This is a genomic window from Streptomyces sp. NPDC018947, from assembly GCF_044390505.1.
GTDB lineage: Bacteria > Actinomycetota > Actinomycetes > Streptomycetales > Streptomycetaceae > Streptomyces.
The window spans coordinates 115,343-171,403 of record NZ_JBIRZD010000002.1; the positions used below are offsets into that span (position 1 = coordinate 115,343).

Consider the following 56,061-nt stretch of genomic DNA (forward strand, 5'->3'; position numbering starts at 1 on the left):
CCGCACGAGCACCACGAACTTCCCTTCACAGCAGCTCTTCTCGGAGGACCTTCATGGATCGCCGTACGTTCCTCATGACCGCCGGCGCCGGCGGCGCCGCCCTCGCACTGGGCGCCGGTCCAGCGGCCACCGCCGCCCCCGCCCGCTCCGACGCGTCCCTGGCGCGCACCTGGTTCCACTCGACGTACCGCTCGATCGAGGCGATGACCACCGACCTCGGCCTCGTCACCGACAAGATCGACGTCAGCGGGCCCGGCGCCCCCGTCCCGTCCGTCCAGACCTCTCCGACGAACATCGGCTGCGGGCTCTGGGCGACGGCCGCCGCGGCAGGGCTCGGTGTGATCGGCCAGGAGACGATGGAGCGGCGACTCGCCCGCACCGTCGCCGCGGTCGAGCGACTGGAGCGGGCACACGGCTTCTGGTTCAACTGGTACGACGCGCACGACGGTTCGCTCCTGACGGCCTGGCCCGAGAACGGCGACCCCATCCGTCCGTTCCTCTCCTCCGTCGACAACGCCTGGCTCGTCACCGGTCTGCGGATCGCCGCCGACGCCGCCCCGGCCCTGCGTCCGCGCATCGCGAGGCTGCTCGCCGACGTCGACTGGTCGTACTACTACACGCCCTACGACCCGGCCGACCCGGCCGCCGGACCGGGCCAGCTCCGCGGCGGCTTCTGGCCCGACAAGCCGGGCAAGGGCGAGCCGACCGGACACCACTACGGCGCCATGAACACAGAGCCCCGCATGGCCAGTTACCTGGGCATCGCCGACGGCAGCCTGCCGTCCGAGCACTACTGGCACCTGTTCCGCACACTGCTGCCCGGCATGGGGCAGGAGCAGGAGCCCGCGGGCTCGTACGTCACCGTCGACGGCGTCCGGGTCTGGCAGGGCCACTACACGTACCGGGGACGCAAGCTGGTCCCCACCTGGGGCGGCTCGATGTTCGAGGCCCTGATGGTGCCGCTGTTCGTGCCGGAGGCCGAGTGGTCGCCGCGCTCGTGGGGCGTCACGCACACCCGCTACGTCCGCAGCCAGATCGAGCACGGCATGGACGAGGCGGAGTACGGCTACTGGGGCTTCTCCCCCGCCAACATCCCCGAGGGGGGCTACCGCGAGTACGGCGTCGACGCCATCGGCATGCAGGAGGAAGGCTACAACTCCCTCGGTGTCGTCACCCCGCACGCCTCCTTCCTCGCACTGCCGTACGCGCGAGGCGAGGCGTTCGACAACCTGAGGGCCCTCGACCGGGACTTCGGCGCGTACGACGAGACGTACGGCTTCCGCGACTCCGTGAACGTCGCGACCGGCCGGGTCAGCGACTTCGTGCTCGCCCTGGACCAGGGCATGATCGCCGCCGCCCTCGCTCAGCAGCTCAGCCCCGGGCTGCTGCAGCGCCCCTTCCGCACCGGCGGCTTCGCCTCACGCGTGCGCCCCCTGCTGGAGAAGGAGCGCTTCTCCATCTAGCGACAGGCACCGTCGGCTCACCGGGTTCGAACGGTTGGCGGCGCGAGGTTCACACCGACGGCACGAGGGGCTGCTCGGTCCAGATGGTCTTGCCGTTGTGGCTGTACCGGCTGCCCCAGCGGGTGGTGAGCTGGGCCACGAGGTACAGTCCGCGGCCTCCCTCGTCGGCCCAGCGGGCCCGGCGCAGCCGTGGCTGCGTGTTGCTGGGGTCGGAGACCTCGCAGATGAGCACGTTGTCGCGGATGAGCCGCAGCGTGATCGGGCCGCCCGCGTGGCGGATGGCGTTGGTGACCAGTTCGCTGACGATGAGTTCCGTGGTGAAGGTCAGTTGCTCCAGGTTCCACTCGGCCAGTTGTGCGGTCACGGCCTTCCGGGCACGGGGCACGACGGCGGGGTCGTCGGGAAACTCCCAGGCGTTGGTGGAGCCGTCCGCGAGCGCCTTGGTGCGGGCCAGCAGCAGGGCCACGTCGTCGCGGGACGGGACGTGGGTGGCTTCGGAGAGCAGGGCTTGTCCGATCACTTCCAGGGAGGCCGAGCCGCTGCGGTCGCAGAGGGCGGCGAGTCGGTCCGCCAGTCGTGAAGCCTGGACCGGGCCGTCCTGCTCGCCGGAGGTCACCAGGCCGTCGGTGTACAGGGCGAGCACGCTGCCGGGCTCCAGGCAGAGACTCGTGACCTCGAACGGCATGCCCCCGACCCCGAGGGGCGGCCCGGGGACGACGTCGATCACCTCTGCCGTTGCGTCGGGGCGTACGAGAACGGGCGGCGGATGTCCGGCGCTGGCCACCGCGCACCGGCTGGTGACCGGGTCGTACACGGCGTACAGGCAGGTCGCCCCCACGACGTCCCGCTGGGCGGGATCGGCCTCGTCGGCGAGTTTCTGGACGAGGTCGTCCACGTGCGTGAGCAGTTCGTCGGGCGCGAGTTCCAGATCCGCGAGCGTCTGCACCGCAGTACGCAGCCTTCCCATGGTCGCGGCGGCGTGCAGACCGTGGCCGACGACGTCTCCCACGACGAGCGCGACCCGCAGCGAGGACAGGGGGATCACGTCGAACCAGTCGCCGCCGATGCCGGCCCCGCCGCCCGCCGGCACGTAGCTGCCTGCCGCCTCGACCGCCGCTGTGTCCGTGGTGGTGCGCGGGAGCAGGCGCTGCTGCAGGGCCACGGCCGCGCGGTGCTCGCGGGTGTACCGGCGGGCGTTGTCCACGCTCAGAGCGGCCCGTGACGCGATCTCCGCCAGCAGTTCCCGGTCCTCGTCGACGAAGGGCTCGGGCTGCTCGGTACGCCACACGACCACGACGCCGAGGACCAGCCCCCGCGCGAACAGGGGGGAGTACAGGACGGAGTGTCCTCGGTCGGGGACGAACAGGGAGGCCAGCTCGGGTCCCAGTTGCTCTCTGGCCTCCGGCCCGGAGGCCAGTACGGTCTCGCCGCGCCGCAGACGGTGCAGGATCGGAGGAGCGGGGTCCGGCATCGGGGGGACCGTCATCCCCGGTTGCAGCAGGGCATCCGGGACGCAGCCGGTCGCCGTGGCCAGGGCGGCGCGACGCAGGTACCACAGTCCGGCGCCGGTGAGTTTGGGGGGTTCGTCGCCGTCGAACACCGCGTCGGCGAGTTCCACCCAGGTCACGTCGCCGAGAGCCGGCACGAGGAATTCGGCCAGATCCTCAGCGGTGCGCAGGACGTCCAGGGTGCGGCCCACCCGCACGGACGCCTGGTGGAGCAGGTACAGGTGGTGGCGGTCCCGCTCCTTCGCGGTGAGGGGCGTCAGCAGCGTGGCCACACCTGTCGGGCGACCCGGCGGATCCTCCAGCCGGAAGGCGGACAGGGACCATTGCCTGTCGGCGACCTGTGGGGCCCGCCCACGCTGTACCCACCCGATCAGCGGCACCCCCGTCGCCAGCACCCGGCGCAGCGCCGACTCGGCCTCCTCCGCGTCCTGGGGGGAGAGCATCTCCCGCAGCCGGCCACCGAGCAGGGCGGGCCTGCCGGGCGTCTTCCGGATGAGATTGGTGCGCAGTGTGCGCAGGTCCAGACCGTGCACACCGATCTCGATCTGGTTCTGGGCGAACAGCGCCCGCACCAAGGCGGTGTCCTGGCCGCCCGCAGTGACGGACCGGGCGGGGACGGCCAGGACCACGTTGTGGGACGCGTCTTCCGTCGGCACGGCGCGAAAGGCGACCTCGACCGGACGGCCGGAGCGGTGGCGGAGCAGTGCCCGGCCCGCCGAGGGGATCCCGGTGGGACGGTGGCGGTCCTCGCACCGCCCGTCGGCGGGGTCGGCGAGGAGGTCGGTCACCGGGGAGCCGCACACCTCCTCGGCCGTGTAGGCCAGGAGGTCGGCGGCCGCTCGCGACCAGTGCCGCACCGTGCCCCGATCGTCGAGCACGGCCGTCACGATGTCATCGAACGAGACCGACTGGTCCCGGGCTTCTTCGGGGGAGGAGCCCATCCGCTGTCCCGACCTGTGTGGAGCGCCTTCCGGACTGATAGGTCAATTATGTCTGATTACGGTGCGTACTGCTCCGCCAGGCACTTCGGCAACCCGACCAGGGCGGGCGGGGCCTCGGCTGCCGTGGCAGCGGATGAGTGCCTTGTCCGCCGACGGGGGCGCCGTCGGCCGCATGGCCGAGGGCTTCGTCGCAGAAGGCCGGGCGTCGGTGCGGCGGGGCCGCAGCCGCGCGGGCGGCAGGCCGAGGACTTCGCCGCCACTCCGGGCGCCCGCCCGGAGCAGGACCCTTTGGCCGCTCGCGCCCGGGCCGTGTGTCAAAAGCCCTGGGCAGGCCGGGCGGCGCGTGCCAGCATGACGCCGTGACGCAGATCAGCAAGGGGGAGGACCTGCCGGCCCCCGGACAGTCAGGGCAGGCCGGACCGGTCCCGCTGGAGATCCCGCACGGCGCCGTCGGCAAGTCGTCGGGGCCGGGGCCGGGCAAGGGTTCGGGGTCGAGTCCGGCGGCGGGGCCGGACGCCGGTGCGGGACCGGGTTCGGGTTCGGGTTCGGGTTCGGGCAGGGGTACGGGATCCGCCTCGGACGGCGCGTCGGCCGGGTCCGGGGCCGGCGCGCGGGAGAAGGACCGCTCGCGGCCCCCGCGCCGGATCGGCGGCGGGGACGACGGATGGTGGGCGGGGCTGATCGCCCCCTCGCCCGCCCCGTCCGCCGGGACGGCCCTGTCCGCCGGGACGGCCGCGGCCGCCGGGATCCTCGGCGGGGAGTTCGAGGACATCGTGTACGTCGGCAGGGGCGACGCCAAGTTCGCCATGGAGGAGACGCCTCCGCCCGGTTACGTCGTGGTCGACGTCGCCCGGACGGGCTCCGGCATCTTCTGGATGGACTCCCTCGACTGGAACGGCAGGGAGGCCGTCCACCTCGGCAGGAGCTTCCCGCCCCACCGGTTCGACCGGAGGGTGATGTGGTGCGACAACCTGTACCCCCTGCGCTTCCGCGTCCAGTGCGACAGCCGGGACGAGTGGGTGGTCGTGATCCGGCCCCTCAGCGCGGTGCGCGCGCTCGGCGAGGGGGCCACCGGGCGGGGCTCCGACGTTCTGCTCCACACGGGGCCCGCAGGCGAGTTGGTCTCCCGAATGCGCTCGACGAAGGGGGGTGGCGAGTGGCTGCGCGTCGAGGGCCACAAGCCGCGTCGCCCCGGCGCCCCGGCCCCGTACCCGGACACACTGGCGAGCGAGACGGGCCGGCGCCCGAAGGAGGCACGGGTGCTCCCCGAGGGGCCCCTGATCCTGGCGGTCGTCAAAGGGGACGGCGACTGGTCGCTCGAAGTCCGGCCCGCCCGCCCCGCGGAGGAGAAGAAGCCCGGCCTCTGGAACCGTCTGCTCGGACGGTAGGACCGCGGCGGGGATCGCGCACCCCCTTCTGCCCGGCACCTGCGCCGCGGTCGTCGAGTCCACCGGGGAACCCCTGGGCGTCGCCGCCTCCGGCCCCGCCGAACGCGGCTGCCCCATCGTCGACCCGCACACCGGCGCGCCTGCCGCACATGCCCTGGCCTCGCTGACCGTGACCGGCCCCTCCCTCGCGGAGGCCGACATGCCGGCGACGGCGGCGTACTGCAGGGGAGCCGAGGCCCGGGATTGGCTGTCCGGGCTGCCGGGCGTCACCGCCTTCGCCGTGACGCCCGACGGGGATACCTGGGCGACGGGGCCCGTCCGGGGCCGGCCGGCCCCGTCCCACGCCGTCGGCTCGAGCCGGGTGAGGACGAACCCGCACCGCCGCACGGGCGGGTCCTCAGCTCTTGGGGGGCGGCCCGTTGCGCAAGGTGCTCAGGCGGCGCCGGTACTCCTCCTCGTCGATCTCCCCCCGGGCGTAGCGCTCACCGAGGATCTGCTCCGGTGTGGGTGCCGCGGGCGTGCGGGTCCGTTCCCGGGTGTGGTCGACGGAACGGACGACCAGCACGAGGACGGTGACGATCAGCGCCCAGAACAGGACCATGCCGACCGACATCCCGAACCAGCCCCACCCGCCCATGTCGTGGGTGTACCAGAACGTCATCCCCACTCACCTGCCTCGGCCCGCGGCGACCGGCGCCGGACGAACCGCCGACCCGGGCCTCCTCGCCTTCACGACCATCGTCACGCCGCCCGGTGGGGCGCTCTGGGGCCGGACGGCCCCGACCAGTGGGTCGTTCAGCCCCTCCCCCGGCGGGGCGGGGGGCCGCTTCGGCCGGTCGTGAGTTCGCCCAGGGCGGCACCGAGGCGGGTGAGGGCGGGGGCGATCCAGGGCAGGGTCTGTGGTTCTTCCGCGGTCAGCGCCCGGTGGCGTTGCCGCGGGGTGGCGCCGTACAGCAGGCTCGTGGCGAGCCTGAGGGTCAGGGCGGTGTCGGGTTCGCCGAACGCGCTGCCGGGCAGAGTGGCGATGCCGTGCCGGTCGAGCAGGGCGGTGGCCAGGTCGCTGCCGGTGGCGATCCCCCGGGCACGCAGAACCTCACGGGCGGGGGCGAAGTCGGGGTAGAGGTAGAAGCCGGCCTGCGGAGCGCGGCACCGTGCCCCCGCCGCGAGCAGCCGGGTGTGCACCTCGGTGGCGATGCGGGCGTGCAGCCGGCGGGCGGCGGTGATGTGTGCGGTGATCTCGGGCGGGTCGCTCAGGGCGTGGGCGGCCACGGCCTGCATGGGTGCGGCCAGGCTGGACCAGATCTCGCTGGCGACGCCGGTCAGTTCCTGGTGCAGGCGCCGTCCCCAGCACCCCTCGGGGGTGCGGGCGAAGCCGATCCGCCAACCGCCCAGGGCCAGGGACTTGCTCAGCCCCGTGGTGACGACGGTGCGCTCGGCCAGGTGGTGCACCGGGCCCGGGACGGTGCCGCGGTGGCTCAGCTCGGCGTAGATCTCGTCGCTGATGACCGCGAGGCCGTGGCGGTCGGCGATCGCGCAGACCGCCTCGACCTGCTCGGCGGGGGCGACGGTGCCGGTCGGGTTGTCCGGGACGGTGAGGACCAGTACGCCCGGCCGGGCCCCGTTCGCGGCGGCGCGCCGCAGGGCCTGTTCCAGCAGTTCGGGGTCGGGAATGCCGCCGGCCTCGGCCGGGACGGGTACGGAGATGACGCGGCGGTCGAGCAGGGCGGCCTGGGCCGCGTAGGAGACCCAGGAGGGACAGGGCAGCACCACGTCACCGCCGATCGCCGCCAGCAGCGCGAAGAGCAGGGGCTTGCTGCCCGGGGCGAAGACGATCTGGCCCGGTTCGGTGGACAGGCCGCGTCGGGTGAACCAGCCCGCGGCGGCCGCCCGGGCCTGTGGTGAGCCGGCGACCGGGCCGTACCCGTTGCGCAGGTGGGCGTCGGCGAGGACCTCGGCCAGGCCCGGGGCGACCGGCAACCCGGCCTCCCCGAATCCCAGGTGGAGTACGTCGTTCCCGGCTTCACGGCGGGCCTGAACGGCCTCGTCGATGGCGAGCGTCGCGGAGTGGGTCGTCATGGGGAACCGTCCTGTTCGGCACCGGGCACCGGCGTCGTGGTGCCGCGGCGCTCTGCCGGGCACACGCCCAGCGTGCCCGAGGCGTAGCATCAGCGACAGCGCGAAAATACGTGGGGAACTTTAAGGAGACCTGATGCTGGGCAACCTGCGGCGGCTGGAGATCCTGCACCGCTTCGCCGCCCGGGGCACCATCACCGCCACGGCCGCCGACCTCGGATACTCTCCGTCGGCGGTCTCCCAGCAACTGGCCGCCCTGGAACGGGAGGCCGGCGTCGCGTTGGTCGAGCGCACCGCCCAGCGTGCGAGCCTGACCGACGCGGGACGCGAACTGGCCGAGCACGCCGCACGCATCCTCGCCGCCGCGGAAACGGCCCACAGCCGCATGCGCGCCCGCGTCGGCACCGTCAGCGGGCGGGTGAACGTCAGTTGCATCCACTCCCTGGCCCCCGCTCTCGCTCCCCACCTGGCCGCACTGCAACGCGCGCACCCGGAGTTGAACGTCGTCGCTCACGAGACCGGCTCGACCACCGCCGCCGCGGCAGTCCTGGACCGCCGCTACGACCTCGCCGTCATCGACGACTGGTCCGCGCACCCACCGGCCGAAGGCACCGGCCTGTCCGTCCACCGTCTGCGCCGAGAGGACGTCGTCCTGGCGATCCCCGCGGACCACCCGCTCGCCGAGCAGCCCGGCCCGGCAAGCGCCGCACGGCTGCGACAGATCGTCCACGACCAGACCTGGCTGTGCGCCCCCGTCGGGGAACTCTCCCGAGCGGCGGGCGACCGGTATCTGACCGCGATCGACGCCACACCCCCGCGGCGCTGGGAATTCGAAGGACTCCACATCCTGGCCGCACTCGTCGCCACCGGTGCCGGCGTGGCCCTCCTGCCCGCCGGCCTCGCCCGGGAGCAGCCAGGCGTCACCGGACTGCGGCCGGCTCCCCGCATGCGGCGCACCGTCCTGGCGCTCACCCGGACCACCACCGGGGAGGACCCCGCCGTCACGGCCTGCCTCCACGCCGCCCGACAGGCCCTCGGCGGCCGGCCCTGACGCGGGTTCGTGGCCCCCGTCGCCCGACTGGGGTCCACGTCCGTCCACAGGGCGGGCGCGGGTCAGCAGGAGAACGCCTCCGCGAAGTCGCCGCTCTCCTGCTCCAGGGCAACGCCCGGGGCGCGCAGGCGTGGCAGATCCTCCGGCAGATGGCGCGCCACACGGCCGAGTGCGGGACGAGCGTGATCGCGGCCTTCTGCAACATGGGGGAGAGGACGTCAGTGTGGTGTCCCCAGGGGGGTCCTGCCCTAAGTTCTGTGCCGTGGCTGCAACCCCAGTGCCTCGAGGCCCCGTTCCCGACATTCGGACCCACGTCCCGGGTCTGGTCCTGCGGGAGTTGACACTCGAAGACGCGGACGCGTACTACGCGCTGCTGGACAGAAACCGTGAGCACCTGAGCCGGCTGGGCAACTACCGGGAGGAGAGTGGGGCCACCCCGGCCTGGGTTCGCGAACACCTGAGCGAGGACCCGGGCCTCAGCCACCGCTACGGGATCCGGCTCAACGGCGAACTGATCGGCCGGGTCGATCTGATTGCCGTTGCCCCGCCGCGCTATGGCACGGGCTACTGGCTCTGCGAGTCCCATGTCGGTGCGGGTCACGCGACGGCCGCGTGCGCCGCCCTGTACGTCTACGCGGCACGCGAACTCGGGGCCACCGACATCTTCGCCGGCGTCACGCACGGCAACGCCAAGAGCGTCGCCCTCCTCGAACGCCTGGGCTTCGACCCGGTGGCCGAGTTCGAGGACTACACGCGCTTCCGCCTCAGTCTCGTGCAGTAGGCGTGAGACGGCCTCATCCGTCAGGTGGGGCCTCGGATGCCGGCCGGCCTTGGTTGAATGCCAGGGAATGCCTGCGGAGGGTGTGGGATGGGCGGCGGCCGAAGCCACCGCGGAGGCGGGCCGCCGGCCCTGGTTGTCGAGGTGGCAGCGGACGGTCAGGCGTCAGGGTCGACTTCGGGGTGTGTGAACCGCACGGGCTTGCCCAGCGACCGGGCGTAGGCGATTTCGGCTCGGGTGCTGTCCCCGATGTAGTCGCCGACCACGAGCACCTCATCAGCGAGCCGGATCTTCGCGCGGTGCAGCTCGTCGAGTCGAACCTTCAGCGCCTCGGCCTCCACAGGATCGGACCGGAGTGCGTGCGGCGACTTCATGTCACAGCCCGGTTTGACGACAATCCTTCCGGCTTTGGTCTCCCGCAGATCGGCCTCGTTCATCTCGGTCATGAAGCGGGTGGAGCCGCAGATCACGACGATACGCGGGAGGCTCAACAGCTTCTTCGCGTCGGCGAGCTTCTCCTCGGGGGTGAGCAGTCGCGGGTCTGACACCGGTTCCTCCTGGTGGTGTGGTCCACGGGGTGCCTGCGGAAAGGAGGACGCACTCTATGCGACGACCGACGACACGCTGAAGGGGCATCCCGGCCTGGCGCCGTGGCGCCCGCCGGTCGGATGCGCCGCCCCCGACGGCCGTGATCATCCGAGCCGCACTAGGCTCGTGCAAGCGCTTCGTCCGTCTCGTGCGGCCAAGCCGTAGTCGCACGAGCAGGTGTCTGTACGCAGGACGGAGGGGGAAGGGTTGTTGCCCAGACCGGCGGTACGGGCCACACGGTGGCGTCACCCGGCAACACCTGCGGGGGAGAAGCCCCCTCCCGTGCCCGAGTCCCGTCGCGCACGGAAGCAGCATGCGATCGCTGAACTGCGGGCGCAGGGGCGCTACGGACCGGAACTTCGCGACGTGCTGCCCGCGTTCGTCGGCCTCGGCCTGGCCCTGGCCGGTTTCGCGGTAGCCCTCGCCTGGCTGTACCGCGCGCTCGGCACCGGCGGCCTGCTGCTGGGCGTTGCCCTGGTCGCGGTCGTCGCGGTGGTGGGGCGGCGCTGGCGCCGTGCGGTGGTCCGCCGGCGCGGCGGCATCTACACCCCCGCGGAACTGGCGGCGTTGGACGAGCACGGCCTGGCGGTGGCCGTCGAACGGATGCTGCAGCGCGACGGCTGGCACGTCATCTCCATGCCGGACGCGGGCCGCCCTCGGCTGTACGCACGCGACCGCGGCGGCCGCCGGCTCGACGTGGGATTCCGTCCGGCGGACGAGGTGCCGACGGACGGGGACACTCTGGTCGGTCCCGCTCCCACCCTGCGGGAGCCGGGCCGTCCCGGGGTCGACCATCCGATCCGCGTGCTGGTCACCCCGGGTTCGCACAGCCGCGCGGATGTCCAGTGGGCCTCCCGTCAGGGCAGGGTCCGCCTTGTCGGCGGCCGGCAACTGCGACAGTGGGCCGCCGGGACCTCCTTGGACGGCCTGGGCCTGCCCGGCTGACGGCGACGGCCGGGACGTCGCACGACCCACAGCGGGTGCTCGCCGCCGAGTGCTCGTCCGGCCGTCGCTTCGCCGTCCTCGACGTGACCGGTCGGGAGCCGCTGCCCGCGATTCGGTGAGGCGGCCCGCCATCAAGCGGCGGCCTCCGTCGGGGGCTCCCGCGAAGTCCAGGGCCGGGCCGTGTCCGGCGAGTGGCCGGAAGGAGGCCCCTCCCGGCCACTCGGCTCCGGACGACAGGCGGGACCGGCCCGGCGGACCAGACGTCCGGCGACCGCACCGGAAGCCCGCCCCGTTCCCGCGAGGACTACTTGCCCGTTCCGCCGAGGTAGGCCGCCCACGGGTAGTAGACGTAGTCGAACGCCGCCGGCGCCCCGGTGATCTTGTTTCCGAGCCACACGTCGTTCGTGAGCTGGATGCCGGGGAACATCGGATTCATCTCGTCGTGCAGCTTCCGTTCCATCTGCACGACCAGCTTGGAGCGGGCGCTGTCGTCCTTCGTGCCGATCGCCTCGGCGTAGAGTCCGTCGATGCCGTTGTAGCCGGACTGGTTGAAGGTGCCGCCGGTCACCGCGGTGAGGCCGAGCCAGTCGAGCGGGTTGGGGATGTTCGGCCAGAACTGGGTGTACAGCAGGTCGGTGTCGCCGCGCGTCGCCGGGTCGTACAGGTAGTTCGAGTAGCCGGTCGCGGGAACGACGTTCAGCTTGAACGTCAACCCGATCCTGTCGGCCGCGGCCTTGATCGCGAGGCCCAGTTGCTGGGTCTCCGCCTGCTGCGGAACCACGAGGCTGATCTGCTGCGACTTCACGTCGTCGGGCACTTTGGCGAGCAGCTTCTTCGCCTCCTCGATCTTGGCGGACCCGTCGGTTCGGACCGAGTCGGCGTAGGAGGTCAGCTCGTCCTCGGCGAAGCCGTACACGGCCGGCACGGTCTGCAGCGAAGCGGGGGTCCCCTTGCCCGCGAACACCTGCTTGCCGATGCCCTTCCAGTCGATGGCCCTCTGGAGTGCCTTGCGTACGTCAGCGCTGCCCATCGCGCCTTTCGGGTTCGCCACCACGAGCGTGACGGCCAGGGGCGCGGCACCCGAGTAGAGCTTGCCCGCCGACGATGCCCTCAACTGGGTCAGCCCGGCCATCGGCGGGCCGTACGTGCCGTCGATCTGCCCCGAGAGCAGACCGGACGTGATCGCGGAGTCGTCGGTCAGGAAGGTGAAGTCGATGTTCTTCACCCTCCGTGGCAGCGACTTGTTCCAGTAGCCGTCGTAGCGGCTCACACGGATCGACTGGCCTCGTGTCCACGTGTCGAACCGGTAGGGGCCGGTGCACATGACACCGACGTCCGGTGTCCCCGCCTTCCTGCCGTGCTGCTCGTAGAACTCCTTCTTGACGACGACACCGGCGAAGCTCGCCAACTCGTCGTTGAAGAGATAGTCGGGCTTCTTGAGCCTGACCGTCACCTCGCCGGCGCCCGTCTTCGCGATCGAGGCGACGTTCGCGTACAGGTAGCCGTAGAAGCTGGACTTGTCCGTCATGTTGTGCCGCATGCTCCACACCACGTCGTCGGCGGTCATCGGCGAGCCGTCCCAGAAGGTGGCGTCGGTGCGCAGCTTGTAGACCCAGGTCGTCGGGTCGGGGTTGGCGTACGACGTGGCCAGGTTGGGCTTGATCCGGAAGTCGGGTGTCTGGGCGAGCAGCGTCTCGCACATGTTCGAGTTGATCATGTTCGGCGTGTAGTCGGCCGACTGGAAGGGGTCGATGGTCTGGGGCTCGCCCTGGAAGACGTTCCAGGTGATCGAGTCGACCGAGCCCGAGCCCGTGGGAGTGAACGTCGTCAGCGTGTCGGTGGACCCGGTTCCTTCGGTGCCGGACGTGCCTCCGCCGGAGCAGCCGGCCAACGCGAGGACGGCGGCGGCGACGGCGAGTGCCGTTGTCCGTCTGTGCGGGCGGGGTGAGTACATGGGGCAACTCCCTGTTCAGGGTCGGGCGGTGAGGGTTTCGGGGTCCCACCCGCTGCGGGGGACGCTGTCGCGCAACAAGCGGGTGTAGGGGTCCTGCGGGCGGTCGAGCACGTCGGCGGTGGGGCCTTGCTCGACGACGGTGCCGTGCCGCATGACGATCGTGTCGTCGGTCACCTGGCGGATGACGGCGAGATCGTGGCTGATGAACAGGTAGCCGAGGCCGCGCTTCCGCCGGATGTCCGAGAGAAGGTTGAGGATCTGTGCCTGGATCGAGACGTCCAGGGCGGACACGGCCTCGTCGAGGATGAGGACGTCCGGATCGGCGGCGAGCGCGCGAGCGATGGCCACGCGTTGACGCTGTCCTCCCGAGAGGGCCCCGGGCAGTGCCGCGAGCTGCCGGTCGTCGAGCCCGACGAGCTCGGCGAGCTCGCTCACGCGCTTCCCGGTCTCGTCGCGGCCGAGCCGGGTGTGCACACCGACGACTTCCGCGAGGCAGTCGCCGATGCGCTGGCGGCGGTCGAGCGAGGTGTACGGGTCCTGGAAGACGATCTGGATGTCCCGGCCCCGCTCACGGCGCCTGCGCGCGGAACGCGCCGGGCGTGTGCGGTCCTCGCCGCGGAACAGGATGCGACCGCCGGTGGGACGCTCCAGGCCGATGATCATTCGCGCCGTGGTCGTCTTCCCGGACCCGGACTCGCCGACGATGCCGAGGGCACCGCCCGGGGCGAGGGTGAAACTCACGTCGGCGACCGCGGTCGCCTCGGTCCGTCCACGGCCGAACGTCTTGGTCAGGTGCTCGACGACGAGCAGCGGTCCGGTCATCGCTGAACCTCCTCGTTCGCTTCGGAGCCGACGTACTCCCGCGGCACCGTCAGGCCCCGGAGTCCCGGCATCCGGACGCATCGGGTCTGCGAGGGACCGATGCGCGTCAGTGGCGGAACCCCCGCGCGGCACTCCTCTTGTGCGAACCGGCAGCGCGGTGCGAAACCACAGCCGTCCGGTGCTTCGTAGGCGGTGGTCGGATGCCCGGGGATCGCGGGCAGCCGATCGACACGCCGGCCGATCTCGGGCCGTGCCTGCACCAGTGCGGCCGTGTAGGGGTGCAGCGGATCCTCGTGCAACCGCGCCGACGCCTGACGCTCCATGACCTGGCCGGCGTACAGCACGATCGTCTCGTCGCACACCGCACCGGCGAGTTCCAGGTCGTGGGTGATGAAGAGCATCGCCATGCCGTACTCGCGCTGCATGCGGCCGAGGATCGCCATCACCTCCGCCTGGGTGGTGACGTCGAGCGCGGTCGTCGGCTCGTCGGCGAGGACGAGCCGAGGCCGCGCGGCGACCGCGGCAGCGATCATCACCCGTTGCAGCAGGCCGCCGGAGAGCTCATGGGGGAACTGTCGCAGCCGGCGCTCGGCGTCCCCGATCCCGACCTCGGCGAGCAGTTCCTGTGCGCGCTTGCGAGCAGCGGGTCCGGCCATGCGGTCGTTGGTGCGCATCGCCTCGGTGAGGAAGTCGCCGACCGTGCGTACGGGGTTCGTGTGGGCCCGTGCGTCCTGGAAGATCATCGCGACGTCCTTCGCCCGGTAGGACCGCAGGGCGTCGGTACGGAGGTCGAACACGTCGGCGCCGTCGAAGCGGACCCCGCCCCGGACGTCGGCGCCGCCGGGGAGCAGGCGGGCGATGGTGCGAACCGTCATGGACTTGCCCGATCCGGACTCGCCGACCAGGCCGAGGGTGCTTCCACGGGCGAGGGAGAACGAGACGTCGCGCAGCACGGTGCGCAGCTCGCCCGCGACGGGCAACCGGACGGTCAGACCGTCGACTTCGAGAAGTGCGTTCACGAGCGTGCCTCCCAGCGTTCGGTGAGCCGGTCGCCGAGTACGTTCACGGCACCGACGGTGACGACGACGAGCGCGCCGGCGAAGAGGGCCTCCTGCGGGTGCTGCTGCAGCACACCGGCCATCCCGGTGCCGACCATCGCGCCCCAGTCGGATGTCGGCGGCTGCACTCCGAGGCCGATGAACGAGAGCCCGGCGAGGTCCATCAGGGCGAATCCGAAGGCGAGTGTGGCGTTGGCGACGATCAGTCCACCCACATTGGGCAGGATGTGCCGCACCGCGATCCGCACCCCGTGCACGCCCTGGACCTGCAGTGCCGCGACGTAGGGCAGTGAGCGTTCTCGCAGCGCCGCGCTGCGAACGATGCGCGCGATGTAGGGGATGTAGGCGATGGACAGCGCCGCGACGGCGGCGTTCAGGCCGGAGCCGAACAGGGCGGTCGCCAGGATCGCCAGCAGCAGGCCGGGGAAGGCGAACACGGCGTCGACGACGCGGACCACCATCTGGTCGAACCAGCCGCCGAACCACACGGCCGCGAGGGCGAGCACCGTCCCGAGGAGGGTCGAGATCACCACGACGAGGAACGGTCCGATCAGTGCCGTCCGGGAGCCGTGGACGAGGCGGGAGAGAAGGTCGCGTCCGCTGGCGTCGGTTCCCAGCAGGTGCGCGCCGCTCGAGCCCTGGTACGCGCCGGCGAGGTCGACGGCGTTCGGATCGTGCGGTGCGAGGAGGGGGGCGAGTACGGCGAGGCAGCCGACGAGTCCGATCAGGGCGAGCGCCACCCAACCCGACATGCCGAGGGCCGCCCTGTTCCGCGTCGTCCGTGCGCGGGCCTTTCGGGCTCCGGTGAGTCGCACCGCGGGCGTTGTGCTCACGAGTCCTTCTTCCCGATCGACACGCGCGGGTCGAGCAGTGTGTAGACGACGTCGATGAGGGTGTTCAGCACGATGAACGCGGCGACGTACATCAGGCAGATCGCCTGTACGACGGGGAAGTCCTTCTGCTGCACCGCGTTCACGAGGAACTGACCGAGCCCGCCGAGCTGGAAGACCTGTTCCACGACGACGCTTCCCGCGATCAGACCCGCGATCGTGAGACCCGCGACGGTGAGCACCGGCATCGCGGCGTTGCGCATCACATGTCGGCGTACGACGACCCCGCGGGGCAGTCCGCGGCTGATCGCCGTCTGCACGTGATCGGCCGCCAGCTCCTGCCGGATCGCGGTCTGGGTGAGTCGTGCGACGAACGCGACCGACGCGAGGGCGAGTGCGAGCGACGGCAGAACCAGGTGGTAGACCTCGTCCAGGCCACCGCGGCCGGCCCCGAACACCGGGAACCACTCCAGGTTCACGGCGAACACGATGATCAGCACGACCGCACCGACGAAGGTCGGCACCGCCATGAGGACCGTGGCCCCGGCCATGGCGGAGCGCGACAGCCGGCCGGGCCTGAGGCCGGCGAGCGTGCCGACGGCCAGCCCGAGCACGAGGACGATCGCCGCGGCCATGAGCACGAGGAGCGTGGTCACGGCGGCGCGGCTGCCGACCAGCGACGACACCGGTTGGTTGTAGATGATCGAGGTGCCGAAGTCGCCCCGCACCACGCCCCCGAGCCATCTCAGGTACTGCTGCCACAGGGAGTCGTCCAGGTGGTACTCGGCCGTGATGGCGGCGATGGCGTCGGGGCTCATGGTGCGACCGTGCGTGAGGTAGGTGAGCGGGCTCCCCGGAGCGGCGTAGAGCGCTCCGAAGACGACCAGGCTCGCGAGGGACAAGGTCACCGCCAGCCCCGCGACGCGGGCGGCGATGAACCGCAGCACCGTCCCGGAAGGCCGTCGTCCCGCCTTCACCCGGCTCGCCGCCGCGGGTGCCGGCACGGTCGCGTGGCTCATCGGTTCACCCCCGGCTGTGCCTGATGGACCACGCGGCCGCCCACGACGGTCCGCAGCACGCGCGTGTCGAGCAGTTCCTCGAGCGGCCGGGCGAAGATGTCCCGGTCGAGAACGATGAAGTCGGCGTACAACCCCTCGGCGAGGCGGCCGTGGAGGTGCTCGGAGCGGCTCGCCCAGGCGGCGTCGCGGGTGGCGTGCACGATGGCGTCCGCCAGCGGCAGGGCGTAGTGCGCGATGTTGGCAGGCAGCGACGGATCCAGTGCCGATCGCCGTGTCGCCGCGATGAACATGTTGGGCAGCGGGGCGTGCGGCGACGTCGGAGAGTCGGTGCCGAGCACCAGCGTGGCTCCGGCCCCGGTCATCTCGGGCCACGGGAAGCCGCGGTCGGCCCGCTCGTCGCCGAGGACGCGTCGCCAGTTCTCCTGGATGGCCGGATCGGCGTGCACGGGCTGCATGCTCGCCGTGATGCCGAGTGCTGCCAGTCGGTCGATGTCGGCGGGGTCGACCACTTCGAGGTGTTCGATGCGGTGGCGGCGCTCCTTGGGGCCGTTGAGAGCGACGGCCTGCTCGACGGCGCCGATCGCGACCCGGATCGCCTCGTCGCCGATGGCGTGCATGGCGACCTGCAGGCCGGCCGCGTCCGCGGCGGCCACCACCGGCACGAGTTCGGCGAGACTCCAGATCGGGTCGGCGTTCGTACCGTTCGCATAGGGCTTTCCGAGCGACGCGGTGCACCCGTCGACGGTTCCGTCGACCATGACCTTGATGCCGGTCACGCGCAGGTACGGGGTCGACCGGTGGGCGGCGAGGGCGACGGCGCGCTCGACCTGGGCCAGGTTCGCCCCCTCGTCGCCCGTGGGCCGGACGCGCCAGAACGCGGCGATGCGCGTGGTCAGGGTGCCCCTCGCGTCGGCACGGCGCATCGCCTCGTAGTCGCCTTCGCCCAGCGCCATCTCGGTCGAACCCACGATCCCGGACTCGGCGTACGCCGCCAGCGCGACCGCCAGTGCCTCGTCACGGTCGGAGTCGGCGACGAAGCTGTCGAGCACCGGCCATACGAGCTGATGCATCGCGGTCTCGTCGACCAGGCCGGTGGCCGCCCCCCGCCCGTCCCGGTGGATCGTTCCTCCCGGTGGTGACGCCGTGGTGTCGTCGATGCCGGCTTCGGCGAGAGCGGCCGAGTTCAGCCAGATCGAGTGGAAGTCGTAGGCCTGCGCGTAGACGGGCCGGTCGGCGACGACGGCGTCCAGCATGCCCCGATCGGGCAGGCCGCGCGGGATGTCACCGTGCTTCCACCCGGTGGCGAGCACGCGAGGTGCGCCGGGGTTCTCCCGCGCCCACGTCCGGATGCGCCGCTGGATCTCCCCCACCGAGCCGGCGCCCCAGAGATCGACCTGGGCCGCCGCCTCGCCGGTACCGATCACGTGGGCGTGGCCGTCGACGAAGCCGGGCAGGACGGTCGCGCCGTCGAGGTCGTGGATCACGGCATCCGGTCCGGCCACCCGTGCCGCGGTGGCCTCGTCGCCGACGTAGGCGAGCCGGTCGCCGACCACCACGAGCGACTCGGCCCAGGTGCGTTGATGGGAGGTGAAGACGCGGGCGTTGCGGTAGAGATGTGCGGGCATGGTCGTGTCCTTGTCCATCGGGTTGCTCAGAACCGGTCGAGGCCCTCGCGGGCCGCGGCGTCGGGGCTGCCTGCCCCGTACTCGAGGGCGAAGCCGGGAAGGTCGAGGGATGCGGTGAGCAACGTGCTCCACCGCTCGTGCTCCGGTCGGGAATCGTCGGCACGGACGCACACCACGGCGGTGGCGCCGTCGCCGCCGCAGAAGGCGGCCGCGCGCTCCGGGGCGCACCGGCCGGTCATGCCGCCGCGCACAGCCCGGGTGTGCCGGTGCCGCTCGACCGACATCAATTCCGGGGTGCTGGTGTCACCGCCGGCGAGGCCGGCGTCGAGGAAGTGGTTCGTGTGGACGAGCCAGCCGTCGGTGCCGGGGGGCACCACGGCGAACCCGGAGGGCGACATCTCGATGGACGCCGCCGCGGCGCGGCCGTCGCGGTAGGTCGCGACGGTCAGCACGGTGGAGGCGCTCACGCTCGCGGAGGCGACGATGTCGCGGGCCTCCGCCACCGTGGTCGCCTCCTCGAGGACACGACGCGCGACAGCGTGGACGGGCACGCCGCCGGTGGCGTCGTCGGAACGGTGGTGAAGGATGTTGAAATGCAGGCCGAGGCCGGCGTCGTTCACCCCGATCTTCGCGGCCGTGCCGAACTCGGTGAAGAGCTTCACCCGGCGCTGTGCCCCGGTCACGATCGACAGCAGAAGACCGTCCGGCGTGAGCGAGTCGTGCCAGTCCCACGTCTGGATCGTCTCGGGCGGGCCACCGCAGGGCGGTGCGTACACGGCTGTCGTGCACTCGCCCTTCCCGGGCGCGGCGGCGAGTACTTCGGTCCGGGCGCCGACCGCCGCCACCTGCCAGGGTTCGATTCCTGACGCCTCGGCCATGGCGTCGGACTCCTCGGCGAGACCCGGGTACCAGTCGCGCAGGGCGTCGCGGCTGTGGGCGACGATGTCGCGGACCGTCGTTTCCGAGATGCCCAGAACCTTGAAATGCGCCACGTAGCGGGCGCTGACGTCGCGCACCTGGTCCGCGAATCGTGCGCCGATCTCGCGCCCGCGGTCGCGGTGGCCGGTGGTGGTCGTACGCAGGGTGTGCAGCTTCATGGTGGTGCTGTCCGACCTTTGTCTGTGAGGCCCGTCACGGTGAGGGGCGGGCGACACGCTAGGTAGGTAAAACGTTTAATACAATGGTGTCGACAGCGTCACTCTCCGTGCTCCCCGCCGCCCGGGCCGCCGCAGGTCGACGCGGTGCGACCGCGTGAGGGTGACAGCGCAACGGCGGAGGTACGAACCAAGGAGGTCTTCCGTGGCCCGCTCGAACGGCGTCACCATTCGCGATGTCGCCCAGCGCGCGGGCGTCTCGGTGGCGGCGGTGTCGATGGCGCTCAACGACACCGGGACGCTGAGCGCGGCGACGCGGCTGCGGGTGAGAGCCATCGCCGAGGAGATGGAGTACGAGGCCGACGCCCTCGCCCGCGGCCTGCGGCGTTCGTCCGTAGGGGCGATCGGTCTCGTCATGCGGTCGTTGGACGCGCTGGGCGAGTACGCGCCGCGGGGTGTCGACGTGTTCAGCCGTTACATCGGTGCCGTTTCGGCGCAGGCGATGGACCGCGGGCTGAGTGTGATGCTGGTGCCCGACCCCACGAGGCGGCCGACGCCGCCCCTGGCGTTGTCGCTGGACGGGTACATCGTGACGATGCCGCACGTGGACGACCCGGTGATCGCTCTCCTCGAACGGCGCGGGATCCCGTACGTGACGCTGGGACGGGATCCCAGCCGGCCGGATTTCACCGACTGGGCCACCGAGGACGACAGCTTGAGCTTCCGGCGCGTCTACGAACACTTCGCCGCATCCGGAGCCCGGTCGATCGTGCTGCTGCGCGGAACCGACCCCAACGCGTGGAACATCGACAGCGAGGCGATGTACCGCGCCTGGTGCGAGAAGGCCGGGATCGTGCCCCGCGTCCACGCGTCGGCCGAGCGCGCCGGTGAGCACGGCGGCGAGGAGATCGCGCGCGCGATCGTGGAGGAGGGGATTCCCGACGCGATCCTGTGCCACACCGGTCGTCAGGCAGCCGGAGTGCTCGCGGGCCTCACGTCCTGCGGTGTCGCCGTGCCCGACCGGACGATGCTTGCCGCGGCCTCCGACTCCGAGCACACCAGGCACAGCCGGCCGGCCATCTCGGCAGTCGAACTCAACGTCGCGGAGACGACGTTGGCCCTGCTCGACCTCCTCCAGGCGCGCATCGCGGGCGAGCCGAGCGCGGGACCGGTCCTGACGACGGCCCGGTTCCGGGTCCGGGCGTCGTCGCGACGCACGGACACGCACGCCTGATCCTCGCTGAGCCGGGACCGGGGTGGCCGTGGACGGGCCGGTTCGGCACAGGCGGCTTCGCCGGAGCGAAGTGCGGGTGGAACCGCCGGTGCAGGTACGCCCTGGCCGCAGGAGGGGTGGGGGTGTCCGGTTCCCGGGCACCGGAGCAGTAGTCACTGCGGAGGAACGCCCAGCCCGGGCCGACCGGCGAGAATCGGCATCGGTGCGCAAGAGCAGCACCAGGACCGAGGCCCTATCACCCGTGGCTGCGGCTGATGTCCTCGTCGACGTCCGTGTTCCGCGGCACTCTCCACCCGTCGCCCGGGACCGAGCCGTCCACCCTGCGTTCCTCGCCCTCCTCCGCTCGCGTCAGATGCGCAGGGCCGTCGCGTAGGGCCAGCCGTGCGGGAGCGCGGTCTCGGGTTCGCCGGCCGGGCCGGCCGTGGTCTCGACCCAGGCGTGGTGGACGCGCGGCGGTGGGAGGAAGCGCACGCCGAGGCACCAAGAGAGCCGGTAGCCCTGGGCGGTGGCCGCCAGGGTCGCGGCGAGCGAGGTCTCCAGGCAGGCGGCGCGCCCGGGCCACCAGGCACCGGCCGAGCGAGCCGCCTGCACGATGCGCGCGGCCCGGGCCGGCGTGGGTTCCCTCAGGGGCAGTCGGTGGAGCAGGCGCACGAGGGCGGTGGTGCGGCGCAGCGGAAGCCTGAGCAGGAGGACGGCGGCGGCGAAGCCGAGGGTCCCGCTGAGTCGCTGGGTGACGGAGGGCCGCGGGCCGGCCGGTGGAGCGACGGGCAGGGTCATCGTCGGGTCCTTCCGGTCGCTCTCCCCGTGAGTCTCGCGGTGATTCTTCCGGCGAGTCTCGTCGTGAGGCCTCCGGTGGGCCTGCCGGTGGGTCCGGGACCCGGCCGGCCGGGGTGCGGGGAGCCGTCGGACCTCGGGATCAGGAGACCTGCGGCCCGCAGGTCGTGGAACAGGGCCAGGAAGGCCCGCGCGGACCGTGCGGGGTCACCCGGTACGGCGGCTTCGGCCGCTGCCTCCTCCGGGTCGGCCCCCGCGAGGATCGCCTTGAGCAGTCGGCCTCCGGGTCGGGACAGGTGGTACCAGCGTCCGGAGCGCTCGTCGAGCAGAGCGGCGCCCGAGGTGTCGTGGTGGACGACGTGCACGGTATGCGGCAAGACCCACGGCACGGGATCAGGTCTCCTTCCACCAGGACGAGCGGTTCCGGGTTTCCAACTGGCGCAGCCACACCTCGATCGCGACGATGTTGTGCACCGAGCCGAGCGGCAGAGGAAGCCCGGGCGCCGCCCGCCGTAGTACGGCGGCGACGGGCTCCGGGTCGAGGAGCCCGAGACGGGCGAGGCGGGAGCCGGGTCCCAGTAACTCGGTGAGTTCGGTGGCGTGTTCCGCCAGGCCCGCGTAGACCGGACCGGCGAAGGTGCCCTTTGTGCGGCGGGCCAGGATCCGGTCGTCGACGATGCCGTCCATGGCCCGGGTCAGCAGCGGCTTGTACTCCCCGGGGACATGCCGTTCCCCGGGCGGCACGCCGAAACAGGCCGCGACCACCTGGTCGTCCAGGTACGGGGCCCAGATGGGCATGCCGAGGCTCGCCGCCAGGTGCGCGTACTGGGCGACGTCGTCGCCGACCCCGGCCAGGCCGTTCGCGTCGCGCCAGCGGGCGAGGCTCGTCGGCTGTTCGCGGGCCCCGCAGGTCTCGCTGAGGTGGGCGGCCAGGAGGTCACGGGCCGGACGGGGCATCCAGTCGGCGATCGTCGGGTCCGGCAGCCAGGCGGCGTCCGCTCCCCGGGCCCGCCCCGTCCGGCTGCCCATGGCGGCCGCCGTGATCTCGGGGACCGCGGGTCCGCGCAGCCGGGCTGCGAGGCGCTCCGCCTCAGCCGCCAAGGGCAGCGCGGCCTTGGACCGGGCCGCGCGCCACAGGTGCCAGGCGGACGTGTGGGTGAGGCGGGCCGCCGCCCTGGCCGTGGCGACGGCCCGCATGTGGCGTCCGGCGCGCAGGGCGTCGGTCAGGACACCGGAAGCGGTGAGTACGGTGTCTCCGCCGGTGCCCACGAAGTGGCCTCGTGAGCCGTGTGCGGCCATCGCGCCCAGCACTTTCGTCTTCATCGCCCACAGCACGACGGTAGGACTCGGGGCGTCCGGGAAGGGGACGGCGAGGTGCTCCGAGGTCAGGCCGGTGTAGTGGAGCGTGGAGCGGTCGCCCGTCACCACGTGGTGGACGATCCCCGGCATTCCGGCAGCGGCGGCCGTCGCGTACGGCAGGTCGTCGTTGAGCAGCCACTCGTCGGTGTAGGTGACGGCGTGGATCTTTCCCGCCCGCGTGGCGAGGTGGGTGAGGGCCGTGGAGTCGAGCCCGCCGGACAGGTCGGCGGAACGGATCGGGGTGACGCGCACCCGGCGGGCGACCGCCTCGGTCAGCCGCGCGCGCAGAAGTTCGGCTCCTTCGGCCGGGGAGAGGGGCTCCGCGCCCCCGAGGGCGGGGCTGGTGCGTGTCCGGGCCAGTCGCGCCGATCCCGGTCCGCAGACCAGGGCCATCCCGGGCGGCACTCGGGCGACCTGCGGGAACAGGCTGCTGTGCGGGTCGAGCACGACGCCGGGCAGGGCGGTGCGGGCCGCCAGTGCGCAAAGGTCGGGGACCAAAGGGCCGGAGAGTGCCGCCAGCGGCGCGGCCGCGTTCGACCACCAGGTTCCGCCGTCGGGGTCCCTGCGGTAGAAGACCGGCCAGACGCCGGCGCGGTCGCCGACGACCACCGTACGGTCAGCGGCCTCGGCCACCAGCAGGCAGGAGCCGGGCCGCTCGGGCAGCCGGTCCAGGTGCCCGGCCCGTATGGCGTCGAGGGTGGCGGCCAGTTCGGCACGGGTGGGCGGGCAGTCGCCGACGGCCGCGATCCGGGACCGTCCGGGGCCGTGGACTTCCGCGGTGCGCACGACGACCGGCCCGACCGTCCACGCTGTGGCGAAGCCGGGGATCTCAGCTCCGCCGAGGGGCGCCGTGACCGGCGTCCCGCTGGTGTCCGGCCCTGTCCGGAACCCGGCCGCCCAGCGCATCAGTCGTCGGTCGGTGTCCAGTGCTGCGTGTCGTCGGCGTGCCCGAACGGCCAGTTCCCCAGGGTGACGTCACGCACCGACCCGGCGTCGACGAGGAGCAGTCCGGGACCGCGCTCGTCCGCCGCGGTGGCGGGGGTCTGCTCGTCGGTGGGGTCGCGGTGCTGGTGTACGGAGTTCATCCTTCTCGCTCCCGTCGGACCTCATGGACGGTAATGGGCTGTCAGTGAACCCTTGGCAAGGCCTTGTCCGGAGTGGTCAGCATGACCGGCCCGCACCGGCGATGTCCATCCCGGCGGGGTGAGGAATCAGCCCGTCCTCCCCCGTACCGCATCAAGTTGGCCGGATCAGGCATCCGGCACACCGCGGGCTGCGGTTCGTGCGCAGGCCGGCCCGGAGGCCCGCATCGACCCCGCGGGGAAGGTCATCGGCCGTCCGCCCGGCCGCGTGAGGGGTGGCGGGGAGCCGTCGTGCTCCCCGCCACCCCTCGCTCACGGGCGGTCCCAGGTCCGCGGTCGCGGGCCTGCCGCTGGTTCAGGTGGCGCTGGAGGCTTCCAGGGAGGTGCCCCGCGTCTCCGGCGCCATCGCCATCGACACCACCGTGCCCACCGCCGACACGCCGCCGGCCAGGAGCAGCGTCGCCCCCACGCCCCAGTGCTCCAGGGCCAGCGGGGTCAGGAACGTACCGATGGCGGCGGCGATGCGGCTGAAGCCGGTGCCGACACCGACCGCGGTGGCCCTGATCTCCGTCGGGAACAGCTCGTTCGGGTAGATCCACTGGAGCAGTGTGGGGCCGCCGACGGCGATCGCGTACACGGCGAACAGCAGGCCCGCCCACATCGCCGGCAGCCCGGGGAGGACACCGAGGACGAGGAGCGGGACCGTCGAGGCGACGAAGGTCCAGATGAGGACGGGACGGCGTCCCGCGCGGTTCAGCAGGGGCAGGAAGACCAGGCAGCCGACCAGGAAGACGAGGCTGATGGCGACCGAGCCGAGGGTGCCGTCTCCGTCGCCGGACAAGCCCATGGCGGTGAGCAGTTGGGGGCCGAAGGCGTAGATGGCGTAGATCGGCATCACGGAGCAGGCCCAGAAGACCGAGACGAAGGCGGTGCGCTTGCCGTAGGTGCCGCGGAAGACGGTCGAGAAGCGGGCGGGCTGGGTCGGTGTGCCCAGGTCCGCGACGCCCGCACCGGGGCCGAACACCTTGCGCATGACGGCTTCCGCCTCCTCGACCCTGCCCTGCGAGAGCAGCCAGCGGGGCGATTCGGGGGTGCCGAAGCGGAGCGCGACGAGGATCGCGGCGGGCAGGGCGGGGCAGGCGAGCAGCCAGCGCCAGCCGTCGGGGCCGAGGCGCAGCAGCAGGTCGCCGACGAGGTAGGCGGCCGCGCTGCCGACGGACCACATCACGGTGAGCAGGCCGAGCATGGCGCCGCGATGCTTGCGCGGTGCGAACTCGGCGAGCAGGGAGGTGGCGATCGGGTAGTCGGCGCCGACGGCGATGCCGATCAGGAAGCGCAGCACGAGAAGCTGCTCCGGGCCGGTCACGAAGGCCTGGGCGACGGAGAACACGACGATCGCCGCCAGGTCGATCGTGTACATGATGTGGCGGCCGAAGCGGTCGGTGACGTACCCGAAGACGGTCCCGCCGATGAGCAGACCGCACAGCGCGGCCGCCGCGAGCAGGCCTTCCCAGAGCCCGCTGAGGTGCCAGCGCGGGCCGATCTGGGTGAGCGCGACACCGATCACGCCGAGGATGAGCCCGTCGAGGAAGGGCCCGCCGGCCGAATAGACGGTCAGCCTGCGGTGGAACGAGGTGAGTGCGCTGTCCTCCAGCAGGGCACGGCCACTGCTCTGGGACTCGTCTGCGGCGGATGGAGCGGGAACCGGCGGCATGAGCCACCTCCGTGACGGGGGACGAGAAGACGGGCGGAGTCATGCGGGGAGACGCGGCTGGATGTCATCCGTCGAGCGGCGTCGATGACGGCGACGGGGGCCAGCGGTGGCGGTCAAGTTAGAAATGATTGAACGATCCTGTCAAGGGTCGAACAATCCTCGGCCGGCCCATTGGGGCGAAGTTCCCTGCACGTGCCGAGTTTTCGCAGCCCCAGCGACACACATTCGGCCGACGCGACTATGGATTGATGAACAATCCTGCGGTACTGTCCCCGGCATGTCCGAAGAACACAGCACCACCGGGACCGCCGAACCCGGCGACGTCGCCGCCGCGACGGTCGCCGACCGGCTCCGCGAGCGGATCAGCCGGGGCGAGCTGCCGCCGGGCCTGCCGCTGCGGGACGCGGCACTCGCCACCGAACTGGGCGTATCGCGCAATACCCTCCGTGAGGCCGTCAGGCTCCTGGTGCACGAGGGCCTGGCGGTCCACCGCCTCTACAAGGGAGCCGCCGTCAAGCAGCTCGACGTGGCCGACGTGCACGACATCTACGCCGCCCGCCGTTGCTTCGAGCTGCGTGCGGTCGAGGAGAGCGTGTACGCGTCCGAGGAGGCGCTGGCCGCGCTCGAGGAGCGGGTCTCGGCTCAGGAGGCGGCGGCACGGGCGGGGCGCTGGAACGAGGTCAGCACCTGGTCGCTGGACTTCCACCGCAGCGTCGTACGGCTGCTCGGCAGCCGGCGGCTCGACCGGTTCTTCGACACGATCGTCGCGCAGCTCCGCCTGGCCTTCGCCGAGGTGCCGCGCGAACCCGAGTTCCAGACGCAGTGGGTGCCGCGCGACCGCGAGGTGTGCGACCTGCTGCGCACCGGACGACGCGCCGAGGCCTCACAGGCGCTGCGCGGCTACCTCGACGACTCGGAACGCGAGGTCGTCGACATGGTGCGCGCTGCCGCGGCGCGCCGCGAGGCCTGACCCTCCGGACCGGCGTCGCGGCGTCGGCCCGGAACGACACCGCCGCACAGTGCCCGGACCACCGGACTCACGAGCCGCGGCCCCGCACCCAGCGGCCGCTCACGGCGCACCCGCCACGCACACCGGTCACCGGCCCACCAGCCGCCGGGAGCCGCCACCCCCGCACGGGGCCCTCGGCCGGAACCGCCGGGGGCCGGGTTCCGGTACGCGAGGCGGGCCGGACCGCATCCCTGCCCCACATCACCACCTGTCCCAGAGCTCCAGGAGAAGAGGTACACGCCATGGCCACCACGGAAGCCGCCTACCAGGCGACGAAGGGCGGTCCGCTCGACGTCGACCGCGCGTTCTACGACCGGGTCTCGAAGACCGAGGAGGGCCGCGAGCTCGTCGACAGCTTCGTCATACCGATCCGCTCGGGCCGCGCCTGGGAGGTCCCGGCCGGACACCTGTGCCGGCTGGTCACCGTCGACGGTCCCCAGGTCGGCGACCTGAACGTCTGGAACCGCAACGACCCCCGCGAACGGATGTGGGCGGCCCGCACCCGTCAGCTCCAGCGCGCCCACATCAGCACCTACGACCGGATCTGGTCCAACCTCCCCTTCCTGCGCCCGCTGCTGACCGTCACCGACGACACGCTCGCGGGCTACGGCCGTGACGCCGAGGGCGGGCGCGTCCACGACCTGCTGGGCACCCGCTGCGACCCGTACGTGAACCGCATGCTGACGGGCGAGGACTTCGACTTCCACTGCCACTCGAACCTGGTGCGCTCCGTACTCCCCTACGGACTCACGGAGTTCGACGTGCACGACGTGCTGAACGTCTTCCAGTGCACCGGGCTCAACGAGGACGACCAGTACTTCATGAAGGACTGCCCGGCCCGGCCCGGCGACCACTTCGAGTTCTTCGCGGAACTGGATCTGCTGTGCGCGCTGTCCACCTGCCCCGGCGGTGACCTGTCCGTCCCGATGTGGGGCCCGGACGCCCACGATCCGGTCGAGGTGTGCCACCCGATCGGCGTCGAGGTCTACAAGGTCGACCCCGAGCTGCTGGCGGGCTGGTCCTCGCCGCAGGTGGCCGAGTACCGCAACCTGCACGGCATGACCCGTCCCGAGTGGCAGAGCTGAGACCGAGGAGTATCCGTGATCGACCTCAACAGTGACCTCGGCGAGGGCTTCGGGCAGTGGCGGCTCGGTGACGACGACGCCCTGCTGTCCCTCGTCACCAGCGCCAACGTGGCGTGCGGCTTCCACGCGGGCGACCCGACCGTGATGCGCGGGGTCTGCGAGCGCGCCGCCGAGCGCGGCGTCGCCATCGGCGCCCAGGTGGGCTACCGGGACCTGGCCGGCTTCGGGCGTCGCTTCATCGACGTCGACCCCGCCGAGCTGGTCAACGACGTCGTCTACCAGATCGCCGCCCTCGACGGCTTCGCACGCCTCGCCGGTACGCGCGTCGCGTACGTCAAGCCGCACGGCGCGCTCTACAACGCGATCGTCCACCACGAGGCACAGGCCGCGGCGGTGGCGGAGGCGGTACGCCGCTACGACCCCGGGCTTCCGGTGCTCGGCCTGCCCGGCAGCGTCTGGCTGCGCACCGCGCGGGCGGCGGGGCTCACCCCGGTCCACGAGGCCTTCGCCGACCGTGCGTACACCTCCGAGGGAACCCTGGTCTCGCGCCGTGAGCCCGGCGCGGTGCTGCACGACCCGGAAGTGATCGTGCGGCGCTGTCTGCGGATGGTGACCGAGGGCGTGGTCGAGGCCGTGGACGGCAGCGACGTGGCGCTGTCCGTGCGGTCGTTGTGCGTGCACGGCGACACGGCGGGCGCGGTCGCCATCGCACGCCGGCTGCGTGAGGAACTGGAGCGGGCCGGGCTCACCCCGACGCCGTTCGCAGCCCCCGAGCCCCTGCCGACACCGGCGTGAGCGTCGTGATCCGCCGGGTCGGCAGCCAAGCGCTGCTGGCCGAGGCCGACGGCCTGGAACAGGTGCTGGCGCTGCGCAGTGCGCTGGACGCGGACCGCCCGCGCGGGGTGCGCGAGCTGATCGCGGCCGCCCGCACCCTGCTCGTCACCTACGACCCGGCGGTCACGGCGCACCCGGCCGTGGCCGCGGCCGTGACCGACCGTGCGGCGGCCCTCGGCCCGGCGCACGAGGATCCCGCCGGTGCCGGCAGGCCCGACGGCGAAGGGGTCGTCACGCTCGCCGTCCGCTACGACGGCGAGGATCTGTCCGACGTGGCCGAGCTGACGGGGCTGGGCGTGGGCGAGGTGATCGCCCGGCACACCGGCCCCCTCTACACGGTGGCGTTCGCGGGCTTCGCGCCGGGCTTCGGCTATCTGACGGGCACCGACCCGGTACTGCGGCTGCCGCGCCGCTCCGAACCGCGTACCGCGGTACCGGCGGGCTCGGTCGCCGTCGCCGGCGGCTTCACGGGCGTCTACCCGCGCTCCTCGCCGGGGGGCTGGCAACTGCTGGGCACCACGGACGCCGTGCTGTGGGACGAGCGACGCGATCCACCGGCGCTGCTGGTCCCGGGCAGCCGCGTCCGTTTCGTTCCCGAGGAGGCACGGCGATGACACCACAGGTGACGGCGACGGCCGCCGACGCACCGACGACGAGCGCCGCGGCGACGGGCTCCCGCCTGGAGATCCTGGAGCCCGGGCCGCTCGCCACGGTCCAGGACCTGGGCCGGCCCGGCTGGGCCCATCTCGGGGTCTCCGGCTCCGGCGCCGCCGACAAGGACTCGCTGGCCCTCGCCAACAGGCTCGTCGGCAACCCCGCGCATGCGGCCGGGATCGAGGCCACCTTCGGCGGGCTGCGGGTGCGCGTGCACTGCCGCACACCCTCGGGGACGCCCTCGGTGACCTACGCCGTCCTGACGGGGGCACCGTGCCCGGCCGCCGTGGACGGCCGGTACGTCGGAATCAACGCGCCGTTCCCGCTGTGCGACGGACAGGTGCTGCGACTGGGCGTGCCGGCTTCGGGGCTGAGGACGTATCTCGCCGTGCGCGGCGGGCTCGACGCGCCACAGGTCCTCGGCTCACGGTCCACCGACCTCCTGTCCGGCATCGGCCCGCAGCCGTTGCGCGGTGGCGACCGTCTGCCGGTCGGCCGTCCCGTGCTCCCCTTCCCGGCCGTCGACCTGGCGCCGCGCACGGCACCGCCCCGCGAGTTCACGCTGCGCGTGATACGCGGGCCGCGCGACGACTGGTTCGACGAAGCCTCGTACACGACGCTGCTCGACGCCCGGTGGGAAGCGACCAGCCGCAGCAACCGGATCGGCATCCGGCTCGACGGGCCGGCCCTGACCCGGGTCCGCGACACGGAACTCCCGGCCGAGGGCATGGTGGCCGGCGCACTTCAGGTCCCCCCGAACGGCAAGCCGGTGCTGTTCCTCACCGACCACCCCGTGACCGGCGGCTACCCCGTCATCGCGGTGGTCGACGCCGCCGACCTGCCGCTGGCCGGACAGATCCCCCCGGGCGCAGCCGTCCGCTTCCGCGCCGTCCGCTGACCCCGGCCATGTCGTGCCGGCGAGCCCGGAAGCGGGAACGCGTTGCCCGGGCTCACGCGATGGGACGTCAGGTGCCGTGACGCTCTCGCGGTCAGGCACGCAGAAAGAACCATGAGCGTCATGGAACTGATCAACCCGGCCGGCAAGCGGTGCCCGGGTACGAGTCGTCCGGCTGCTGGGCCCCGTCGGTCGTTGCCGCTGCCCGACGACCGCGGACGCCCCGGAGGCGTTGCGGGGACGGCCGGCCGAGCGCGAGGACGTGGCTGAGTGTTCCGCGTCTCCCTCCGTGCCTGGGTGGTCCTCGCCGTGCCCGTCGTGGGCGTGTTGGTACTGACGTATTCGGCTACGACGTCGGAGCCGCGCGCGTCCGCAGAACGGCACGCCCTCCCCGAGTCGCTGCCGGACCGTCCCCTCCCCGCGGGCGGCACGGCCCAATTGTCGAAGTGCGGGGTGGACGACTGGCCGCGGCCGGCACCCCGGGGGAAAGGAGAGCGGAGCAACGACCCGCAGTTGGTGCTCACCGGTTGGGACGCCCACGATCCGGGGCCGAAGTCGCCCGGCGAACCCCGCTTCACCGTCCACGCGGCCGTCCGAACGAGCGACCGTCCCCTGGTGCTGGACGCTCCGCTGGGCGGAGGCAGGGTCACGGTCGATCTCTACGGACCGCACGGTGAGGGCCGCCGCGCCTCCGCCCGTGGGCTCACGGCAACGGTCGTGGACAGCGGTTACACGGGCAAGCCCGTCGACGTCCCGGCGTCGGGGAGCTTCCGCGTGGACCCGGGCGAGGAGTTGCTGCTGGACGTGGATCTGCCTGCCGGGGCCGTGTGTCCCGGCCACGACCTGAACGACATCATCAAGTGCTCCCCCGAGTACACCAACGATGCCGCGGACTGCCCGGTGCTGACTCTCACGCTCACCGACCCGGCGATCCGTGCCTACCGCGCCGGGACGACAGGCGCCGGCGCCGCATCCGTCAGCGACCGGCTCGTCGCCGTTTCCCTGGAACCGGACACCTCCCAGGTGTGAGCGGCGCGGACGGACACCTGCTCCTGGCATTGCCCTAGCCACCCGTTCGTGGCCGTCCCGGACGCACCGGGGACGGCCACGACGCGGCCGCCGCGCGGCGCCTCCAACTCGACGGCACCGACGCACGTCAGCCCCGCTCGCGCGGCGAGCGCGACAGTGCGGCTCACCGGTCGCCGTTGAGCTGGTCGCGGAGCTCGTCGCCGCAGTCCTCCGCACCGGCCCGCCTGCGCGTGAGGGCCGGCACGCCGTCGTCCATGCCTTCCTTCCCGGCCTCGGCCAACTGCGTCTCGACGTCAGCGATGTACTCGGCACACTCGGCGCCGACGGGATCCTCGGGCCGCGGGTCGGGTGCCGAGGAGGCGTCCAGTGCGGCGGTGGCGACGATACCGGCCGCGCACAGCACCGCCCACGCGGCAACCCACGTGCGGCGGCTCATCCGTAAGGGCTTGGGCATCCGTGCATCCTACGAGCGCCGCAGCGAACGGACGCGGAGTGCCTTCGGTCCCGCAACAGACATCCCCCAGCGGCCGAGAACGCCGCCTCCCCCACCGTGACCGCGTGCCACGGCCTCGGATACGCTGTCCCGCTTCCCCTGACTGGAGGTCGCCCGATTGTTCCCCGCACGGGTAGTCGCCGGTGCCCCGTTGGCTCTGGTGATCCTCGCCCTGTCCGGCTGCTCCTCCCACTGGGGCTGCACCGACACGACCGCGGAACGCGGTGAGGCCGGTGTCGGAGTGCGGATCGAGGACGCGTCCGGGCGGCCTCTCGGTGTCACCGCCGAGGTCGTCGACTGGCGCCTGGAGCCTCACCCGCAGGTGCCCTCCGAAGGGGACCAGGTCCACTTCCGCTTCCGCTTCGACGGCGCCGACGAGACGTCCGGCCCCGCCGTGGACGCCTGCGCGGTCGACAAGGAGCGTGTGGCGTTGGGGTGCCGGACGGTCTACTCGTACCAGGCCTTCGGGCCGAACGGTGACCTCACGGGCGACGACTGGCTCGCCGTCGAGCACCCCGACCGGGTTGCCGGAGTGCTGTTGATCCCCAATGACCAGTCCTACGTCGGACGAACCTGCGAGCAGGACATCAAGGACGGTGGCGGACCGCATCCCCCGCAACCAGCCGGCCCGGGCGACCGGTTGTGAGCGGTCGTTCCGGGCCCGCACGAGCGGGTGACGGCCGACGCCGAGCGCGCCGATCCGACGGGCCGCGAGAGGAACCGCGCGTCGGCACGTCCGGAGCGGAGCCAGGCCGGTTACGCGCCCGCGCGGCGCCGGCGCCTACTGTCCCGGCGACCGGCCGCTGTCAGCCGTACGGCCAATTCCGGTCACGGCGCTCGCCAGATGTTGTCGAAGGCCGCCTCCTCGATCTGCCGCTGCTGCCGTACGCCGGCGAGTTCGGTCACCGCGTCGTTGACGGCGGCCAGTACGGTCACGAGTGCGTCGGCGTCGAAGCCTTCGAACGCGCCGGCCGGCTCCTCGTGGATCCCCACGGCGGCGGCGAGGCCGGTCAGGGCAGGCTCGCGGGACGTCCAGCGCTCGGGCGTGCGGCGAACGGCCGGCGAGCCGGTCGGCGCGGTCCGGCCGGACCTGCGACGGAACCAGCCGTGCCGTTGCCGGGCGGGCTGTTCCTCCGGCTCCAGCCTGGCGCGGTATGCCTTGGACAGGCCGCTGCCCCGGCGCCACAGCCAGTCCTCGACGGACTCGTACGGCGTCTCCCGGCGAAGCGAGGACTGGGCCAGGTCCAGCAGGCGGTCGTCCATGGCCCGCTGCGTGCCGGGCACGATGCGGTCGCCGTCCAGGGTGACGGCTCCCGCGTCGACGAGGTCGACGAGTTCCGCTCCCGCGAGGGCCAGCGAGAGGTCGCCCTCCTCCACGGGCCGGTCGGACGCGGTTTCCAGGATGACGATCAGCAGGTCCATGGGTGTGGTCATGTCGGGCTCCCTGTCAGAGTCACTGGTGGCGACACGCGCCGCTCGGGTCCGGGACCGGGCGCTGTCGGCCGGGGCGGGCGACACCGCCGTGGTCAGCCTGCCCGGGAGGGCCGGGTGACGTCGGCGTCCTGTGTGGCCGCCCAGGTCGCGAGGAGGCGCAGTCCCTCTTCGGAGGACGAGCCGGGTTCGGCGGTGTGGATGGTCAGGGTGAGGCCGGGTTCCGCCGCCGTCTCCAGTCCTTCGTAGGCGAGGGTGAGGTCACCGACGGCGTGGTGGTGGAAGCGTTTGGTGCCGGTGCCGTGGTGGCGGACGTCGTGGGCGCCCCAGCGGGTGCGGAAGTCGTCGCTGCGGGTGGAGAGTTCGCCGACGAGGTCGTGGAGGCCCTTGTCGTACGGGTTGCGGCCGGCTTCGGTGCGCAGGATGGCGACGGCGACGTCGGCGGCCTGCTCCCAGTCGGGGTAGAAACGGCGGGAGGCGGGGTCGAGGAAGTTGAAGCGGGCGAGGTTCGCCTGGTTCCCGGGTGTGGCGTAGACGTCGCTGTAGAAGGCGCGGGCGAGCCGGTTGGCGGCGACGACGTCCATGCGGCCGTTGCGGACGAAAGCGGGCCCGGCGGTGACGGCGTCCAGGGTCCACTGCAGGCTGCGGTGCGGCTTCCACTGGTCCCTGGTGCGCCGGCGGCGGGGCCGGACGAAGGCGTCGGACCCGTCGGCGGCCTGGGCCAGGTGCAGCAGGTGGGCGCGTTCGGCGTCGTCGAGCCGGAGGGCTCGGGCGAGCGCTTCCAGTACCGCCGGGGAGACGCCGGCGAGGTTGGCGCGTTCGAGTTTCGCGTAGTACTCGACGCTCATGTCGGCGAGAGCCGCGACCTCGCTGCGGCGCAGCCCCGGCACGCGGCGCCTGGAGCTGGACGGCAGTCCCGCTCGCTCGGGGGTGATCTTCGCACGCCGCGAGGTGAGGAACTCGCGGACCTCTTCACGGTTGTCCACTCCTCGACAGTACGTCGCGCGGCCGGGCGGAGGGATGTACTGCCGGTACACCCCTCGTCAGTGACTCGCTGGACGCGCGGACAGGGGGTTACCTGGAGGCCGTGGTGCTTCTCCTCACGGCCTCCAGCGGTGACGGAGGGGCCCGCTCCCGGCTCGGGTGCTCCGGCACCGGTGCCCCGGGACGGCACCAGCTCATCGGCGCCGCCGGCTCAGCGCGCCGGCCGCCGCCACGGCAACGCAAAGGAATCTCTCATGCGCGGCGCAGTGATCCACGCCCCCCGCGACATCCGCTTCGAGACCCTGGACGACCCGAAGATCCTCGCTCCCACCGACGCGGTCATCCGCACGGCCGTGACCTGTGTCTGTGGCTCGGACCTGTGGCCGTATCGCGGGCTGGAGGCGACCGAGACGGCCCATCCGATGGGCCACGAGTACGTCGGATTCGTGGAGGAGGTCGGATCCGAGGTCACCGCGGTCAGGCCGGGCCAGTTCGTCGTCGGCTCGTTCGCGACCTCGGACAACGTCTGCGCGAACTGCCGCAACGGCTTCCAGTCGAACTGCCTGAACCGCGAGTTCATGAGCACGTGCCAGGCCGACTACGTGCGCATCCCGAACGCACAGGGCACCCTGGTCGCCACCCAGCAGGTACCCGGCGAGGAGTTCTGGCCGGGCCTGCTGGCGGTGTCCGACGTGATGGGCACCGGCTGGTGGGCGGCGGAGGCCGCCGAGGTGAAGCCCGGTTCGACCGCCGTGGTCGTCGGCGACGGCGCGGTCGGCCTGTGCGCGGTGATCGCGGCGAAGGAGAGGGGCGCGGAGCGGATCATCGCCATGTCCCGGCACGAGCCGCGGCAGAAGCTCGCCGTCGAGTTCGGCGCCACCGACATCGTCACCGAGCGCGGCGTGGAGGGCGTGGCCCGGATCAAGGAGCTGACCGGCGGGATCGGCGCGGACAGTGTGCTGGAGTGCGTCGGCACCGCGCAGGCGATGCGGCAGGCACTCCACTCGGCTCGGCCGGGCGGCAACGTGGGCTTCGTCGGCGTCCCGCACGAGGTCTCCGTGGACGGACAGGAGCTGTTCTTCTCGCACGTCGGGCTGCGCGGCGGTCCGGCGCCCGTGCGCCGCTACCTGCCCGACCTGATCGACCGCGTCCTGTCCGGTGCCATCGACCCGGGCAGGGTCTTCGACCTCACCCTGCCGCTGGACCAGGTCGCCGAGGGCTACAGGGCGATGGACGAACGGCGCGCCATCAAGACCCTCCTCACACCCTGACCCCCGCCGCGCACGGCCCCGCACCGACATCGGCACTACGCCGAGCCCATGCCCGGGTGACGCGACGGTTCACGCCATGCCCCGCAGGCGCCGACGGATCGCGCCGCGCGCCGCCCGGGCAGTAGCTCTGCTGCCGGCCCTGGCGGCCTGCTCCGACGCCTCCGCCGCGACCGCCTCGCCGTCCGCGCGGCACGAGACACCGGCGGCCTCCCCCGGCCCGTCCCGCACCGAGGAGAACCACCATGGAACACATCACCAAAAGCTCCACGCTGAAGGCCCCGGCCGAACGCTTCGCCGGGGACGTCCACCTCAACATGATCGAGGCCCCCACCGCCCCCGCCCGCCTCGCCGCCGCCCTCGTACGCTTCACCCCCGGCGCCCGGACCAATTGGCACTCCCACGCCAACGGCCAGACCCTCTACGTCACCGACGGCGTCGGCCTCGTCGGCACCCGCGACGGCAGCGTCGTCCGCGTCCACGCCGGCCAGACGGTGAAGTGCCCGGCCGGCGAGGAGCACTGGCACGGAGCCACCGACACCACGTTCATGGCGCACATCGCCATGGTCGTCGGCGACGCGGACGGAGACGGCACCACATGGCTGGAGCCCGTCACCGCCGACCAGTACGCCCACGCCCTGGACACCGGCGACTGACGCACCGCACCGCACCCACGGTCAGGCGGTTCCTCACGCTCCGGGCCGCGCACGCACAACTCACCGTCAAAGACACTGGCCTGACACTGGGGCAGGCACGTGTCCAGGGGGTGGCGCGGTCGTGCGGCGTCTTTGACACTGGAGCGATGGGGAGAGGGAAAGACGAGAAGGCAGCGACCGGCGTCGGCCGGGGACCCGTTCCTGTCACCGCCGTACGACCCGGCGAAGACAGCCGCGCGCTGGCGGACTGGGGGACGCGCACCGATCCCGAGCAGTACAGACGCGAGCAGCGGGAGAACATCCGCCGGCTGTTGCGCGAGGGGCAGGTCGAGGAGGTCCGGTCCATGGCTGCCGGCGGCACGGCGGACGCCGAAGCGCGGCTCGCCGAGTACTACGCCGAGCAGGGTCAGTGGGAGAAACTCGCGTCGCTCCGGGCCGACCGAAACACGCCGCACCTGGTGGAGCTGCTCCGCCTCGTCGTCGACCCCGGCGAGATGCCGCTCGAAGCAGCGGTCAAGGTGTGGCAGGTCCGCATACTGGCCCACGAGGAAGAGGCGTTCCAGCACCTGATTGACCTGCTGCACGAGCGAGGCCGGGCCGACCACGCCATCGACGTGCTGCGCGCCGCGGCCGGTACTCCGCCTGCGTGGCGGCAGCGGCTGGACTGGACGGAATGGCGTCTGCGGGTGCTCCTGCTGCTGCGTGCGGGGCGGATCGTCGAGGCACTGGCCATGGCCGATGACGCCACCACCCGGTCCTGGCTGGCGCCCCTCCTGGCAGAGCAGGGGCACATCGACGCGCTTCGCACCCTGGCAGGCCCGGGTGAAACGAGCTTCGCCCTGCGCCTGGCCCGCACCCTCGCCGCCCGGGGCCGGCTCGACGAGGGCCTCGCGATCATGACGCAGCGCATCGACGCCGACGAGGAGTACGCCTACGAGTGGACGATCGAACTGCTCGTCGAACTGGGCGAGGCGGACCGGGCATTGCAGCTGCGCCGAAAGCGGGGCCACAAGCGCCGCTCGCCGGTCGACACCTCCGATTTCCATCTGGCCCGACTCCTGGACGAGCAGGGACGCCATGAGGAGGCCATCGGCGTACTGCGCAGCGAAGGGAGCGCGCCGCGGCAACTGGCAGAGCTGCTCGCGGGCGTCGGCCGTATGGAGGAGGCCATGGTGGTGCTCGACGCCGCGCAGAACGACACCAGGTGGCAGCACGTCACCGACGAGCTGGCCGAGCACCAGGCGGCTCTTCTCGCCCGGTACGGCAAGGTCCGCGAGCTGCGGGACCGCGCCGCGAACGGCCGCCCGGCGCACCGGGAGATCATGCGCGCCCACCTCGCACGCGCCCAGGCCACCACGACGGAAGGGAGATGACGGCGGGGACGACCTTCGCGGCCTTCCGTAAGAGGTCGTTCAATGATGCGTCATCCCGGAACGGGCGTTCGAGGGCAGGGCCTCGTGGTCCCGGGCCGGGCGGCGGTGGAACAGCAGCCGGCCACAGGCCGGCCCACGGTCCACGGTTCGGGCGGCGAATCAGGCCGGCGGAGCGAACTTCAGGACGTACTCGGCCTGGCCGTTCGGGAAGTCGGCGAGGACTCCGCCGCCCCAGTCCCAGTTGAAATAGCACTGGTAGTAGAGGTCGTTGTCCCGGAAGTACTCGTACATCCGGTCGATGTAGTACGGGTCGTCGCCGCCGCCGTTGTACGCGTCGCCCGGCCCGTACAGGCCCCACTCGGAGCAGACGAGGCGCTTGCCCTTCGACGCGGCGAAGGCCACCACGGCGTCGATGCTCATGCCTGCGGTCCTGATGTTCGTCCAGCGGGTGGCCGGCGGGACGGTCCCTCCCCACCAGACGTCGTAGACGTTGAGGCCGATCAGGTCGACGTACGGGTTGCCCGGATAGTAGTCGTCGAAGGTGGTGATCGATCCCGAAGGCCCGACGGCGCTCGACAGCTCGAACAGGAAACGCGCGCCGGGCCGGCCGCGGAAGAGGGCCACGATGTGCCGGAAGGCGTTGATGTACCCCGCCGGGTCCGACGTCGCCTGCCAGGAGCCGATGCCGGGGTTGTTGGGCTCCCAGCCGAGTCGGACGACGGCGTCGCCGTTGCCGGACTCGACGAGGGCGTCAGCGGCAGCCGTGAAGGACGTGTCGTAGGTGCCGGCCACCACGCCGGCGAAGTCGCCGGTGCTGGAGTCCGTGAGGATCGGGACGCCGTAGGCGAGGCCGCTCCCCGGCCGCGCGTCACGCCAGGTACGCCAGCCGTCGAGCTGCTCCGTCCGCATCCGTGTCCTGTCGAACCACGACCAGGAATCGTGCGGCAGGTAGTCGGAGGCGATCTCGACGGTCCGGCCGACGAGGGCCTCGACGGCATCGACGTTGGTGACGCCGGTCGAGCCGTAGCCGCCGTACTGGCCGAAGCGGGGAGCGTCGTCCAGGTCCCGGCCGCCGGTCTTCGGCCTCGGCCGGGTGACCGGGGCGGAGCCCGTGATCACGTCGGGCGGGCGCGGCTGCGGCGCGTCGGGCGCCCCGCCCGTGGCCGTCACCGCGCCGGCCGGCGCGTTCGTGAGGATCGGCGGGTTGTTGACGTTGGCGACGACCGCGTCCGGCGGAGACGTCTCGGTGCCGTAGTAGCCGCAGAAGATGTGCACGCGCATCGCCGTGAGCTCGATCGACGGTGTGTGCGGCGCACCGAACCGCGTCCAGGTCACCCCGTCTGGGCTCACCGAGGCCATGCAGCCGGTGCCCGTGACGTGGGTCAGCTTCCACCAACGGTGCGCGGCGGCGTCGTAGACCGTCGACTCCCATGTCGTGAGGGTGCCGGCCGAGTTCTGCCGGAAGTGGATCCGGTCGCCGACGCAGCCCATCTCGATGTAGTCGTTCCCGTCGGTCTGGGCACGCAGCATCGTGTGCCGGGTCCCGCCGCCACCCGTCGGGACGGAGACCATCTCTGCGAGCAGCGACGAGTCGGTCAGGTCGTACGTGCTCCCCGTGAGGAGGCCCTCGTACGTGCCGGCACAGTGGAGGTGGATCCGGCCCGGCACCGGCGACGGCGGACCGTAGCTGAAGTTCCACGGGCCACCGGCCGGGTGGAACGATGTGAAGGCGTCGACCAGGGTCGCCATCTTCGCCATGTGATCACCCGTTCACTCCCACGGCCGCTCGCCGACGCGGAAGCCGTGTCGGCCCCGGCCCTACGAGGTGGCCGGCCCTCGGTGCTCGGCGGTGATGCCGAACCGCCCGCGTTCGCCGACGGCGGACGCACTCGCTACCTCGCGGACCCCGGCGACCGTGCTGATCACCTGGTCCTGCTCAGGCTCCGCGAGCTCCTGGAGTTCTTCCAGTCGCCGCAGGTCATCGGCGGAGACCAGGGCCACGAGGGGCTTCCCGTGCCGGGTCACGACGACACGCTCACCGCCGTAGACCACCCGGTTGATCAGGTCGGCGAGCTCAGCCCTGGCTTGGGTCACGGGAATCTCGTACGCCATGCTTCCATCATAACGTCACGTACATCCTGTACATTTTTTACAGAGACTGCGGAGACCGCCGCGCGGTCCGCCGGAGACAGCCCTGTCATGCCCTGCCACGAGGAGGGGTTCCCATGACCCGCCCGTCCGCCCGCCCCGTCCTGCCGGAGTTCACCGCACGCACCGCCTCCGGGTTCCGGACGACGGATCCGTACTCAAGGCTCGCGGAGGAACGGATCGTCCTCCTCGGGACGGCGATCGACGAGACCTCCGCGAACGACGTGACGGCGCAGTTCATGCACCTGGAGCACCAGGCCCCCGAACGGGAGATCTCGCTCTACGTCAACTCCCCCGGCGGCTCCTTCCACGCGGCGTCGGCGATCTACGACACGCTGCGCTTCGTCACCTGCGAGGTGGAGACGGTCTGCCTGGGCCGGGCGGACGGAACCGCCGCCCTGCTGCTGGCCGCGGGCACACCGGGCCGGCGGCTCGTGCTGCCCGGGGCCCGGCTGGTACTCCGTCAGCCGGCCCTTCCCGAACCGCTGGAGGACCGGGCCGGCAGGGTGGCCGTCCAGGCGGAGGAACTGAGCCGCCTGCGGACGCGGATGGAGGAGATGCTCGCGCGGCACACCGGCCGCACCGTCGAGCAGGTCCGCGCGGACATCGAGCGGGACACCGTCCTCGACGCGCAGGCGGCCGTGGACTACGGCCTGGCGGACCGGATCGTCTCCGACCACAAGGGCACCCGTCCCGACGCGGGCACGAGGTGAGCCGCGGATGCCGTCCTCCGAACCCCCGCCGCTGCCCGCACTGACCCGCGCCGAGGCCGAGGTGATCGACCGTTACCTGGAGGTCGTCGACCTGCTCGGCCGCATCAACCCGGCGTGCGACGGCGCCACCTACCGCGGGCTGCGTGCGGCGCAGGCGCTGGTCGGCAAGGCCGTCGCGCTGCGCGACGCGCTGACCCTGATGTACGAGCGCGGCGAGACGGAACTGCACGCCGCCACACTGGCCCGGGCGCTGCGGATACTGGACGGCGAGCGCCGCACGGCCCGCGTCACACTGCCGCCGGACAGCGGCAGTTGAGGTACCCACCCGTCGGGGCGGCATGGCATGCCGCCCCGACTCGGCGTGTGCGCCGCGGAGTTGGAGCGGACGGCCGAAGCGGATGCCTGGTGACGAGTGACTGAAGGCTGACCGAAGGCCGGGTTGTCAGTGGCTCCTGTTAGCTTCCCGTGCGTCGCTGGAGAGATCACTGCCGCCCCCTCCAGGTGCGGAGCGACCGCACCTGACATTCAGTGACGTATGCGCACAGCCATGTCACACGCCCGGTTCACATGGACCGGACGAGTCACTTCTGGAGGAGAAACGTGAAGACACGCAGCCTGCTGGGGCGTTCGGCCCGTATCGCGGCCGTTCTGACGGCGGCCCTGGGGCTCGCGGTGGCGGCGGCCCCGCTGACGGGCACGGCACAGGCCCAGGAAGCGGCGACGGGAACGCTCAGCTTCAGTGGCGACCCGGGCGAGTACGTGACCGGCGGTCGGTCCGCCACGTACACGGCGGGGGAAGTCCAGCAGTTCGACGTTCAGGGCGCGACCGACGGGAGCGCCGTCGGCACCACCGTGGTGACGAACGAGGGGGAGCGCTGGACGCTCCACCTGGCCGCCCCGGACGGCCAGAGGCTCACCGAGGGCACCACCTACACCGGGGCCCTGCGCTGGCCCTACGCCCAGCCGCAGGACCCGGAGCTGGAGTTCGGCGAGGACACGCGCTGGTGCAACAGCAGCACGGGTTCCTTCACCGTCTCGCACATCGCCTTCGGACCGTACGGCTATGTGCGTGAGATCGACGCCACCTTCGAGCAGTACTGCAACGGGGCCACCGTGCCCGCGCGCGGTGAGCTCCACGCCCGCATGCCGGAGCCGCCCGCCGAGCTCGCCCTGGGCCTGACGCTCGACTCCGCGGGCAAGGTCGACCCGCACACCGGCCGGATAACCGTCCAAGGCTCGGTGACCTGCAACAAGCAGGCGCAGGTCACCGTCAGCGGCAACGTCGACCAGGTGCAGAAGGACGCGACGGCGGTCGGCTACTACCAGACGACCGTCGCCTGCACGCCCGGTGCGCCGGTCCCGTGGACGGTCTCCCTCACCAGCATCGAGCCCGGCACCGCCTTCCGCTCCGGTGCCGCCACCCTGCGGGGGGCGGCCAAGGCGGACGACCGCGACTGGCCGGTGACCGTGAACACCGGACAGCAGACCACGCAGGTCACCCTCGACAAGGCGTGACCGCCGCATGACCGCGCCGCGGGTCCGGCACCGCGCCGGGCCCGCGGCCGCGGAGCTTCTCCGTGGCGCTTCGAGATGCAGCCCCGCACTCTCACGGGGCGCAGGCGTCGGCTATCGACAGGCTGTTCTCGTACAGGTGGTGCCGGGTGATCCTGCCGTGCTCGACGGTGAGACGCAGGGCGAACGGGCCCTCGAAGGACTTCCCCGTCGCGCGCACGGTCCCCGACACGTGTCCCGTCAGGACGGCGTCGGCGCCGTCGACGAGGAAGGTGTCGACGGAGGCTCGCGCGTCCTCGGGAACGGTGTGCTCCATCAGTTCCGTGAACTGTGCGGCGCATTCGGCGGCGGTGGAGCGCGGGCGGATCCACGGGACGGTGGGGTTCTCGGCGAGCACCCAGTCGACTTCGTCGGCGAAGAGCGCGGTGAGCCGTGCGGTGTCTCCGGCCAGCCGGGCGGCGAGGAACTCCTGCACGACGGCCCGGGTGGCCTCGGCTGCGGACATCGCGGTGGCGGCAGTGGGCTTGACGGGCATGGCTCTCCTCGTGGCTGGGGCGGTCCCCGACGGGGTTTCCCGTCGACAGCCCGATCCTGCCCGGGGAGGTGAGTGCGGTCGATTCCCTCCGAGGTAATGAGCGGCCAACGGCACCGAGCCGACGGCCGGCGAGCCGCGTCAACGGCCTCAAGTGGCTCCGGCGCACCCCTGATCGCTAGCCTCACGGCCATGAAAGAGCGGCAGCAGAAGAAGCTCTCCCACCGCCTCTTCGAGGCGATCCTGTCAGGTGACGCCGGGAGCGCGAAGGCCCTGCTGCGCGATGGTGCGAGTCCGGAGAGGAGGAACGCCGACGGCACCACTCCTCTGTACCTGGCATCCGTGCAGGGTGAGACCGAAGTGGTCCGTTCGCTGATGGAGGCCGGGGCCTCCCCCGACACGGAGAGCCGTGGCGCTGGCTCGGAGGGCACACCGCTGTGCGCGGCCGCTTGCTGGGGACACACCGCGACGGTCCGGGAGCTGTTGGCGCACGGCGCCGATCCCCACCTCCGCGAAGACCACGGCGCGGGCTGGTCCCCACTGGACTGGGCGGACCACGGCCCCCACCCCGACACCGCCGAAGTCCTCAGGGCGGCAGGAGCACGCCCCACCACGCCGGATCACCGAGCTCCGTAGCGTCGTCACCTATCGGTCCAGCTCAGGGCGGTCTCCACGCACGCCGGACGCGCCCCACGCTTTGTCTAGACCTATTTTGTCTAGACCTCTTGCCGTGTCCCTGATCCGCGGGCTACGTTTCCCGCTGTCCGCAGTTCTTCACGTTTCCTTCAACTCCCTTGTCGAGCAAGGCTGGAAGGAGCATGTCCGCATGCAGGACCGGAGTCTGTCCAGACGAACCGTTCTCGCCTCCGCGACCGTCGTCGCCGCGAGCGCAACGGGCGTCGTGGGGGCGACCGCCACTCCCGCGGTCGCGCACCGGCGCGACGATCGCCTCAAGAAGATCATCTCCAGGATGAGCATCGAGGCGAAGATCGGCCAGTTGTTCGTGCCGTACTTCTACGGTACGTCGGCGACTTCTCCCAGCCAGTTCGACCAGGACCGCAACCTCAGGGAACTCGGCGTCCGCACCGTGGCCGAGCTCATCGCCAAGTACCACATCGGCGGTGTCATCTACTTCTCCGGCTGGGCGAACAACATCCACAACCCCCGCCAGGTGGCAGAGTTGACCAACGGTGTGCAGCGGGCCTCGCTCGCCCTGCCCACTCCCGTCCCGTCGCTGATCTCCATCGACCAGGAGCACGGCGCCAACGTCCGCATCGGCAGCGGCGCCACCCAGTTGCCGGGCGCGATGGCGCTCGGCGCCGGCCGCTCGCCGTCCGACGCTCGCAGCGCCGGACGGATATCGGGCACCGAACTCGCCACGCTGGGCATCCACCAGAACTTCGCCCCGGTCGCCGACGTCAACGTCAATCCGGCCAATCCCATCATCAACGTCCGCTCCTTCGGCGCCGATCCCCGCGAGGTCGGTCGCATGGTGGCGGCCCAGGTGACGGGTTACCGGCAGGCCGGCGTCGTGGCCTGTGCCAAGCACTTCCCGGGCCACGGTGACACCGGGGAGGACAGCCACACCGGGCTGCCCGTCATCACCCACACCCGCGAGGAGTGGGACCGCATCGACGCCCCGCCCTTCAAGGCCGCGATCGCCGCCGGCGTCGACTCGATCATGACCGCGCACCTCCAGGTCCCCGCGCTCGACCCCAGCAACGAACCGGCCACCCTGTCGCCCAGGATCCTCCAGGGCGTGCTGCGCGAAGAACTCGGCTTCGACGGCGTGATCGTCACCGACGCCCTCAACATGGCCGGCGTGCGCACCAAGTACGGCGACGACCGCGTGCCCGTCCTCGCCCTCAAGGCCGGCGTCGACCAACTGCTGTTCCCACCGGACATCGACGTCGCCTACAACGGCGTCCTGGCCGCCGTCCGCGGCGGAGAGATCACCGAGAAGCGACTCGACGAGTCGGTCCTGCGCGTCCTTCGGCTCAAGGACAAGGCCGGCCTGCGCAGCGGCAGCCCCTACGTCTCCCCGAAGGAGGTCGACCGGGTCGTCGGTGCCCGCGGGCACCGGCTCGCCGCCGCCCGGATCGCCGAGCGCACCACCACCCTGCTCGTCAACAGGCACGAGACGCTCCCGCTGCGCCGCTGGCAGAAGAAGCTCCTCGTGGTCGGCGCCAACCCGGCCTTCCCGACCGACGACACCCGCACCACGGTGCCCGAGCTGGCCAAGGCGTTCGACGAACTGGGCTACAGCACCACGCACGTCGCCACCGGCCGGACACCCGACGCGGCGAAGATCGACGAAGCGGTGGCCGCCGCGCGGGGGCGGGACGCGGTGGTGGTCACCACCGACAACGTCGGCGCCACCAGCGCCCAGCGCACCCTCGTGTCCCGGCTGCTCGCCACGGGCGTCCCCGTCGTCCACCTCGCGGTGCGCAACCCCTACGACATCGCCCACCTCGGCGACGTCCCGGCCTCACTGGTCTCCTACTGCTGGACCGAGGTCGAACTGCGCGCCGCCGCCCGGGTGATCGCCGGCCGCGTCGAGCCGCGCGGCAAGCTGCCCGTGCCCGTCCAGCGGGCCGACGACCCGACCGAGGTCCTCTTCCCCTCCGGGCACGGCCTGTCGTACGACGGCTGACGTCCGCGGGCCCTACGGCTCTCGGCCCCGGTACCCCTGCAACGGGAGGCACCGGGGCCGGAGGTGTATCGCCTCATGGGCCCATGGTGCGCCTGGTCCCGGGATACACCTGTCATGACGGTCACGCCGACGTCATCCGTCGAACAGATCGGCGGGGCGACCGGCGCTCGAAGCGCGCGTGCGCGGTCGGCTCACGGTCACCGCGATCGGCCTCCGCCGCCTCGACACCTCGTGGACCGGCACTTCTCCAGCCCTCGCGCGAACGGCCCGGCGGTCCCGTGGCCACCACCTGGCACTGGCGGACCAGGTCCCCAGCCCTCGGCCCGGGCCGACCCGAGAGGGTCCGCAAGCCCGATGCCACCTCCCGGGTGCGGGAAACACCATGCTGGTGAACACCTGCCACGAGGAGCGCATCATGTCGTACCCGGAACACCTCGAGTACCCGGAAGCCCGCTACCACGGCGACGAGGGGGAAGTGAACGCCGTCTTCCGCCCGGCCGACAGCCCGCCGGACCTCTCCTCCCCCGGCGCCTCCACCCACTACCTCGCCACCAACGAGTCGACCGGCGGCGAATTCGGCCTGTACAAGGTGGAGCTGGGCGCGCGGTCGGCCGGTGCCAAGACCCACTTCCACAAGGCGGTGTCGGAGTCCTTCTACGTCCTCTCCGGCCGACTGGAGCTCTACAACGGCGAGAAGTGGATCACGGGCCGCGCCGGCGACTTCCTGTACGTACCGGTGGGTGGCCTGCACGCCTTCAAGAACGTGACCGACGAGCCCATGTCCATGCTCCTGCTCTTCTCCCCGGGCGCCCCGCGCGAGGAGTACTTCGAGCGGGTCGCGGAGATGGCGCAGCGCGGCGGCGAGGAACTCAAGCGGTTCCGCGTCCGCCACGACAGCTACTTCCTGGAAGACTTCGAGCCCGGGGAGAAGTAGCCGTCCCAGGCCGTCCCAGGACACAGCTCCCCCCTGCGACGGCTCGGTCCCGTACTCGTCGGGGCTACTGGCCGCCGGGCGGCCGATGGGGGTCCTGTCGGCTCGTGGTGTGCCGTTTCCGCTGGTAGTGGGTCCGGCCCTTGGCCAGGTTCCCGCAGGTGGCCATGTCGCACCAGCGGCGGCGGCCGCCTCGGGAGCGGTCGATGAACACCCACCCGCATCGCGGACCCGGGCAGACACGCGTGCGTTCCAGCGGCAGTGACCGAAGCAGATCGAGCGCCCGCAGGGCGAGTTCGTCGTGGAGGTGATCGAGCCCCGAGGTCTCGACGCCGGTCTCGAGCAGCGGTGTGTTCCCCCGGACGGTGAGGCGGGCGCCGGCGGCCGCCTGCTTCCAGTGACTCTCCACTCGGCCGACCGCCGCGGCGGGGGCTGGAGCGTCCTGACGGATGAGCGCCGTGAGGAGATCGTGCACGGCCTCGCGCAACTCACGGGTGCGCTCCAGGGCCGCCGCGGCCTGTCCGGGGTCGGTCTCGGCGAGCCGTCGCAGGTCGCCGAGGACGACGGGATCGAACTCACCGGTGAGGGCGGCCCATTCCAGCAGGCGCGGATAGCCGTCGAGCCAGTCGACCGGTTCCGCGTCCCGGGCCGTGACCGTGTTGACCAGGTCGACGACGACGTGTCCGCCGACCAGGTCACGGGACCTGAAGGTGTGCGCCTGGACGGTTCCCGCCACGCGTGACCGCCTTTCTCGGGGTTGCCTCACTCTACCTAACCGATGTACTGATGTTATCCGGTTAGAACCCCGATGGAAGGGAGACGGTCATGGCCGCTGCCATGGACCTCGTCCAAGCCCCCTGGGCCCTCGGTCTGCGACCGTCCGCGCCGGGGCGCGAGCCGGGAACGTGGCGGGCCCCGCGGGCGCTGCTGTCGGCGGGGCTGGAGACGCGGCTGCGACCGGCGCGGACGGTCGCGCTCGACCATCCGCCGTACGCGTTCGACGCGCAGCCGGCGACCCGCGTCCGCAACGGGGTGACCATCCGCGAACACGCACTGCTGCTCGGCGAGGCGGTCCGGTCCACGCTCGACGCGTCCCGGTTCGCGGTGGTGCTGGGCGGTGACTGCAGCATCCTGCTGGGGTGTCTGCTCGGGGCCCGGTACGGCGGACGCTGCGGTCTCGTGCACCTGGACGGACACAGCGACTTCCGGCACCCGGGCAACCATGACGCCGGTGCGTCCCTCGGCTCGGCAGCCGGAATGGATCTGGCCCTGGCCACGGGCCGCGGCGAGCTGCTCCTCACCCACTGGCCGGAGGTGGGCCGGCCGCTGGTCGCCGACGAGGACGTGATCCAGGTCGGGGACCGGGAGGACGAGGCGCTCGCCCCCGTCACGAGGTTCACCGCCCGGGAGATCCGGCGGATCGGCGTCGCCGGTCTGGGCGAGCGGGTCCTCGGCCGCCTGGAGCGGCGCGGACTCGACCGCGTCTGGCTCCACGTCGACCTCGATGTGCTCGACGAGCGCGTCCTGCCCGCGGTGGACTCTCCGGGCCGCCCCGGACTGGACTTCTCCCAGCTCGCGGAGTTCGTCTCGACCCTGGTCGGCAGCGGGCGGACGGTGGGCCTCGACATCGCCATCTACGACCCCGATCGCGACCCGGACGGCACTTACGCCGCTCCCATCGTCGACTGCCTCACCTCCGCCCTGGCCCCCCTCACTGCCGTGGAGACACACGCATGAAGACGCTGCTCGCCGACGGCCCCAGTGAGTCGTACCCGACGGAGATGAGGCAGTTCGGACGCCTGGCCGGGCACTGGGCGACGCGGATCACCCACTTCCCCGTCGACGGCTCGCCGCCCCACCGGGTCAGCGGTGAATGGGAGTTCGGCTACGCGCTGGAGGGCAGGGCGGTCCTGGACGTCTGGAGGTGGCCCGGGAGCGAGGAACTCCCCGCGACGGGCCGCACCCAGGACCAGGAATGCGGCCTGTGCGTGCGCATCTGGGATCCACGCCTGCGGCTGTGGCGGTTCACCTTCCACGGCACCGCCCGCGGCGACCTGCTGCACATGTACGCCCGTCAGATCGACGACGAGATCGTCATGGAGTGCGCCACAGGCGGCGACCTCGTCCGCTGGACCTTCGCCGACGTCACCGCCGACACCTTCCACTGGCGCAACGAACGATCGGCCGACGGAGGACGCACCTGGAGGCTCGCCCAAGAGGTCGACGCCCGCCGCCTGCGGTGAGAGCCGCGCCGACGGTCGGGCCCTCCCGCCGAAGGACCCGGTGTCGCCGATCGCCGCCTACCGGTGTCCGATGCGTTGACAGGGTCGCTCACACCTCCAGATACTGACTGATGGTTCAGTCAGTAACTCGTTGCCGCATCTGGAGGCACCATGGCCGACCTCCCCACCGAGCTGGTTCCGTTCACCCCCGAGCAGCGTGGCATCGTCGAACTCACCCGGGCCTTCGCCCGCGACGAGATCCGTCCGCGGGCGCGCGCCGTGGACGAGGCCGATGTCGAGACGCCGTGGGACCTGTGGCGCGAGGCCGCCAAGGTCGGCATCACCGGCTTCATGCTTCCCGAGGAGTACGGCGGCGGCGGTTTCACCGACGTCTTCACCCAGTGCCTGGTGCAGGAGGAGCTCTGCGTCGGCGACCTCGGCATCGGCAATCTGCTCTGCTCCAACGGCTTCTTCGCCGACCCGCTGCTCGAACTCGGCACCGAGGAGCAGAAGCGCACCTGGCTCACCCCGCTGACCGGCCCCGACTCCCCCATGACCGCGCTGGCCACCACGGAGCCCGGCGCCGGCTCCGACGCCGCCTCGATCGTGACCACGGCCACCCGCACCGCCGGGGGTTATCTCCTCAACGGCCAGAAGGCCTGGATCTCCAACGCGGGCGAGGCTGAGCAGTACGTCGTCTTCGCCAAGACCGATCCGGCGCAGCGCTCGCGCGGCGTGAGCGCCTTCCTGCTCCGCAAGGACACCGAGGGCGTCACCTTCGGAGAGCCCATGCGGAAGATGGGGCAGCGCGCCATCGTCTGCCGGGAGGTCTTCTTCGCCGACGCCTTCGTACCCGAGGAGAACCGGCTCGGCGACGAGGGACAGGGCTTTGGCGGGCTCATGCGCACCTTCGACGTCTCCCGCGTCGTGCTCGGCGCGGCGGCCACCGGCGTGGCACGCGCCGCGTACGAGTACGCCCGTGACTACGCCCGGACCCGGGAGCAGTTCGGCAAGCCGATCATCGAGCACCAGGCGGTCGCGTTCCGGCTCGCCGACATGCGGACCCGCGTGGAGCAGGCGCGGCTGATGACCTGGTGCGCCGCCAAGCGCCTGGACGCGGGCCAGACCGCGACGACCGAGGCCGCCATGGCCAAGCTGACGGCCTCGGAGACGGCCGCGTACTGCACCTGGGCGGCGGTGCAGACCCTCGGCGGCTGGGGCTATTCGCGCGAGTACCCGGTGGAGCAGTGGATGCGGGACGCCAAACTGGAGGAGATCGAAGAGGGCACCTCCGACATCATGCGCCTCGTCATCGCGCGGGGGCTGTGATGACGACGCCCCCGACGACGGACGGCCGCGGCCCCCTCGGGACGGACGCGGCGCCGGAGCACGGTGCGTGTCTCACCGGCGGCGAGGCGCTGGTCCGCGCGCTCGCCGCGCACGGCGTCACCGACGCCTTCGGCATCCCCGGGACGCACAACCTGGAGATATACCGGCAGCTCCAGCGCCGGGGCATCCGGCATGTGACGCCTCGACACGAACAGGGCGCGGGCTATGCCGCCGACGCGTACGCCCGGCTCAGCGGCCGGCCCGGCGTCGCGATCACCACCACCGGCCCCGCGCTGCTCAACATCGCGGCCGCCGTCGGCCAGGCGTACTCCGACAGCGTGCCGCTGCTCGTGGTCTCGCCCGGCATGCCGCTGCGCCACCCCCGCCAGTCCACCGGTCTGCTGCACGAGATGCGCAGCCAGACCGACGCCCTGCGCGCCGTTGCCGCGTTCAGCCACCGGGTCTCGTCGGTGGACGAGATCGGCGCGGCGGTGGCCCGCGCGTTCACCCTCTTCCGCACGGGCCGTCCGCGCCCCGTACACATCGAGATACCGCTGGACCTGCTGGAGACCGTCGAACCCGCGGGGGCGGTACGGCTCGCACCGCCGATCGTGCCCACGTCAGCGGATCCGGCGGCCGTGGCGCGCGCGGCGGACGCCCTGCACGCGGCGCGCCGGCCCGCGCTGGTGCTCGGCGGCGGGGCCCGCGCGGCCGCCGCCGAGTGCCTGGCGCTCGCCGAGCGGCTGGGCGCGCCGGTGCTGACCACCGCGAACGGCAAGGGCGTGGTGGACGAGGCCCACCCGCTGTCCCTCGGCGTGTCCCTGCACAGCCCGGCGGTGCAGACGTGGCTCGCGGACCGCGACGTGATACTCGCCGTGGGCACGGAGCTGGCCGAGTCCGACCTCTGGTCCCCGCTGCCGTCGCCGAGCGGCGTCCTGATCCGGGTCGACCTCGACCCCGCCCAGATGTACGCGGGCCTGCGCGCGGACGTGCCCCTGGTCGGCGACGCCCGCAGCGTCCTGGGCGCCCTGCTCGCCGAACGCGCGGGCACCGCCGAAGCACACGCTCCCGCCCTCGGCTCCTCCGCGGCTCACACGGACGTCGCCGCCCTGCGCACCGCACGCGACGACGAGACCCGGACGCGGGACGCACGCTGGCTGCCGTACCTGAAGGCGATGCGGGGCGTCCTCGCCGAGGACGCGGTCATCACCTCCGACAGCGCCCAGTGCTGCTACTACGGCGCACTGCCCCACCTGCCCCTGTCGCCCGGCGGCCGCTACCTGCACCCCACCGGCTTCGGCACCCTCGGCTACGCGCTGCCGGCCGCGATCGGCGCCAAGACCGCGGCCCCCGAGCGGCAGGTCGTCGCGCTCAGCGGCGACGGCGGTCTCCAGTTCTCCGTGCAGGAACTCGCCACCGCCGCCCAGCTCGGCCTCCCGCTCCCCGTCGTGGTCTTCGACAACGGCGGCTACGGCGAGATCCGCGACGAGATGGCGGCCCGCGGCGACATTCCCACCGCCGTCGACCTGCCTGCCGTCGACCTGCCCGCCCTCGCCCGCGCCTACGGCGGCCACGGCACCGCCGTCCGTACGCCCGAGGCACTCGCCGACGCCCTGGCCGCGGCGCTGGCCACCCCCGGACCCACCATCGTCACCGTTCCCGAGGAGACGCCCCGATGACGCCCACGCCCGCTCCGACGTCCGCCCCCTTGATGACCGTCACCTGGACGGACCACGTCACCGGACGTCAGGGGCATCTGGTGATCGACCGCCTCGTGCGCGGCGTGTCCAGCGGCGGGCTGCGGATGCGCTCGGGCTGCACCCTCGACGAGGTCGCCGGACTGGCCCGCGGCATGACGATGAAGGAGGCACTGCACTACAACCCCGAGGGCCGGTACATCCCGCTCGGCGGCGCGAAGGGCGGCATCGACTGCGACCCGCGCGACCCCGAGGCGTACGGCGTGCTGGTCCGCTACCTGCGGGCGATGCGCCCGCACATCGAGAGCTTCTGGACCACGGGCGAGGACCTCGGACTCACCCAGGACCTGGTCGACCGGGCGGCGGCCGAGGCCGGACTGGTCTCCTCGATCCAGGCCGTGTACCCGCTGCTCGACGACGAGGCCGCGGCCCGTGGCCGGCTCGCGGACGCGTTCGCCGTCGAGGTGGACGGCATCGGGCTCGACGAACTCGCCGGCGGCTGCGGCGTCGCCGAGTCGGTCCTGACGGCACTCGACCGGGCAGGCGCCCCGCACGCCGGGACCCGGGTGGCGGTGCAGGGCTTCGGGACGATGGGCGGCGCGACCGCCCGCTTCCTCGCCCGGGCCGGGCTGGACGTGATCGCCGTCGCCGACGTGAAGGGCACGATCGCCAACCCCGCGGGCCTGGACGTCGAAGCGCTGCTCGCGGCACGTGACGCGTACGGGACCGTGGACCGCGCCGCCCTGCGCCCCGGCGACCGCGAACTGCCCGGCGACGCCTGGCTCTCCGCCGACGCCGACGTACTGGTCCCGGCAGCCGTGTCCTATGCGATCGACGCGCGCAACCAGGTGGCCGTCACGGCCCGTTGGATCGTCGAGGCGGCCAACATGCCGGTGCTGCCCGACGCGGAGGAACTGCTCGCCGCCCGCGGTGTCGCCGTCCTGCCCGACGTGGTCGTCAACTCCGCCACCAACGCCTGGTGGTGGTGGACCCTCTTCGGCGACATCGGTCCCGACGCGGACGAGGCCTTCGCCCACATCCGGCGTTCCATGCGCGCTCTCGTCGAGCAGGTGCTCACCCGGGCCGAACGCGACGGAACCAGCCCGCGCGAAGCGGCGCACGGCGTCGTCGCGGACCGGCTGCCGGTGATCGCCGAACGCTTCGGCTGGTACGCATGAGCCTCGACGCCCTCTTCGACCCGCGCTCCGTCGCCGTCGTCGGGGCCTCCGCCAACCGTGCGAAATGGGGGTACTGGCTGGCCTCCGGAGCCCTCGCCGGCCGCACCCGCCGCACCGTCCACCTGGTCAACCAGCGGGGCGGCGGGCTCGACGGCGTACCGTTCCTGCCGGACCTCGGCTCCCTGCCGACCGTTCCCGAGCACGTCGTCGTGGCCGTGCCGCCGCAGCAGGTCCGGCCGGTCGTCGTCGACGGACTCGCGGCCGGCGCCCGGTGCTTCACCGTGATCACGTCCGGCGGGACCGGGCCCGACGAGGAGCGGGAGCTCGCCGCCCTCGTCACCGCGCACGGCGGACGGCTGCTCGGCCCCAACTGCATGGGCGTCGTCGACACCACCACCGAACTGCGTCTCAGTTGGGGGGACTTCCCGTCCGGCTCGGTCGGGCTCGTGTCGCAGAGCGGCAACCTCGCGCTGGAGATCGGCAGGCTCCTGGCCCGCGCCGGGCAGGGCTTCTCCCGGTTCGTGTCGCTCGGCAACCAGCGCGACATCGTCGCGGCGGACGCGCTCGACGCGCTGATCTCCCACGAGGCGACCCGCGTCGTCGCCGCCTACGTGGAGGACTTCCACGACGGACGGCGCCTGGCCCGCACCCTGGCCACCGCCCGTGCCGCGGGCAAACCCGTCCTCCTGCTCACCCTCGGGCGCAGCGAGGCCTCCGGCCGCGCCGCCGCCTCCCACACGGGCGCCCTGGTCAGCACCCGGGCGGTGGTGGAAGCGGCCTGCCGCGACACGGGCGCGCTGCTCCTGGAGTCGGCCGGTGAACTGGTCGACACGGCGGTGCTGATGACGGCGACGGGACGCCGGGCCGACCACTCGGCCGTAAACCGAGTGGTCGTGGCCCCGACGGTCCCGCGAACCGCCGAGGCGCACGCTCACGCCGACGAAGGCCACGTCGGCGCGGCCCGCACCGCCGCCACCGCCACCCACGCCGACGACTCCCCCGCCCCCTCCCGCCCCCTCCGCGTCGCCGTGGTGGGCGACAGCGGCGGCCAGGGGGCGCTGGCCGCCGACGCCCTGGCGGCTCGCGGCCTGGACGTCCCCGTGCTGGACGAGGCCACCCGGGCCGCCGTCGCCGCGCATCTGCCCGGCCGGGCCGGCGGCGGCAACCCCGTCGACCTGGCGGGGGCCGGGGAGGCCGATCTCCGCAACTACGCCCGCATCACCGCCGCGTTGCTGGCGGCCGGGGACACCGACGCGACCGTGCTCACCGGATACTTCGGCGACTACGCCACCGCCAACCCCGACCAGGGGGCCCACGAGTGCGAGGTGGCCCGCGAGCTGGCGCGGGCCGCCCGGGACACCGGACGCCTGCTCGTCGTCCACACCATGGCCCGCGACACCCCTGCTCTCGGGGTTCTCCGCGAGCACGGTGTACCGGTCTACGAACGCATCGAGCAGGCCGCGGCCGCCCTCGCGTACACGGCGCGCCACCGGCATGCGGTCCCGGAGCCGCCGCCCGTGCTGCCGAACCGACCGCCGACGGCGGGCCGGGTCCGCGACGGGGACTACGGGACCGTGCGCACGCTCCTCGCCTCGCACGGGCTCGACTTCCCCGCCGCCGCGTTCGTCGGCACCGCCGACGAGGCGGTCGCGGCCGCCCGCCGCATCGGATATCCGCTGGTCCTCAAGGCGATGGGCCTGGCCCACAAGACCGAGGCCGGCGGCGTGGCCCTGGGCATCACCGACGAGGCCGGGCTGCGCGCCGCCTTCGCCCGGATGCGTGCGGCCACCCGCGCCACCCGGTACGCGGTGGAGGAGATGGTCGCCCACCCCCACTCCGTCGAACTGATCGCCGGAGTCCGGTACGACCCGGCGTTCGGGCCCGTCGCCATGGTCGGCCTCGGCGGCGTCACCGCCGAACTGCTCGCCGACACCGCCCTCGCCCTCGCCCCGCTGACTCCGCGGCGCGCCCGCGACCTGCTGCTCTCACTGCGGCACGCCCCCCTGCTCACCGGCTGGCGGGGGGCGCCCGCCGTCGATCTGGAAGCCGCCGCGGACGCGCTGTGCGCACTGGCGCGGGCCGCGGCCGAACACCCCGAGCTCACCGAGCTCGAAGTCAATCCGCTGCTCGTCCATCCGGGCGGCGCGGTCGCCCTCGACGCCCATGGAGTGCCGGCATGACCCAGAACGCCGATCCGAGCCCGCGAGAAGCCGCCCGTTTCGCGGACCGTACGTACATCGTGACCGGCGGCGGCAGCGGCATCGGCCGCGCCATCGCGCTGGCGCTGAGCGGCGCGGGCGCGAAGGTCGCCGTCGCGGGCCGCACCCCGGAGCGCCTCGACGAGACCGTCGCCCTCGTCGAGAAGGCCGGCGGGGAGGCCCTCGCCGTGCCGACCGACGTCCGGGACCCGGCGGCCGTGGACGCGCTGGTGACCGCTGCGGCCGAGCGCTTCGGCCGACTGGACGGCCTGGTCAACAACGCGGCCGGCAACTTCGTGGTGCCGGGCATCGACCTCACGCCCGGCGGCTGGCGCGCGGTCGTCGACATCGTCCTGAACGGCTCGTACTACTGCACCCGCGCCGTCGCCCGAAGGCTGCGCGAGCAGGGCACGGGCGGCTCGGTCCTGTCCGTGATCGCCACGTACGCCTGGCACGGCCACCCCGGCACCGTGCACTCCGCCGCCGCGAAGGCCGGTGTCCTGGCGATGACCCGTACCCTCGCCGTGGAACTCGCCCCGCTGGGCATCCGCCTGAACTGCATCGCGCCCGGCCCGACGGAGACGGCCGGCGCCGGCGCGGCGCTGTGGGCCACCGCGGCGGCCCGCGACGAGGTTCTCGCCACCGTCCCGTCGGGCCGGTTCGCCGACCCCGCCGAGATCGCCGAGGCGTCCCTGTTCCTGCTGGGCGACGGCGCCTCCTACGTGACGGGTGAGTGCCTGACGGTCGACGGCGGCCAGTGGCTGGGCAAGCAGGTGTACGGGCGGACGGCCGCCGAGTAGCGGCGCCGCCGGGCGCGGCGCCGCAGGCGACGCCGGGGTGCTCGGCCGGCCGGTGCGGTTGCGTCAGTGGTTTCCCACCGGTCAGGCCACCGGGTAAATCCGGCCGCCCGTCTGCTCCCGGATCGCGGACGCCAGCCGGTCGCGAGCCGCGGTCTGGACGGCGATCCGTTCGTCGAGGACCGCCAGCCGGTCCAGCGCGACCCGCAAGCCCTTGTCCGAGGGCGGTGCGGCAGCGACATCGCCGTCCAGGCACGGCAGGAACACGCGCACGTCGTCCAGGGTCAGCCCGGCGGCCAGCAGGTAGCGGATGTTGCGGACCCGCACGACTGCCCGCTCGTCGTAGACGCGGTAGCCGTTGGAGGCCCGTTCGGAGGAGATCAGCCCAACCTGCTCGTAGTGCCGTAGCGCACGAGCGGTCGTCCCCGTCGCCCTGGCCAGTTCACCGATCCGCACCTGTCCCACCTCCCGGTCCACTCCTATCACGCCACGACGGCGCCGCCGTCGACGGGGAGTACGACTCCGGTGACGAACGACGCGGCCGGTGCGGCAAGTTGGGTGATCGCCCAGGCCACCTCCTCGGGGCGGCCGATCCGGCCCAGCGGAGTGTGCGCCAGCTGCCACTCCCGCACCGCGGCCATCCGTTCGGGCGTCAGGCCCTGGTGCTCACCGATGGGCGTGTCGATCGGGCCGGGGGCGACCGCCGCCACCCGGACCCCGCGGGGCGCCAGCTCGACCGCCCAACTGCGGGTCAGCAGTTCCAGGGCGGTCTTGGTGGCCGCGTAGACCGAGCTCCCGGGCCAAGCCCGCTGCCCCACCGACGTACTCACATTGACGATCACTCCGCCCGACGTCTCCAGCGACGGCAGTGCGGCCTGGGCCAGGAGAACGGGAGCGACGAGGTTCGTGGCGAGCTGATCCGTGATCAGCTCCGGGGTCAGGGTGCCGAGGGCGCCGCTGCGCACGATCCCGGCGTTGTTGACCGGCACGTCCAGTCGGCCGTGGGCCTCCAGGACGGTCCGGACGATCCGCTCGGGCTCCCCCTCGGCGGTGATGTCGACGGGCAACGGCACGATCCGGTCGTGCCCGCCCGCCGTCTCCTCGAGTGGTCGCCTTCGCCGTCCGATCGCGACCACGTGG

At 72.5% G+C, this 56,061-nt stretch carries 54 protein-coding genes and 1 pseudogene (1 of these 55 running past the window's edge); 30 read left to right on the forward strand and 25 right to left on the reverse strand.

The genetic code is table 11. The features are described 5' to 3' along the window. The first annotated feature begins 53 nt into the window (after positions 1–53). Complete coding sequence (locus tag ACH499_RS05210) at positions 54–1,463, forward strand: glucoamylase family protein (protein ID WP_399013894.1); 1,410 nt, start codon at positions 54–56, stop codon at positions 1,461–1,463. A gap of 49 nt (positions 1,464–1,512) precedes the next feature. Here the strand turns inward: ACH499_RS05210 and ACH499_RS05215 are convergent, their stop codons facing one another. Further along, a complete protein-coding gene (locus ACH499_RS05215; RefSeq protein ID WP_399013895.1) occupies positions 1,513–3,912 on the reverse strand; it encodes a SpoIIE family protein phosphatase in 2,400 nt (799 codons plus the stop codon). Positions 3,913–4,271: 359 nt separating this feature from the next. Here ACH499_RS05215 and ACH499_RS05220 point away from each other — a divergent pair, with 359 nt between their 5' ends. Together ACH499_RS05220 and ACH499_RS05225 are read left to right on the forward strand one after the other, a co-directional pair. After that, complete coding sequence (locus ACH499_RS05220; RefSeq protein WP_399013896.1) at positions 4,272–5,300, forward strand: hypothetical protein; 1,029 nt, start codon at positions 4,272–4,274, stop codon at positions 5,298–5,300. A 13-nt stretch (positions 5,301–5,313) separates the two neighbouring features. Further along, positions 5,314–5,559 (forward strand): annotated as a pseudogene (locus ACH499_RS05225) (FAD:protein FMN transferase); the annotation flags it as partial. A gap of 138 nt (positions 5,560–5,697) precedes the next feature. On the opposite strand, the gene ACH499_RS05230 reads toward ACH499_RS05225, so the two are convergent. Further along, the gene (locus ACH499_RS05230; protein ID WP_399013897.1) at positions 5,698–5,961 is read right to left on the reverse strand and encodes an SHOCT domain-containing protein; all 264 of its coding nucleotides are present in this window, start codon (positions 5,959–5,961) and stop codon (positions 5,698–5,700) included. Positions 5,962–6,095: 134 nt separating this feature from the next. Continuing rightward, positions 6,096–7,376 carry a pyridoxal phosphate-dependent aminotransferase gene (locus ACH499_RS05235; protein WP_399013898.1) on the reverse strand — a complete coding sequence of 427 codons (1,281 nt, stop codon included), beginning with the start codon at positions 7,374–7,376 and terminating at the stop codon, positions 6,096–6,098. A 133-nt stretch (positions 7,377–7,509) separates the two neighbouring features. Here ACH499_RS05235 and ACH499_RS05240 point away from each other — a divergent pair, with 133 nt between their 5' ends. Next, the gene (locus ACH499_RS05240) at positions 7,510–8,424 is read left to right on the forward strand and encodes a LysR family transcriptional regulator (protein WP_399013899.1); all 915 of its coding nucleotides are present in this window, start codon (positions 7,510–7,512) and stop codon (positions 8,422–8,424) included. A gap of 277 nt (positions 8,425–8,701) precedes the next feature. Continuing rightward, positions 8,702–9,205 (forward strand): GNAT family N-acetyltransferase, encoded by a 504-nt coding sequence (locus tag ACH499_RS05245; RefSeq protein ID WP_399014315.1) that lies wholly within the window; start codon positions 8,702–8,704, stop codon positions 9,203–9,205. A 155-nt stretch (positions 9,206–9,360) separates the two neighbouring features. Here the strand turns inward: ACH499_RS05245 and ACH499_RS05250 are convergent, their stop codons facing one another. Continuing rightward, entirely contained in the window at positions 9,361–9,750 is a 390-nt protein-coding gene (locus ACH499_RS05250) for a hypothetical protein (protein ID WP_399013900.1), read from the reverse strand. A 322-nt stretch (positions 9,751–10,072) separates the two neighbouring features. Between ACH499_RS05250 and ACH499_RS05255 the strand changes: the two genes are divergently transcribed. After that, a complete protein-coding gene (locus ACH499_RS05255) occupies positions 10,073–10,735 on the forward strand; it encodes a hypothetical protein (protein ID WP_399013901.1) in 663 nt (220 codons plus the stop codon). Positions 10,736–11,039: 304 nt separating this feature from the next. Here ACH499_RS05255 and ACH499_RS05260 read toward each other — a convergent pair whose 3' ends face one another. The 7 genes from ACH499_RS05260 to ACH499_RS05290 all read right to left on the reverse strand — a co-directional run bounded on the left by ACH499_RS05260 (position 11,040) and on the right by ACH499_RS05290 (position 19,140). Next, the gene (locus tag ACH499_RS05260) at positions 11,040–12,689 is read right to left on the reverse strand and encodes an ABC transporter substrate-binding protein (RefSeq protein WP_399013902.1); all 1,650 of its coding nucleotides are present in this window, start codon (positions 12,687–12,689) and stop codon (positions 11,040–11,042) included. Positions 12,690–12,704: 15 nt separating this feature from the next. Next, on the reverse strand, positions 12,705–13,511 hold the full coding sequence (locus ACH499_RS05265; protein WP_399013903.1) for an ABC transporter ATP-binding protein: 807 nt from the start codon (positions 13,509–13,511) through the stop codon (positions 12,705–12,707). Beyond that, positions 13,508–14,530, reverse strand: a complete 1,023-nt coding sequence (locus ACH499_RS05270) for an ABC transporter ATP-binding protein (RefSeq protein WP_399013904.1) — start codon at positions 14,528–14,530, stop codon at positions 13,508–13,510. Before ACH499_RS05270 ends, ACH499_RS05265 begins: the two co-directional genes overlap by 4 nt. Next, positions 14,527–15,321 (reverse strand): ABC transporter permease, encoded by a 795-nt coding sequence (locus ACH499_RS05275; RefSeq protein WP_399013906.1) that lies wholly within the window; start codon positions 15,319–15,321, stop codon positions 14,527–14,529. The genes ACH499_RS05270 and ACH499_RS05275 overlap by 4 nt, the downstream gene beginning before the upstream one ends. Positions 15,322–15,398: 77 nt before the next feature. Next, entirely contained in the window at positions 15,399–16,418 is a 1,020-nt protein-coding gene (locus tag ACH499_RS05280) for an ABC transporter permease (protein WP_399013907.1), read from the reverse strand. Beyond that, positions 16,415–18,043, reverse strand: a complete 1,629-nt coding sequence (locus ACH499_RS05285; RefSeq protein WP_356198372.1) for an amidohydrolase — start codon at positions 18,041–18,043, stop codon at positions 16,415–16,417. The genes ACH499_RS05280 and ACH499_RS05285 overlap by 4 nt, the downstream gene beginning before the upstream one ends. Before the next feature lie 26 nt (positions 18,044–18,069). Further along, the gene (locus ACH499_RS05290) at positions 18,070–19,140 is read right to left on the reverse strand and encodes a C45 family autoproteolytic acyltransferase/hydolase (protein WP_399013908.1); all 1,071 of its coding nucleotides are present in this window, start codon (positions 19,138–19,140) and stop codon (positions 18,070–18,072) included. 202 nt (positions 19,141–19,342) lie between these two features. Here ACH499_RS05290 and ACH499_RS05295 point away from each other — a divergent pair, with 202 nt between their 5' ends. Then, positions 19,343–20,371, forward strand: a complete 1,029-nt coding sequence (locus ACH499_RS05295) for a LacI family DNA-binding transcriptional regulator (protein ID WP_399013909.1) — start codon at positions 19,343–19,345, stop codon at positions 20,369–20,371. Between the two features lie 348 nt (positions 20,372–20,719). Here the strand turns inward: ACH499_RS05295 and ACH499_RS05300 are convergent, their stop codons facing one another. The 5 genes from ACH499_RS05300 to ACH499_RS05320 all read right to left on the reverse strand — a co-directional run bounded on the left by ACH499_RS05300 (position 20,720) and on the right by ACH499_RS05320 (position 25,300). Continuing rightward, positions 20,720–21,148 (reverse strand): lasso peptide biosynthesis B2 protein, encoded by a 429-nt coding sequence (locus tag ACH499_RS05300; RefSeq protein WP_399013910.1) that lies wholly within the window; start codon positions 21,146–21,148, stop codon positions 20,720–20,722. Then, positions 21,145–21,534 carry a hypothetical protein gene (locus ACH499_RS05305; protein ID WP_399013911.1) on the reverse strand — a complete coding sequence of 130 codons (390 nt, stop codon included), beginning with the start codon at positions 21,532–21,534 and terminating at the stop codon, positions 21,145–21,147. Before ACH499_RS05305 ends, ACH499_RS05300 begins: the two co-directional genes overlap by 4 nt. A 4-nt stretch (positions 21,535–21,538) precedes the next feature. After that, entirely contained in the window at positions 21,539–23,410 is a 1,872-nt protein-coding gene (locus ACH499_RS05310) for an asparagine synthase-related protein (RefSeq protein ID WP_399013912.1), read from the reverse strand. Next, complete coding sequence (locus tag ACH499_RS05315) at positions 23,410–23,589, reverse strand: lasso RiPP family leader peptide-containing protein (protein WP_399013913.1); 180 nt, start codon at positions 23,587–23,589, stop codon at positions 23,410–23,412. Before ACH499_RS05315 ends, ACH499_RS05310 begins: the two co-directional genes overlap by 1 nt. 352 nt (positions 23,590–23,941) lie before the next feature. Continuing rightward, positions 23,942–25,300 carry an MFS transporter gene (locus ACH499_RS05320; RefSeq protein WP_399013915.1) on the reverse strand — a complete coding sequence of 453 codons (1,359 nt, stop codon included), beginning with the start codon at positions 25,298–25,300 and terminating at the stop codon, positions 23,942–23,944. A 277-nt stretch (positions 25,301–25,577) separates the two neighbouring features. On the opposite strand from ACH499_RS05320, the gene ACH499_RS05325 reads away from it, so the two are divergent. From ACH499_RS05325 to ACH499_RS05350, 6 genes are all read left to right on the forward strand, one after another. Beyond that, the gene (locus ACH499_RS05325) at positions 25,578–26,270 is read left to right on the forward strand and encodes a GntR family transcriptional regulator (RefSeq protein ID WP_356198386.1); all 693 of its coding nucleotides are present in this window, start codon (positions 25,578–25,580) and stop codon (positions 26,268–26,270) included. A 281-nt stretch (positions 26,271–26,551) separates the two neighbouring features. Further along, complete coding sequence (locus ACH499_RS05330; RefSeq protein WP_399013917.1) at positions 26,552–27,394, forward strand: urea carboxylase-associated family protein; 843 nt, start codon at positions 26,552–26,554, stop codon at positions 27,392–27,394. A 15-nt stretch (positions 27,395–27,409) separates the two neighbouring features. After that, complete coding sequence (locus tag ACH499_RS05335; RefSeq protein ID WP_399013918.1) at positions 27,410–28,189, forward strand: LamB/YcsF family protein; 780 nt, start codon at positions 27,410–27,412, stop codon at positions 28,187–28,189. Then, positions 28,186–28,842: an allophanate hydrolase subunit 1 gene (locus tag ACH499_RS05340; protein WP_399013919.1), complete on the forward strand. Its 657-nt coding sequence runs from the start codon at positions 28,186–28,188 to the stop codon at positions 28,840–28,842. The genes ACH499_RS05335 and ACH499_RS05340 overlap by 4 nt, the downstream gene beginning before the upstream one ends. Then, positions 28,839–29,780, forward strand: coding sequence for a biotin-dependent carboxyltransferase family protein (locus ACH499_RS05345; RefSeq protein WP_399013920.1), 942 nt, complete (start codon positions 28,839–28,841; stop codon positions 29,778–29,780). The genes ACH499_RS05340 and ACH499_RS05345 overlap by 4 nt, the downstream gene beginning before the upstream one ends. A 267-nt stretch (positions 29,781–30,047) precedes the next feature. After that, complete coding sequence (locus ACH499_RS05350; protein WP_399013921.1) at positions 30,048–30,806, forward strand: hypothetical protein; 759 nt, start codon at positions 30,048–30,050, stop codon at positions 30,804–30,806. Between the two features lie 163 nt (positions 30,807–30,969). Here the strand turns inward: ACH499_RS05350 and ACH499_RS05355 are convergent, their stop codons facing one another. Further along, complete coding sequence (locus tag ACH499_RS05355; RefSeq protein ID WP_399013922.1) at positions 30,970–31,260, reverse strand: hypothetical protein; 291 nt, start codon at positions 31,258–31,260, stop codon at positions 30,970–30,972. Positions 31,261–31,417: 157 nt separating this feature from the next. On the opposite strand from ACH499_RS05355, the gene ACH499_RS05360 reads away from it, so the two are divergent. Beyond that, positions 31,418–31,945, forward strand: coding sequence for a hypothetical protein (locus ACH499_RS05360; RefSeq protein ID WP_399013923.1), 528 nt, complete (start codon positions 31,418–31,420; stop codon positions 31,943–31,945). Between the two features lie 182 nt (positions 31,946–32,127). Here ACH499_RS05360 and ACH499_RS05365 read toward each other — a convergent pair whose 3' ends face one another. Together ACH499_RS05365 and ACH499_RS05370 are read right to left on the reverse strand one after the other, a co-directional pair. Further along, complete coding sequence (locus tag ACH499_RS05365; RefSeq protein ID WP_399013924.1) at positions 32,128–32,733, reverse strand: GPP34 family phosphoprotein; 606 nt, start codon at positions 32,731–32,733, stop codon at positions 32,128–32,130. A 92-nt stretch (positions 32,734–32,825) separates the two neighbouring features. Then, positions 32,826–33,716: a helix-turn-helix transcriptional regulator gene (locus ACH499_RS05370; RefSeq protein WP_399013925.1), complete on the reverse strand. Its 891-nt coding sequence runs from the start codon at positions 33,714–33,716 to the stop codon at positions 32,826–32,828. Between the two features lie 252 nt (positions 33,717–33,968). Between ACH499_RS05370 and ACH499_RS05375 the strand changes: the two genes are divergently transcribed. From ACH499_RS05375 to ACH499_RS05385, 3 genes are all read left to right on the forward strand, one after another. After that, a complete protein-coding gene (locus ACH499_RS05375; protein WP_399013926.1) occupies positions 33,969–34,985 on the forward strand; it encodes a zinc-dependent alcohol dehydrogenase family protein in 1,017 nt (338 codons plus the stop codon). 242 nt (positions 34,986–35,227) lie between these two features. Next, positions 35,228–35,638: a cupin domain-containing protein gene (locus tag ACH499_RS05380; protein WP_399013927.1), complete on the forward strand. Its 411-nt coding sequence runs from the start codon at positions 35,228–35,230 to the stop codon at positions 35,636–35,638. Positions 35,639–35,784: 146 nt separating this feature from the next. Further along, complete coding sequence (locus ACH499_RS05385; RefSeq protein WP_399013928.1) at positions 35,785–37,011, forward strand: hypothetical protein; 1,227 nt, start codon at positions 35,785–35,787, stop codon at positions 37,009–37,011. Between the two features lie 159 nt (positions 37,012–37,170). On the opposite strand, the gene ACH499_RS05390 is transcribed toward ACH499_RS05385, so the two are convergent. Both ACH499_RS05390 and ACH499_RS05395 read right to left on the reverse strand, forming a co-directional pair. Then, entirely contained in the window at positions 37,171–38,769 is a 1,599-nt protein-coding gene (locus tag ACH499_RS05390) for a hypothetical protein (protein WP_399013929.1), read from the reverse strand. Between the two features lie 60 nt (positions 38,770–38,829). After that, positions 38,830–39,123 (reverse strand): type II toxin-antitoxin system Phd/YefM family antitoxin, encoded by a 294-nt coding sequence (locus ACH499_RS05395; RefSeq protein ID WP_399013930.1) that lies wholly within the window; start codon positions 39,121–39,123, stop codon positions 38,830–38,832. Between the two features lie 113 nt (positions 39,124–39,236). On the opposite strand from ACH499_RS05395, the gene ACH499_RS05400 reads away from it, so the two are divergent. The 3 genes from ACH499_RS05400 to ACH499_RS05410 all read left to right on the forward strand — a co-directional run bounded on the left by ACH499_RS05400 (position 39,237) and on the right by ACH499_RS05410 (position 41,387). Next, positions 39,237–39,872 (forward strand): ATP-dependent Clp protease proteolytic subunit, encoded by a 636-nt coding sequence (locus tag ACH499_RS05400; protein WP_399013931.1) that lies wholly within the window; start codon positions 39,237–39,239, stop codon positions 39,870–39,872. A 7-nt stretch (positions 39,873–39,879) separates the two neighbouring features. Then, positions 39,880–40,188, forward strand: a complete 309-nt coding sequence (locus ACH499_RS05405; RefSeq protein WP_356198405.1) for a hypothetical protein — start codon at positions 39,880–39,882, stop codon at positions 40,186–40,188. A 284-nt stretch (positions 40,189–40,472) separates the two neighbouring features. Next, positions 40,473–41,387: a hypothetical protein gene (locus ACH499_RS05410; protein WP_399013932.1), complete on the forward strand. Its 915-nt coding sequence runs from the start codon at positions 40,473–40,475 to the stop codon at positions 41,385–41,387. 91 nt (positions 41,388–41,478) lie between these two features. Here the strand turns inward: ACH499_RS05410 and ACH499_RS05415 are convergent, their stop codons facing one another. Continuing rightward, positions 41,479–41,919: a nuclear transport factor 2 family protein gene (locus ACH499_RS05415; RefSeq protein ID WP_356198409.1), complete on the reverse strand. Its 441-nt coding sequence runs from the start codon at positions 41,917–41,919 to the stop codon at positions 41,479–41,481. A 189-nt stretch (positions 41,920–42,108) separates the two neighbouring features. Here ACH499_RS05415 and ACH499_RS05420 point away from each other — a divergent pair, with 189 nt between their 5' ends. The 3 genes from ACH499_RS05420 to ACH499_RS05430 all read left to right on the forward strand — a co-directional run bounded on the left by ACH499_RS05420 (position 42,109) and on the right by ACH499_RS05430 (position 45,503). After that, on the forward strand, positions 42,109–42,552 hold the full coding sequence (locus ACH499_RS05420; protein ID WP_399013933.1) for an ankyrin repeat domain-containing protein: 444 nt from the start codon (positions 42,109–42,111) through the stop codon (positions 42,550–42,552). A 190-nt stretch (positions 42,553–42,742) separates the two neighbouring features. Further along, entirely contained in the window at positions 42,743–44,569 is a 1,827-nt protein-coding gene (locus ACH499_RS05425; RefSeq protein ID WP_399013934.1) for a glycoside hydrolase family 3 protein, read from the forward strand. A 415-nt stretch (positions 44,570–44,984) separates the two neighbouring features. Further along, positions 44,985–45,503 carry a cupin domain-containing protein gene (locus ACH499_RS05430; protein ID WP_399014316.1) on the forward strand — a complete coding sequence of 173 codons (519 nt, stop codon included), beginning with the start codon at positions 44,985–44,987 and terminating at the stop codon, positions 45,501–45,503. Between the two features lie 64 nt (positions 45,504–45,567). On the opposite strand, the gene ACH499_RS05435 is transcribed toward ACH499_RS05430, so the two are convergent. Then, the gene (locus ACH499_RS05435; protein ID WP_399013935.1) at positions 45,568–46,236 is read right to left on the reverse strand and encodes a CGNR zinc finger domain-containing protein; all 669 of its coding nucleotides are present in this window, start codon (positions 46,234–46,236) and stop codon (positions 45,568–45,570) included. An 89-nt stretch (positions 46,237–46,325) separates the two neighbouring features. Here ACH499_RS05435 and ACH499_RS05440 point away from each other — a divergent pair, with 89 nt between their 5' ends. From ACH499_RS05440 to ACH499_RS05470, 7 genes are all read left to right on the forward strand, one after another. Continuing rightward, positions 46,326–47,237: an arginase family protein gene (locus tag ACH499_RS05440; protein ID WP_356198416.1), complete on the forward strand. Its 912-nt coding sequence runs from the start codon at positions 46,326–46,328 to the stop codon at positions 47,235–47,237. Further along, complete coding sequence (locus tag ACH499_RS05445) at positions 47,234–47,743, forward strand: hypothetical protein (protein WP_399013936.1); 510 nt, start codon at positions 47,234–47,236, stop codon at positions 47,741–47,743. The genes ACH499_RS05440 and ACH499_RS05445 overlap by 4 nt, the downstream gene beginning before the upstream one ends. A gap of 150 nt (positions 47,744–47,893) precedes the next feature. Further along, positions 47,894–49,051, forward strand: a complete 1,158-nt coding sequence (locus tag ACH499_RS05450; RefSeq protein ID WP_399013937.1) for an acyl-CoA dehydrogenase family protein — start codon at positions 47,894–47,896, stop codon at positions 49,049–49,051. Then, complete coding sequence (locus tag ACH499_RS05455; protein ID WP_399013938.1) at positions 49,051–50,730, forward strand: 5-guanidino-2-oxopentanoate decarboxylase; 1,680 nt, start codon at positions 49,051–49,053, stop codon at positions 50,728–50,730. The genes ACH499_RS05450 and ACH499_RS05455 overlap by 1 nt, the downstream gene beginning before the upstream one ends. After that, entirely contained in the window at positions 50,727–51,926 is a 1,200-nt protein-coding gene (locus tag ACH499_RS05460; protein WP_399013939.1) for a Glu/Leu/Phe/Val dehydrogenase dimerization domain-containing protein, read from the forward strand. The genes ACH499_RS05455 and ACH499_RS05460 overlap by 4 nt, the downstream gene beginning before the upstream one ends. Further along, complete coding sequence (locus ACH499_RS05465) at positions 51,923–54,106, forward strand: acetate--CoA ligase family protein (RefSeq protein ID WP_399013940.1); 2,184 nt, start codon at positions 51,923–51,925, stop codon at positions 54,104–54,106. Before ACH499_RS05460 ends, ACH499_RS05465 begins: the two co-directional genes overlap by 4 nt. Next, complete coding sequence (locus tag ACH499_RS05470; protein WP_399013941.1) at positions 54,103–54,924, forward strand: SDR family oxidoreductase; 822 nt, start codon at positions 54,103–54,105, stop codon at positions 54,922–54,924. The genes ACH499_RS05465 and ACH499_RS05470 overlap by 4 nt, the downstream gene beginning before the upstream one ends. 81 nt (positions 54,925–55,005) lie before the next feature. Here the strand turns inward: ACH499_RS05470 and ACH499_RS05475 are convergent, their stop codons facing one another. Together ACH499_RS05475 and ACH499_RS05480 are read right to left on the reverse strand one after the other, a co-directional pair. Then, positions 55,006–55,377 (reverse strand): MerR family transcriptional regulator, encoded by a 372-nt coding sequence (locus ACH499_RS05475; protein ID WP_399014318.1) that lies wholly within the window; start codon positions 55,375–55,377, stop codon positions 55,006–55,008. A 26-nt stretch (positions 55,378–55,403) separates the two neighbouring features. Next, positions 55,404–56,061, reverse strand: partial view of an SDR family NAD(P)-dependent oxidoreductase gene (locus ACH499_RS05480; protein WP_399013942.1) — the 3' portion only. Its footprint extends 110 nt past the window's final position; the window shows 658 of its 768 coding nt (coding positions 111–768); its start codon lies beyond the right edge, outside the window; its stop codon occupies positions 55,404–55,406.

Coding starts and splice junctions, on each gene's coding strand:
- ACH499_RS05210 (WP_399013894.1), top strand. CDS start 54: ATGGATCGCCGTACGTTCCTCATGACCGCCGGCGCCGGCGGCGCCGCC.
- ACH499_RS05215 (WP_399013895.1), bottom strand. CDS start 3,912: ATGGGCTCCTCCCCCGAAGAAGCCCGGGACCAGTCGGTCTCGTTCGAT.
- ACH499_RS05230 (WP_399013897.1), bottom strand. CDS start 5,961: ATGACGTTCTGGTACACCCACGACATGGGCGGGTGGGGCTGGTTCGGG.
- ACH499_RS05235 (WP_399013898.1), bottom strand. CDS start 7,376: ATGACGACCCACTCCGCGACGCTCGCCATCGACGAGGCCGTTCAGGCC.
- ACH499_RS05240 (WP_399013899.1), top strand. CDS start 7,510: ATGCTGGGCAACCTGCGGCGGCTGGAGATCCTGCACCGCTTCGCCGCC.
- ACH499_RS05260 (WP_399013902.1), bottom strand. CDS start 12,689: ATGTACTCACCCCGCCCGCACAGACGGACAACGGCACTCGCCGTCGCC.
- ACH499_RS05265 (WP_399013903.1), bottom strand. CDS start 13,511: ATGACCGGACCGCTGCTCGTCGTCGAGCACCTGACCAAGACGTTCGGC.
- ACH499_RS05275 (WP_399013906.1), bottom strand. CDS start 15,321: ATGTCGGGTTGGGTGGCGCTCGCCCTGATCGGACTCGTCGGCTGCCTC.
- ACH499_RS05280 (WP_399013907.1), bottom strand. CDS start 16,418: ATGAGCCACGCGACCGTGCCGGCACCCGCGGCGGCGAGCCGGGTGAAG.
- ACH499_RS05285 (WP_356198372.1), bottom strand. CDS start 18,043: ATGCCCGCACATCTCTACCGCAACGCCCGCGTCTTCACCTCCCATCAA.
- ACH499_RS05290 (WP_399013908.1), bottom strand. CDS start 19,140: ATGAAGCTGCACACCCTGCGTACGACCACCACCGGCCACCGCGACCGC.
- ACH499_RS05300 (WP_399013910.1), bottom strand. CDS start 21,148: ATGACCCTGCCCGTCGCTCCACCGGCCGGCCCGCGGCCCTCCGTCACC.
- ACH499_RS05310 (WP_399013912.1), bottom strand. CDS start 23,410: ATGCGCTGGGCGGCCGGGTTCCGGACAGGGCCGGACACCAGCGGGACG.
- ACH499_RS05315 (WP_399013913.1), bottom strand. CDS start 23,589: ATGAACTCCGTACACCAGCACCGCGACCCCACCGACGAGCAGACCCCC.
- ACH499_RS05320 (WP_399013915.1), bottom strand. CDS start 25,300: ATGCCGCCGGTTCCCGCTCCATCCGCCGCAGACGAGTCCCAGAGCAGT.
- ACH499_RS05325 (WP_356198386.1), top strand. CDS start 25,578: ATGTCCGAAGAACACAGCACCACCGGGACCGCCGAACCCGGCGACGTC.
- ACH499_RS05330 (WP_399013917.1), top strand. CDS start 26,552: ATGGCCACCACGGAAGCCGCCTACCAGGCGACGAAGGGCGGTCCGCTC.
- ACH499_RS05345 (WP_399013920.1), top strand. CDS start 28,839: ATGACACCACAGGTGACGGCGACGGCCGCCGACGCACCGACGACGAGC.
- ACH499_RS05355 (WP_399013922.1), bottom strand. CDS start 31,260: ATGCCCAAGCCCTTACGGATGAGCCGCCGCACGTGGGTTGCCGCGTGG.
- ACH499_RS05365 (WP_399013924.1), bottom strand. CDS start 32,733: ATGACCACACCCATGGACCTGCTGATCGTCATCCTGGAAACCGCGTCC.
- ACH499_RS05375 (WP_399013926.1), top strand. CDS start 33,969: ATGCGCGGCGCAGTGATCCACGCCCCCCGCGACATCCGCTTCGAGACC.
- ACH499_RS05380 (WP_399013927.1), top strand. CDS start 35,228: ATGGAACACATCACCAAAAGCTCCACGCTGAAGGCCCCGGCCGAACGC.
- ACH499_RS05385 (WP_399013928.1), top strand. CDS start 35,785: ATGGGGAGAGGGAAAGACGAGAAGGCAGCGACCGGCGTCGGCCGGGGA.
- ACH499_RS05390 (WP_399013929.1), bottom strand. CDS start 38,769: ATGGCGAAGATGGCGACCCTGGTCGACGCCTTCACATCGTTCCACCCG.
- ACH499_RS05395 (WP_399013930.1), bottom strand. CDS start 39,123: ATGGCGTACGAGATTCCCGTGACCCAAGCCAGGGCTGAGCTCGCCGAC.
- ACH499_RS05400 (WP_399013931.1), top strand. CDS start 39,237: ATGACCCGCCCGTCCGCCCGCCCCGTCCTGCCGGAGTTCACCGCACGC.
- ACH499_RS05405 (WP_356198405.1), top strand. CDS start 39,880: ATGCCGTCCTCCGAACCCCCGCCGCTGCCCGCACTGACCCGCGCCGAG.
- ACH499_RS05415 (WP_356198409.1), bottom strand. CDS start 41,919: ATGCCCGTCAAGCCCACTGCCGCCACCGCGATGTCCGCAGCCGAGGCC.
- ACH499_RS05420 (WP_399013933.1), top strand. CDS start 42,109: ATGAAAGAGCGGCAGCAGAAGAAGCTCTCCCACCGCCTCTTCGAGGCG.
- ACH499_RS05425 (WP_399013934.1), top strand. CDS start 42,743: ATGCAGGACCGGAGTCTGTCCAGACGAACCGTTCTCGCCTCCGCGACC.
- ACH499_RS05430 (WP_399014316.1), top strand. CDS start 44,985: ATGTCGTACCCGGAACACCTCGAGTACCCGGAAGCCCGCTACCACGGC.
- ACH499_RS05440 (WP_356198416.1), top strand. CDS start 46,326: ATGGCCGCTGCCATGGACCTCGTCCAAGCCCCCTGGGCCCTCGGTCTG.
- ACH499_RS05445 (WP_399013936.1), top strand. CDS start 47,234: ATGAAGACGCTGCTCGCCGACGGCCCCAGTGAGTCGTACCCGACGGAG.
- ACH499_RS05450 (WP_399013937.1), top strand. CDS start 47,894: ATGGCCGACCTCCCCACCGAGCTGGTTCCGTTCACCCCCGAGCAGCGT.
- ACH499_RS05455 (WP_399013938.1), top strand. CDS start 49,051: ATGACGACGCCCCCGACGACGGACGGCCGCGGCCCCCTCGGGACGGAC.
- ACH499_RS05460 (WP_399013939.1), top strand. CDS start 50,727: ATGACGCCCACGCCCGCTCCGACGTCCGCCCCCTTGATGACCGTCACC.
- ACH499_RS05465 (WP_399013940.1), top strand. CDS start 51,923: ATGAGCCTCGACGCCCTCTTCGACCCGCGCTCCGTCGCCGTCGTCGGG.
- ACH499_RS05470 (WP_399013941.1), top strand. CDS start 54,103: ATGACCCAGAACGCCGATCCGAGCCCGCGAGAAGCCGCCCGTTTCGCG.